We start from the raw sequence: 57,671 nt of genomic DNA, 5'->3' as shown, positions 1-57,671 counted from the left end.
CACCGAAGTAGACAACGTCAGCGCCAGCGCCACGGATCTTGGTCACGATGGTGCTGAAGTCTTTCTCGCCACGGGTCAGGCCTTCGTACAGCACAGGCGTTACGCCGCGCTTGACCAGTTGAGCCTTGGTGGCGTCAGCCAGGCCTTGGCCGTAGGTGTCCTTGTCGTGCAGCACGACGACTTTCTTGCCCTTGAGCACGTCGACGATGTAATCGCCGGCCACGATGCCCTGCTGGTCGTCACGACCGCACATACGGAACATGGCGCTCAGGCCGCGTTCGGTAACCTGTGGGTTGGTGGAGCCTGGAGTAATGGCGATGATGCCCGCTTCGTCGTAGATCTCGGAGGCCGGGATGGTCGACGAGGAGCAGAAGTGACCGACGACGCCGGCCACTTTCTGGTTGGTCAGGTCTTTGGCGACCGTCACAGCCTGTTTCGGTTCGCAGGCGTCATCGCCCTTGACCAGTACGATTTTTTCCCCGTTAACCCCGCCCGCCGCGTTGACCGCATCGGCCGCCGCCTGTGCACCCTTCATGTACTGTTCGCCAAATGCCGCGTTGGCACCGGTCATTGGTCCCGCTACGCCGATCTTGATGTCAGCCTGAGCAAACGCAGAAACACCCAGCGCAGTTGCCACTGCGAGGGCCAGAAAGCCTTTCTTGTAAAACGTCTGGGACATGAGGTGATGCTCCTTGGTTTTTTTAATTGGCACTACAACTTCACTGAATGCTCAGAGCAAGGGCCGTGCCATCGGTTTTTTATTCTGAAAAAAGTCGTTGCCTTATTGTTTTTTCGACTGTTTCGAGCCCATTTTCATTGGGCGTGCAACCGTCTAAACCGCGGAAGGTAAAACCATTTTTTATTTGAGGCGCAACCCGCCTGCGCCATCATTGCAACCGCGGCTTTAAACGACGTGCAACCAGCCTGTAACAACGTGCGTCACCGAAGTGCACACTGCTGGTGCGGGACTGCTACAACCCGCACCACTACAGGCTAGCTGCAGATCGAAAAAGCGCCGCTTTGCCCTGCAAAAATCCACATTCAGATCACGATCCGCAGGCACTGGCCCGCGTGATACAGCGAAAAACCCGCCTCGTACAGGCAACTGCGCAACCCCACCCCGGCCAATGGCTGCATGGGCGCGAAGGGAATCGGCAGCGCTTGAGGATTTCCGTTACACAGGTAATCGGCAAATGCTTTGCCCACCACCGTTCCGGTAGTCACGCCACGACCGTTGTAACCGGTGACTGCCACTAAACCGGGCGCCGGTTCGAACAGGCGCATCAGATGATCGGGAGTAAAAGCGATGCAACCGGTCCAGGTGCATTCCCATTCGACCGGTTTGAGGTAAGGAAAATAATGCTGCTGCACCCGGTCGGCCCAGGCTTTGAGGAACCAGGTCGGCTTCTGATTGCCATTGCCCAGACTGCCCAGCAGCAGGCGACCGTCCTTGTCACGACGAATGCTGCTGAGCACTTGCCGGGTGTCCCAGGAACCCTGGCCACCGGGCAAGATTTGCCGAGCGGCGTCTTCGGTCAGCGGCACCGAAGCCACCTGATAGTAGTAACCGGGGAAAAAGTTACGCCGCAACTCAGTCCAGTCGCCTTCGGTATAGGCATTGGAGGCGATCACCACTTGCTCGGCCAGCACCGAACCCTGTGCAGTCTGCACCGACCAGCGCTGCCCCTGACGTTCGAGTCGGCTGACGGGTGAATGATCGAACAACTGACCGCCCAGACTGATGGCCGCCTTGGCCAGCCCCGTGGTATAGGCCATCGGGTTAAGCGTGCCGGCACGCCGATCAAGCAGCGCGGCGGCAATTTTTTTGGTGCCGGTGGCTTGTTCGCACGCTCGACCGGTGAGCAGTTCCACCGGTGCACCTCGGCGTTTCCATTGTTCTTCACGACTGCGCAAGTCGGCTTCGCCGCGGGCGTTGTGCGCCATGTGCAGCGTGCCTTCGCGGCGCAACTGGCAATCGATGTTGTATTTATCCACAAGGCTGAACACCAGGGACGGGGCCGCACCGAGCATGCGGTTGAGCTGGCTGCCGACCTCAGTGCCAAACCCGGCTTCAATCTCGTCCGGGGGAATCCACATGCCCGCATTGACCAGCCCGACGTTGCGCCCCGAGCCGCCATGCCCGGCGCGATGGGCTTCCAGCACGCAAACGGTTTTGCCCTGTTCCAGCAGATGCACCGCCGCCGACAAACCGGTAAACCCGGCGCCGATGACGCAGACATCGACCTTCACTTCCCCCTTGAGCGCCGCGTTGTCGGGCCTTTGCGGCGTCAGTTTTTCCCACAGACACTCTTCGCGTAACGGCATTGCCAGACTCCAACAGAAACCTAACTAACACACCATTTACCTGTGGGAGCGGGCTTGCCCGCGATAGCGTCAGCACCTTCAACATCCAGGTGACTGACCGATTGCCATCGCGGGCAAGCCCGCTCCCACAGTGATCTTCATGGGTTCAAAAGTTGTATTTAATCGAACGTGATGCCCTGGGCCAACGGCAACTCCAGCGAGTAGTTCACGGTGTTGGTTTGACGACGCATGTAGCCGCGCCATGCATCGGAGCCCGACTCACGGCCGCCGCCGGTTTCTTTCTCGCCACCGAACGCGCCGCCGATTTCCGCACCGCTCGGGCCGATGTTGACGTTGGCAATGCCGCAGTCACTGCCTACCGCCGACATGAACTGCTCGGCTTCACGCACATCGGTGGTGAAGATGCACGAGGACAGGCCTTGCGGCACGGCATTGTTCAGACGCAAGGCTTCGTTGAAGTCGCTGTAGCCGACCACGTACAGAATTGGTGCGAAGGTTTCGTGGCAGACCACATCACTCTGCTCCGGCATTTCGACGATGGCTGGCGATACGTAGTAGGCATTCGGGAACTTGTCTTGCAGTTGACGCTTGCCGCCGAACACCTTGCCGCCTTCGCTCAAGGCCTGCTCCAGCGCGTCCTGCATGTTCTCGAAGCTTTGCTTGTCGATCAGCGGGCCGATCAGGTTGCCTTCCAGCGGATGGCCGATGCGCACTTTGGAGTAAGCGGCTTTCAGGCGAGTGACGATTTCTTCTTTGACTGACTCATGGGCAATCAGGCGACGCAAGGTGGTGCAACGCTGGCCGGCGGTGCCGACGGCGCTGAACAGAATCGCACGAACGGCCATGTCCAGGTCGGCGCTTGGGCCCAGGATCATCGCGTTGTTGCCACCCAGTTCGAGAATACTGCGGGCGAAGCGTGCGGCGATTTTCGGCGCAACTTCGCGCCCCATGCGGGTGCTGCCGGTGGCGCTGACCAGCGCGACACGCGGATCATCAACCAAGGCTTCGCCGGCATCGCGACCGCCGATGATGACCTGGCTCAGGTGCGGCGGTGCGTCGCTGAAGTTCTTCAGCACGCGATCGAACAGCGCCTGGCAGGCCAGGGCGGTCAGCGGGGTTTTCTCCGACGGTTTCCAGATCACCGGGTTACCGCAGACCAGCGCCAGCGTGGCGTTCCAGGCCCAGACCGCGACCGGGAAGTTGAACGCACTGATCACGCCAACCACGCCCAGCGGATGCCAGGTTTCGCGCATGTGGTGGCCAGGACGCTCGGAAGCGATGGTCAAGCCGTACAACTGACGGGACAGACCGACGGCGAAATCGCAGATGTCGATCATCTCCTGAACCTCACCCAGACCTTCCTGAGTGATCTTGCCCGCTTCCCACGACACCAGCTCGCCGAGATCGGCCTTGTACTCACGCAGGATGTCGCCCAGTTGACGCACCAGCTCGCCACGGCGCGGCGCCGGCACCTTGCGCCACAGCTCGAACGCATGATCTGCGCGACTGATGTGCTGCTCGACTTCAGCGGCGCCTTCCCAGTTCACGGCGGCGATGCGACTGCCGTCGATGGGCGAATGCACAGGCACTTTGCCGTTCTGGTACAGGGCCGGGTTTACACCAAGACGATCAAGCAATGCGGCAACCATGGGTCACTCCTCAAGCAAAAAACGGAACGGGTGCAGTCGCAGCAACACGACTGATCAGACCTGTAGTTTTAGCGCCACGCAGGTTACTCAACAAACGACCATTAAGAGAGATATCATTCCGTTTATTCATGCTGTGCATTGCTGGCAATAAAGAAACAAGAACAAAAGGACCGCCCATGCTGAACAAACGCTATTTGCCATCGATCGCTGCCCTGCAGTGTTTCGAAGCCGTGACCCGGCATTTGAGCTTTACCCGGGCTGCCGAAGAATTGAACCTGACCCAGAGCGCCGTCAGCAAGCAGGTGGCACAACTGGAAGAGCTATTGCAGCACCTGTTGTTTCGCCGGGTGCGTCGACGCCTGCAAATGACCCCGGCGGGCGATCTGTATCTGGTGGAAGTACGGAAAATCCTCACGCAGGTCGAGATGTCGACGCATTACTTGCGTTCCTACGGCGGCGAAACCGAAGTCCTGCGCGTCTCGACACCGTCGACCTTCGGCGCGCGCTGGCTGGTCCCACGCCTCAAAGGCTGGCGGCTGCGTCATCCGTCGATCCATCTGGACCTGTGCAACGAACAGGAAGCCGACGACTTGCTGCAGGGTCGCAGCGATCTGGCGTTCTACTTCGGCCAGGGGTCACGCCCCGGTACCGAATGCCTGAAGCTGTTCAGCGAAGAGTTGGTGCCTGTGTGTGCTCCCGGCAGCCTGCCGGAGGTACCGTTTACCGACCCGACGCAACTCACCGACCTGGTCCTGCTGCAAAACGCCTCCAGGCCTCAGGCGTGGCATGACTGGTTCGACAGTCAGGGCTACCACACCGAACACAGCTACCACGGCCCGCGCTTCGAAACCTTTTATATGTGCATCCGCGCCGCTCAAGTCGGCTGTGGCGTCGCATTGCTGCCGCGCTTTCTGGTGGAAGAGGAACTGGCAGACGGCAAGCTGGTCATTCCATGGCAGCATGCAATGCCCAGCACCGACGCCTATTACCTGGCGTATCCGGAACACTCGGCGGAAGTGCCCAAGGTGCGGGATTTCGTGAAGTGGATGCTGGAGCAGGTTGATAGCCCGGATGCAGCGCAGCTTTAACGTCTTGCACTTCCCTGTGGCGAGGGGGCTTGCCCCCGCTGGGTTACGCAGCAACCCCAAAACTTGCAACTTCGAAGCCGAAGCTATTGCGACTGCTGCGCAGCCGGACGGGGGCAAGCCCCCTCGCCACAAAAGCCCATAACTGCCGGGATCCGCTGCGGTTTAAAAAATTGCTGGCAATCCCCACCACCGTTATGCGCCACTAGCTCTATTCAATGCTGGAGATTCCCGTTATGAGCGAGAGCGTGTTTGCCGATCGCATCGTGCAGAACCTGCTCGACACCGACTTCTACAAACTGACGATGATGCAGGCGGTGCTGCACAACTACCCGAACGTCGAAGTCGAATGGGAGTTTCGTTGCCGTAACAGCGAGGACCTACGCCCGTATCTGGCGGAGATTCGCTACCAGGTCGAGCGTTTGTCGGAATTGAGCCTGAGCGCCGATCAGCTGAGCTTCCTGGAGCGCATCAGCTTCCTGAAGCCAGACTTCCTGCGCTTTCTCGGGCTGTTTCGGTTCAACCTGCGCTACATCCACACCGGCATCGAAAATGGCGAACTGTTCATCCGCCTGCGCGGCCCGTGGCTGCATGTGATTTTGTTCGAAGTACCTTTGCTGGCGATCGTCAGCGAAGTACGCAATCGCTACCGATACCGTGAAATCGTTCTCGAACAGGCACGCGAGCAGCTGTATCGCAAGTTCGACTGGCTGACGGCCAACGCCGACAGCGACGAACTGTCGGAGCTGCAGGTCGCCGATTTCGGCACGCGTCGACGCTTCTCGTACCGCGTGCAGGAAGAAGTGGTGAATGTACTCAAGCACGACTTTCCCGGCCGTTTCGTCGGCACCAGCAACGTGCACCTGTCGCGGGAACTGGACATGAAACCGCTGGGTACCATGGCCCACGAATGGATCATGGCTCACCAGCAACTCGGCCCACGGCTGATCGACAGCCAGATTGCCGCCCTTGATTGCTGGGTCCGCGAATACCGGGGCCTGTTGGGCATCGCGCTGACCGACTGCATCACCATGGATGCCTTCCTCGGCGATTTCGATCTGTTCTTCGCCAAACTGTTCGACGGGTTGCGCCACGATTCGGGCGACCCGGTGCTGTGGGCAGAAAAGGCCATCGCCCACTATCACAAGCTCGGCATCGACCCCATGAGCAAGACGCTGACCTTCTCCGACAGTCTGACACTGCCCAAGTCCCTGGAGATATTCCGGGCGCTACGTGGTCGGATCAATGTGAGCTTCGGCATCGGCACCAACCTGACCTGTGACATTCCGGGTGTCGAACCGATGAGCATCGTGCTTAAAATGACCGCCTGCAACGGCCAGCCGGTGGCGAAGATCTCCGACGAGCCAGGCAAGACTCACTGTAAAGACCCGAATTTCGTCGCTTATTTGCGACACGTTTTCCAGGTTCCTGCCTTATCCAGTCTATCTAGCAAGGAGTGAATTCATGCAAGCCGTACAGCGTGAGATTGCTGAGCAGCTCAAGGTTCAACCGCCGTTCGCCGATGACGCCGCCCTCGAGGCAGAAGTCGCCCGACGGATCACCTTCATTCAGGATTGCCTGATCAATTCCGGGCTCAAGACGCTGGTGCTGGGCATCAGTGGCGGGGTCGACTCCCTGACCGCGGGCTTGCTGGCCCAGCGTGCCATGCGAGAACTGCGCCAGCGTACCGGTGACGGCAACTACAAGTTCATCGCCGTGCGCCTGCCATACGAAACCCAGTTCGATGAACACGACGCCCAGGCGTCGGTGGACTTCATCAAGCCGGACGAGCGCCACACCGTGAATATCGGCCCGGCGGTCAAATCCCTGGCCAATGAAGTGGCGGCCTTTGAAGGCAAGCACGCAGTCTCGGTGGATTTCGTGCTGGGCAACACCAAGGCGCGGATGCGCATGGTCGCCCAGTACACCATCGCCGGTGCGGCCCACGGCCTGGTGATCGGCACCGACCACGCAGCGGAAGCTGTGATGGGCTTCTTCACCAAGTTCGGCGATGGCGCTTGCGACCTCGCACCGCTGAGCGGGTTGGTGAAAAACCAGGTCCGGGCGATTGCCCGCAGCTTCGGCGCCCCGGAATCACTGGTGGAAAAAGTCCCGACAGCCGACCTCGAAGACCTGTCACCGGGCAAACCGGACGAAGCCTCCCACGGTGTGACCTATGCCGAGATCGATGCCTTCCTGCATGGCAATCCGGTGCGCGAAGAAGCGTTCAAGATCATCGTCGACACCTTCAACAAGACGCACCACAAACGGGTAATGCCGTTTGCGCCTTGAAGGGTGATTGAATGAAAAAGCCCGCTGAAGTGATGAGCTTCAGCGGGCTTTTTTGCGCTGATCGTTCCCATGCTCTGCGTGGGAATGCAGGCCGGGACGCTCCGCGTCCCAAAGCGTGACGCAGAACGTCACAGGAGGCATTCCCACGCGGAGCGTGGGAACGATCATGAAACGTGTGATGCCGTTTGCGCCTTGAGGGATGAGTGAATGAAAAAGCCCGCTGAAGTGTTGAGCTTCAGCGGGCTTTTTTGCGCTGATCGTTCCCATGCTCTGCGTGGGAACGATCATCACGCGGTGAACCTGCTTACTTCAGGGTCACAGTGCCTTTCATCATCGAGATGTGGCCCGGGAACGAGCAGAAGAAACCGTATTTTTCGTTGGCATCAAGCTTCGACACGTCGAAGGTCACCGAATCGGTTTCCTTGGCGCCGATGATCTTGGTGTGGGCGATAACCCGGGTATCGCCTTCCTTCAGGTACTGCTTGTCGATGCCGGCGCTCAAGCCGTCGGTGGCGATCGGCTGCATGTCGGCTTCTTTACTCAGCACCCAGTTATGGCCCATGACGTTTTTCGGCAAGCTGCCGGAATGGGTCAGTTCGACGGTGAAGGTCTTGCAGCTCTTGTCGATCTCAATGGCCTTGGTGTTGAAGGACATTTGGTCAGTGGAGTCAACGGTGACTTTGCACTCGGCAGCCATCAATTGGCTGCTGGCCAGTGTCAACAGGGATACCGCAACAAGTTTGGCAAACATGGTGAATCTCCAAGGCAGGGTTAACGAAAATGCGAGTGAACAGAAGACTGCCTGAAAACTTCGCAAGTTCATATGACTTGAATCAAAAATTGTATACAACTTTCGGGCTATGAAACCTATCGAAAGAATCTACCAGCCAAGCGTCTGGCCCGGCCCTATGATCAGACCGTCATTCAATCAACGGAGCGTCTGTCATGTCCCTCAATAGCCTGTTGTGCAGCCTGCTCGCCGCCTACGCCTGTGGTGCCAGCGGCACCCATGAAACGCCCGAACGGGAAGTTTAGCCCTTGGAGCGCGCAGCGCCTGCCTTTACTCTGTGGCCCTGATCGACCCTGGAGTAAGGCATGTCTTTAGCATCCGTCTGTGTATTTTGTGGTGCCAGCACCGGCACTGACCCCGCTTATCGAGAAGCGGCTGTTGCCTTGGGCCAAGCCCTGGCCGAGCGCAAGTTGACCCTGGTCTATGGCGGCGGCGCCGTGGGCTTGATGGGTATTGTGGCCGACGCCGCGCTGACCGCCGGTGGCGAAGTCATCGGCATCATTCCGCAAAGCCTCAAGGACAAGGAAATCGGCCATAGTGGCCTGACTCGTCTGGAAGTAGTGGACGGCATGCATGCACGCAAGGCGCGAATGGCGGAACTCAGCGATGCCTTCATCGCCCTGCCCGGCGGTCTCGGTACCCTGGAGGAGCTGTTCGAAGTCTGGACCTGGGGCCAGCTCGGCTACCACGGCAAACCGCTCGGTTTGCTGGAAGTGAACGGTTTCTACAGCAAACTCACCGGTTTTCTTGATCACATCGTCGGCGAAGGCTTCGTTCGAGCGCCACACCGTGACATGCTGCAGGTGAGCGAATCGCCGCAAACGCTGCTCGATGCGCTCGATAGCTGGCAGCCGAGCGTACTGCCGAAGTGGGTCGAGCAAAAACCCGACTAACGACTCGGCACCGATACAGGGCAGAATACGCGCCGCTCAACCTCACCTTCGACCCCAGAGGATCGCCCATGGCTAAACCCAATTATTCCTTCGCTAAACGTCAGCGTGACTTGGCCAAGGAGCAGAAGAAAGAGGAAAAGCTTCAGCGCAAGAAAGCAACAGCTGAAGAAGCTGCACTGAACCCTGATGGTGAAGTGGCAGCAGAAGATGATGTTGATGCACCGAAAGATCAGGCGCCCGACGCCTGAGACCCTCAGGGCCGGACGATCTGATCAGGCCCATCGGATCTGTGTCCAGGGTTGTAGGAGCGAGCCTGCTCGCGATGAACCTGAGAGCGCCGAGGAGTGTCAGGCTTCCCGCGTTATCGTTGACGACCATCGCGACGGTGCGACGATTCGACAGGCTCGCTCCTACAATGGCTGGCGTTAATTAAGTGGCATCACGGTGACCCGAACTTCCGGGTCATGATTGCCACCGCCCAGAATCACCCCCCGCAACGGCGATACATCAGAAAAGTCCCGCCCCCATGCCAGCATGATGTGCTCCAGCGCCGGTTGCACATTGTTGGTCGGATCGAAATCCACCCAGCCGAGCAACGGACAAAATACCGACACCCAGGCATGGGATGCATCCGCACCGATCAAGCGCGGCTGGCCGGGTGGCGGCTGGGTCAGCAGGTAGCCACTGACGTAACGAGCGGCCAGGCCCCGGGAGCGTACGCACGCAAGCATCAAATGCGCGAAGTCCTGACAGACCCCGCGCCGACGCTCCAGCACTTCCACCAGCGGCGTCGCCACCTGGGTCGCCTCGGAGTCGAAAGTGAACTCGCTGAAGATCTTCTCCATCAAGGCCTGAACGCCGAGCAACAGCGGCCGCCCTGGCGGGAAGCAACTCGCGGAAAACTCGACGAAGTTGCGCTTCAAATGCACATAAGGTGATTCGAAACGGTAACGGCAGGCCTCGAGCACGTCAGACGACAGCGGCTGGCTGCTGTAGGTCAGCGCACTGCGGGTGTCCTCCCATGCAGGTGAAACATTGAAATCCGGCGCGGGCCGGGGCAGCACTTCGATCGTCAGGCTGGCATTGACCAACAGTTCATCATGAGGCCGCTCGAACGCCAGCCGGGTCAGCGGATTGCCGAACACGTCCAGCTCATCACGCCGTGAGGTTGGCTCCGGACTGATCTGCAATTGCTGATCCGTGCAGCGCTGCCACGCACATGACCTTGGCCACAAATGGGCCAGCTGCTGCGCCAGGGACACCGGGCTGTCATAGTGATAATGGGTGTCGTGGAAAATCTGATAGTGAGCGCTCATCAGACAGACACCGTGCGCTGGCTGATGTCATCCACGTGAGCGAAATGGCGCAAGGCCAGACGATCCGACACCTGCCCGCTGGCATCGGCGATCTCTTGCAGCAGATCGGCCAGGCCATCGAGAGCCGCGCGTACGCTGCCCTCGCCAAATAGCGAATTCTCCAGGCAGCCCAGATCAAAACGTGCCAATCGATCGACCAACAATGGCAGCCCCGCTTCGCGCGGTGCGCCAAAGTCATCGTTCAGCCGTTTGAGAGTGCGGGTCACCAGCTTCAACTGGAACAGCACCGCGTGCGGGTTTTGTTCGTCGAGCAGCAACAGGTCGAGCACCGGGATCAATTGCGCCACCGCCAGATACCGCGAGCGGTAGGTAATGCTGCTGTTGCCCAGCTCCAACAGCCACTCCAGACCTGCTTGATCGAATGCCCCGGCGCCGCGCAGAAATGCCGCCAGGCTGCCACTGAGAAATTGCAGACGCTCGATACGCCGGCCGATCATCAGGAAGCGCCAGCCTTCGTCACGGGTCATGTCATCAAGGGCAAAACCGGACAGTGCCGCCAATGACATCACCAGACGATTGAGAAAATCCAGCAACTCGCCAAAATCCGGCGAATCGGTTTCGAGCTCAATGGCCTCGCGCTGCAGTTCCACCAGGGCCTGCCAGTTCTCCCGTGAAAGTTTGCCCCGCACTTGTGAGGCCGCCCATTGCAAGCGTTGCAGGTTGGAGCGAAGGCTGAACGGCCAATCGTCACCGAGTATCGCCGCCAGCAAGCGCTCCGACAGTTCACCTTCTTCGGGCAACAGCATCAGCCTTTCGCCAAGCTCGACCGCCGCTTGCAGGGCCTGCGGATCATCACCGTCGACGTAACGTGCGAGCATGATCCGCAACAGGCGAGCGCTGTCGTCGCAACGCTCACAGTAACGACCGAACCAGAACAGGTTCTCCACTACCCGCGATGGCAGATAGGGATCGCGTCGCACCAGATCGTGCACGCCGATGTTGCGCTGGGCCTTCCATTGTTCGCCGCTGGGCGGGCGCTCACCCAGCACCCAGGTGTCTTTGCTGGCACCGCCGCGCTGCATCGACACCACCTCAGCGTCAGCTTCTGCGGCCACGCGGGTCAAACCACCAGGAAGCACCCGGTAGCCTTCGCGGCTGGCCACTGCGTACACACGCATACCGATGGCCCGGGGTTGCAATTGACCGCCGTCGGCTTGCCAGATCGGTGCCTGGGATAACTGCGCCAGTTCTTGCGCGACATAGGCGTAAGGCCGCGCTTGCATGCGTTCGGCCAGCTCCTGACGCTGGCTTTCACTCAGGTCCCGGCCAAATACCGGGGCAAAGCTCTGCGAAGGAAACGCCGGTTTGATCAGCAGTTCCGGCAGTTTTTCCAGGGCCTGCGCCAGTACCGGCGCTTCACCGCACCACCAGGTAGCGATGGACGGCAGAATCAGTTCTTCGCCAAACAGGAACTGATTGATCTTCGGCAGGAAACCCAACAATCCCGGTGATTCCAGCACGCCGCTGCCGAGGGCGTTGGCCACCAGCACACGCCCCTGGCGCACGGCTTCCAGCAAGCCAGGCACGCCGAGAGCCGAATCAGTGCGCAATTCCAGTGGGTCGCAGAAATCATCGTCGAGCCGACGCATCACCACATGGACCCGACGCAGTCCGCTCAGGGTTTTCAGATAGACCGTGGCATCGCGTACTGTCAGGTCGCCGCCCTCCACCAGCGGATAACCGAGCTGCCGGGCCAGGTACAGGTGTTCGAAATAGCTTTCGTTGAAACGCCCCGGTGTCAGCAACACCACCAATGGCGCGCCATCATCACTCGGCGCCTGGCGTGCCAGGGTTTCCTGAAGCGTGCGGAAGAAGCCGGCCAGATGCTGCACTTTCAGATCGCGGTACAACTCGGGAAAGGCGCGGGACACGATCGTGCGGTTTTCCAGTGCATAACCGGCACCCGACGGCGCTTGAGTGCGGTCCGCCGTGACCCACCAACGGCCATCGGGGGTACGCGCCAGATCCACCGCATACAGATGCAAAAAAGCCCCGTCAGGCGGATGGATACCCTGGCAGGGCCACAGGAAGTTGTTGTGGCCGAATACCAGTTCGGCCGGCAGCAGTCCTTCGGCGATCAGTCGCTGCGGGCCATACAGATCAGCCAGTACGGCGTTGAGCAATCGCGCACGCTGGGCAATACCGGCAGACAATTGCTCCCACTCGTCAGCGGCAATGACGTGGGGTAGCAGGTCGAGTTCCCACGGCCGATCGGCGCCCTTGGGGTCGGCGTAGACGTTGTAGGTGACACCGTTTTCCTGAATCTGCCGGGTCAGCAGGGCCTGACGCTGCACCAGTTGCGCTGCAGAGCTGCGCTGCAATTGGTCGAACAATCGACGCCAATGCGGGCGCACCGCGCCGCTGCCGTCGAGCAGTTCGTGATAGGTGCCCGCCGTGAGCGGGTAGCGGTCTAGCAGGTCAGGCATGGAAAGCTCGGCAGACAGCAATGAACGGTCAGACTAACGCAGGCTCATGACGCCCGGATATACGAAAAATCCGAGCGTCGCGTACGGTTTAGAAACGTCGTAAATCGAGAGTCATCGGTAGCTCGTCGTTAATTTCCAGAATCGGAATAGGAAGTTTCCCAGGCGTGTGTCCGATCCGGAAGAAACGCGCCATGCGTCGGCTCTCGGCTTCATTGGCATTCACCGGCAACGTCTCGTAATTGCGCCCGCCCGGGTGCGCGACGTGATACTGGCAACCGCCCAGTGAACGCCCCATCCACGTATCGAGCAGATCGAATACCAACGGTGCGTGCACCGGGATGGTCGGCTGCAAACAGTTGGCCGGTTGCCATGCGCGAAAACGCACGCCTGCAACGAATTCCCCAACACGCCCGGTCGGCTGCAAAGGCACCGGGATGCCGTTGCACGTCAGCAAATAGCGCTGCGGCGGCAAGCCGCTGAGCTTGACCTGAAGGCGCTCCAGCGACGAGTCCACATAACGCACCGTGCCACCGACCGCACCCTCCTCGCCCAATACATGCCATGGCTCCAGTGCCTGGCGCAGCTCCAGCGCGATGCCGCTGACGGCGTAGTCGCCGACCTTGGGAAAACGAAATTCCAGATGCGCCGCAAACCACTCGGCCCGCACCGGATAACCGGCCGCGTTGAGGTCGACGATGACGTCGGCGAAATCCTGTTCGATAAAGTGCGGCAACAGGAACCGGTCGTGCAGCTCCGTGCCCCAGCGCGCCAGTTTTGGCGGCGCATAAGGCTCACGCCAGAACCGTGCGACCAGCGCCCGCAGCAACAATTGCTGCGCCAGGCTCATACGCGCATGCGGTGGCATTTCAAAGGCGCGCAGTTCCAGCAACCCGAGCCGCCCCGTCGCGCCGTCCGGCGAGTAGAGCTTGTCGATGCAGAACTCGGCGCGGTGGGTGTTGCCAGTGACATCGATCAGCAGGTTTCTCAGCAACCGGTCGACCAACCACGGCGCACACTCTTCCCCCGCCTTTGGCATCTGCGCAAAGGCAATTTCCAGTTCATACAAGGCATCGTTTCGCGCCTCGTCGACGCGCGGCGCCTGGGACGTCGGCCCGATGAACAACCCGGAAAACAGGTAGGACAGCGAGGGATGGTTATGCCAGTAACTGATCAGGCTGCGCAGCAAATCCGGACGACGCAGAAACGGTGAGTCAGCCGGTGTCGCGCCACCCAGTACGAAATGGTTACCGCCGCCAGTTCCGGTGTGCCGTCCATCAATCAGGAATTTTTCGGTGGTCAGTCGGGTCTGGCGCGCTTCTTCATAGAGGAACTCGGTGCGCTCGACCAACTCATCCCAGGTCGCGGACGGCTGAACGTTGACCTCGATCACGCCCGGATCCGGGGTGATGCGAAAGTTGCTTAACCGCGGATCGCTCGGCGGCTCATAACCTTCCAGCAGCACCGGACAACGCAGCTCTTCAGCAGTGGCTTCAATGGCAGCCACCAGTTCCAGATAATCCTCGACCCGTTCCAGTGGCGGCATGAACAGATACAACCGGCCTTCCCGCGCCTCGGCGCAGAACGCGGTGCGGGTCAGCCAGTCCGCGGATTCGTCGATTTTCGGGGCACGATCCTCAATCAGCGCCGCCGCGCCCTGATTCTGCGACTGTGCCATATCGGGTAGCGGTGGGAACGTCTGATTCGGGTCTTGCGGATGAATGAACGGATACTCCGCCGCTTTCACCCACGGCTGCGAACCCAGCGGCAACCGATAGCCCAGTGGCGAGTCTCCCGGCACCAACCGGCAATGCTCGTCGCGCAAATACCAGCGGCCGCTCTGCCACTGATCGCCCTTGGCGGTGCGTGCCAGCGGCAGGACCTGGCCGATGACTTTGTCCAGACCCTGGCTGAAAACTTTGCGCAGTCGTGCACGCTCCAGGGGTTCCTCAAGACGCGAGTCTTCGGCGCTGACGTTTTGCGGCAACGTGCCTTCACGCCAGAGGTAATAGAAATTGTCTTCGTAGGCTGGAAACACAAAGCGTGTGGGAATCTTCAGGCGCTCTGCAACGCTCGCCAGAAAACGCCCGGCCAGTTCGCCGGTCGCACCGTAGTCTTCGTGCTCGTCGGCAATCAGCGCGCTGTTGTTCCAGATCGGCGCGCCGTCACGGCGCCAGTAGCAATTGAGCGACCAGCGCGGCAGCTGTTCGCCGGGGTACCACTTACCCTGGCCGAAATGCACCAGTCCCTGCGGCGCGTAGCGTTTTCGCATGCGCTGGAACAGCTCGGCGGACAGACGCCGTTTTTCCGGCCCCAGGGCCGCGGTATTCCATTCGGCGCCATCCGGGTCATCAATCGAGACGAACGTCGGCTCACCGCCCATGGTCAAGCGCACATCGCCTTCCAGCAGGTCGGCGTCGATTTGCCGGCCCAAAGCCTGAATCGCCAGCCATTGATCGTCGGTGTAAGGCTTGGTGACGCGGGGCGCCTCCCAAATTCGCTCAACTGACATCTCGTGGCTGAACGCGCACTCGCACGGTTCCACCAGCCCCGTGATCGGCGCCGCAGAGGACGGATCGGGACTACAGGCCAACGGTATGTGTCCTTCACCAGCAAACAGCCCGGAGGTGGCATCCAGACCAATCCAGCCAGCGCCGGGCAAGTACACCTCGCACCAGGCGTGCAAGTCGGTGAAGTCGACATCAGTACCCGAGGGGCCGTCGAGGCTTTTCACGTCGGCGGTCAGCTGGATCAGGTAACCGGAAACGAAACGTGCTGCCAGCCCGAGGTTGCGCAGCAACTGCACCAGCAGCCACGCGGAATCGCGGCACGAACCGGAGCTTTGTTCGAGGGTGAACTCAGGCGTTTGCACGCCCGGCTCCATGCGGATCAGGTAGTCGATGTCTTCACTCAGGCGCTGGTTGAGCGCGACGAGGAAATCGACACTGGGCAGCGGCGTGCGATCGATACTTTCCACATACGCCTTGAACTTTGGCGTAAGGGGCAAGGTTTCCAGGTACGGCGCCAGTTCTTTGCGCTCATCGGCGGCGTAAGTGAACGGGATTTTTTCCGCGTAGGGCTCAAGAAAGAAGTCGAAGGGATTGAACACCGCCATTTCGGCGAGCAGATCGACTTCGATCCGCAGCTCATCGGTTTTCTCCGGGAACACCAACCGCGCCAGGTAATTGCCCTGAGGGTCTTGCTGCCAGTTGATGAAATGCTGCTCGGGCGAAATTTTCAGCGCATAGGACAGAATCCGCGTGCGGCTGTGGGCTGCCGGACGCAGGCGAACGATCTGTGGCCCCAGCTCCACAGCACGGTCGTAGCGGTAATGCGTGACGTGGTGCAATGCGACATGTATCGACACGGCGTGCCTCCTGCGAGCCCTAAGCGTTATGGAAAGCGCGCAAGACTTATGCCATCCAGCAGCGCTGGCGCTTTCTTCGATTGCCTGAGGCAGTACAGCACCAAAATCGGGCGAGGCGGGAAAATGCGTTGAATCGATTGCACGTATTTGTGGCACACCCACGATCGTTCCCACGCTCCGGCGTGGGAATGCAGCCCGTGACGCTCCGCGCCACAGGTGGGTTGGAATGGTTACAGTGGCGCGGCTGGAACGCGGAGCGTCCCTAGAGGCATTCCCACGCAGAGCGTGGGAACGATCACGCCAACCCGAAGGTTGGCGTTCTGTTCAGCTCAAGCGCGGCTTAGCGCGGCACGACCGGCTTGCGGGTCGGCTTTGGTCCTTTGCCTTTGGCCGCATCCTTGCGTTCCTTGGCTGCCTGCTGATTGCGGGCAAACGCCGCAGCCTTGGCTTGTTCACGCTTGTCCCACGGGTTGCCGCCATCGCTGGCGCGCGGTGGCAGGCCGGTGTGCTGGGTGAGGATCTTGGTGGTCTTTTCCCCTGCAACCTTGTGGCTGCCGGCCGGCGTCGAGTTCTTGCGACGGGCACTCTGGTAGCTGTCGGTGGACGGCTGGTGCAGTGGGATCAACTGGTTCTTGCCCGGCCCGATGAGGTCGGCGCGGCCCATGCGAGTCAGCGCTTCACGCAACATCGGCCAGCCTTTCGGGTCGTGATAACGCAAGAACGCCTTGTGCAGACGACGCTGCTCTTCGCTCTTGACGATGGTCACCGCGTCAGACTTGTAGGTGACCTTGCGCAGCGGGTTCTTGCCCGAGTGGTACATCGCGGTGGCAGTGGCCATCGGCGACGGGTAGAACGCCTGCACCTGGTCGGCACGGAAACCGTTGCCCTTGAGCCACAGGGCCAGGTTCATCATGTCTTCATCGGTGGTGCCCGGGTGGGCGGCGATGAAATACGGAATCAGGTACTGCTCTTTGCCCGCTTCCTTGGAGTACTTCTCGAACATGCGCTTGAACTTGTCATAGCTGCCGATGCCCGGTTTCATCATCTGGTTGAGCGGACCTTCCTCGGTGTGTTCCGGGGCGATCTTCAGGTAACCGCCGACGTGGTGGGTCACCAGCTCTTTGACGTACTCCGGCGACTCGACCGCGAGGTCGTAGCGCAAGCCGGAAGCGATCAGGATCTTCTTCACACCCGGCAACTCACGGGCGCTGCGGTACAACTGGATCAACGCCGAGTGGTCGGTGTTCAGGTTCGGGCAGATGCCGGGGAACACGCACGAGGGCTTGCGGCACGCGGATTCGATTTCCGGGCTCTTGCAGGCGATGCGGTACATGTTCGCGGTCGGGCCACCGAGGTCGGAGATCACGCCGGTAAAACCCGGGACCTTGTCGCGAATCTCTTCGATTTCGCGAATGATCGACTCATGGGAACGGTTCTGGATAATCCGGCCTTCGTGCTCGGTGATCGAGCAGAAGGTGCAGCCGCCGAAGCAGCCACGCATGATGTTCACCGAGAAGCGAATCATGTCGTAGGCCGGGATTTTCTCCTTGCCGTACGCCGGGTGCGGAACGCGCGCGTAAGGCATGCCGAAGACGTAGTCCATTTCTTCGGTGGTCATCGGAATCGGTGGCGGGTTGAACCAGACATCGACTTCACCGTGCTTCTGGACCAGCGCACGGGCGTTGCCCGGGTTGGTTTCCAGGTGCAGCACTCGGTTGGCGTGGGCGTAGAGCACCGCGTCGTTGCGGACTTTCTCTACCGACGGCAGGCGAATCACAGTCTTGTCGCGAGTCATCTTCGGGCTGGCCAGGATTTGCACAACCTTGGCTTCCTGCGGATCCTCAACCGGACCTTTTTCCTGCTCGATGGCGCAGGCCTGGGTGTCCTGAGTGTTCACGTACGGGTTGATGATCTTGTCGATCTTGCCCGGACGGTCAATGCGCGTGGAATCGACTTCGTACCAGTCTTTGGGCGTGTCGCGACGAATGAACGCGGTACCGCGCACGTCGGTGATGTCTTCGATCTTGTGACCGTAGGACAGGCGCTGGGCCACCTCGACAATCGCACGCTCGGCGTTGCCGTAAAGCAGGATGTCGGCGCTGGCATCGATCAGGATCGAATTACGTACCCGGTCCTGCCAGTAATCGTAGTGCGCGATGCGGCGCAGGGATGCCTCGATGCCGCCGAGTACGATCGGCACGTGCTTGTAGGCTTCCTTGCAGCGCTGGCTGTAGACCAGGCTCGCGCGATCCGGACGCTTGCCCGCCATGCCACCCGGGGTGTAGGCGTCGTCGGAACGGATTTTCTTGTCGGCGGTGTAGCGGTTGATCATCGAGTCCATGTTGCCGGCCGCGACACCGAAGAACAGGTTCGGCTCGCCGAGCTTCATGAAGTCGTCTTTGGACTGCCAGTTCGGCTGGGCAATGATCCCGACGCGAAAGCCCTGGGACTCCAGCAGCCGGCCGATTATTGCCATGCCGAACGACGGGTGGTCGACATACGCATCACCGGTGACGATGATGATGTCGCAGGAATCCCAGCCGAGCTGATCCATCTCCTCCCTGCTCATCGGCAGGAATGGCGCCGGTCCGAAACATTCGGCCCAGTATTTTGGATAGTCAAATAACGGCTTGGCTGCTTGCATGTCGATAACCGGTGTTGGCTTTCATTGAATTTCGCGGGCGCGGAATATAGCACAAATTTTGACCAATTCCGACGGCTATGGTCGGAAATTGGTGAGCGCTTTGGCACACACAACCTATGTGGCGAGGGAGCTTGCTCCCGCTCGACTGCGCAGCAGTCGCAAAACCAGCAATTGCGGTGTGCCTGAATCAATACCATTGTAGGTATTGGGGCTGCTGCGCAGCCCAGCGGGAGCAAGCTCCCTCGCCACAAAAACCTCTATAACGACTTATTCGTCATCGTCGAAGTTGTAGCTACCCGGCGCCAGGTTCTCGAATCGCGTGTATTTGCCGATGAACGCCAGGCGGATAAAGCCGATCGGGCCGTTCCGCTGCTTGCCGATGATGATCTCGGCAATGCCTTTGTGCTCGGTTTCCGGGTGATACACCTCGTCCCGATACACGAACATGATCACGTCGGCGTCCTGCTCGATCGCTCCGGATTCACGCAAGTCGGAGTTCACCGGGCGCTTGTTCGGCCGTTGTTCCAGGGAACGGTTGAGCTGCGACAGCGCCACCACCGGGCAGTTGAATTCTTTGGCCAGCGCTTTCAGGGATCGGGAGATCTCGGAAATCTCGTTGGTCCGGTTGTCGCCGCTGGAACCCGGAATCTGCATCAGCTGCAGGTAGTCGATCATGATCAGGCCGACTTCACCGTGCTCACGCACCAGACGCCGGGTCCGGGCACGCATTTCCGACGGACTGATGCCGGCGGTATCGTCAATGAACAGCTTGCGGTCGTTGAGCAGGTTGACCGCCGAGGTCAGGCGCGGCCAGTCATCGTCTTCGAGCTGACCGGAACGCACCTTGGTCTGGTCGATACGACCGAGGGACGAAAGCATACGCATGATCAGCGATTCGCCTGGCATCTCCAGCGAGTAGACCAGAACCGCTTTTTCACTGCGCAACACGGCGTTTTCCACCAGGTTCATCGCAAAGGTGGTTTTACCCATGGACGGACGGCCGGCGACGATGATCAAGTCGGCCGGTTGCAGGCCGCTGGTCTTCTCATCGAGGTCGGTGTAGCCGGTGGACAGGCCAGTGATGGCGTTGTCGGTATTGAACAGCGTGTCGATACGGTCGATGGCCTTGGTCAACAGGTCGTTGACGCCCACCGGACCACCGGTTTTTGGCCGGGCCTCGGCGATCTGGAAAATCTGCCGCTCGGCCTCGTCAAGAATTTCCGCGGCAGTGCGGCCTTCCGGGTTGAAAGCGCTGTCGGCAATTTCGGTGCTGATACCGATCAACTGGCGCAATGTCGCCCGCTCGCGAACGATCTGCGCATAGGCCTTGATGTTGGCGACCGAAGGCGTGTTTTTTGCCAGTTCACCGAGGTAACCGAGGCCGCCGACTTGCGAGGTCTGACCTTCCTTGTCCAGTTGTTCGGACAGGGTCACGACGTCGATCGGCATGTTCTGATCGGCCAGCTTGGCGATCGCGCGGAAAATCAGACGGTGGTCATGTCGGTAGAAATCGCCGTCGGAGACTTGATCGAGCACGCGCTCCCAGGCGTTGTTGTCCAGCATCAGACCACCGAGCACAGCCTGTTCGGCTTCGATGGAATGTGGCGGCACCTTCAGCGCGGCGGTTTGCAGATCGTATTGCTCAGGAGCGGAAATTTCGTTCATGGCCACTTGGTTGTTCAGAAAAAAGCAGGGATTGAAAAACAGGAGTTACCAGAAAGACAAAGGGCACGACCTGTAAACAGGATCGTGCCCGATGTTACCGGCAAGCACCCGAGGGTGCCAGCCGACAAGTGCTGCTTAAGCTGCTACCACGACAACGCGTACGGTGGCTTCAACTTCGGCGTGCAGGTGCACGGCTACGTCGAATTCGCCTACGTTGCGGATGGTGCCGTTCGGCAGACGAACTTCGCTCTTCTGCACTTCAACGCCGGAGGCGGTCAGTGCATCAGCGATGTCGTGAGTACCGATCGAACCGAACAGCTTGCCTTCGTCGCCAGCGGTGGCAGTGATGGTCACTTCCAGCTCGGCCAGTTGGGCAGCGCGGCTTTCAGCCGACGATTTACGATCTGCTGCTGCTTTTTCCAGCTCAGCACGACGCTCTTCGAACGCAGCCAGGTTGGCCGGGGTCGCAGCGGTAGCTTTGCCGTATGGCAGCAGGTAGTTACGACCGTAACCAGCCTTAACGTTCACTTTGTCACCCAGGTTGCCCAGGTTGGTGACTTTTTCCAGAAGGATCAGTTGCATGTGAAAATCCTCTTAACTTTTAACCTTCACCGTTCGCGTTATCGGCATCTTTGGGTGCCGAACGACCGCGAAAATCAATCAGGCTGTCGACGATGGCCAAGACCACCAGCAACGGATAGATCAGCTGCATGAACAGCAACAGCGTGACGTACATCCCCACCAACCAGAATCTGGCCAGTCGCTTTTGCGCCACCAGCCCATGAATCAGGGCCAGCCCGGCGAACACCAGCGGTACGCTGCACAACGGCGTCAACATGGCCATCTGCGAACCGAGATTCGGCCCCAGAAGCATGCACGCCAGCAGCAACATCGCCGGCAACAGCGGGAAGCGGATGGCGCGAAACTCGCGACCAAAACCACCCGGGTTGTACAACAACGCCTGCCAATAGCGCCCGACAAGCAGGCTCAACAAGCTGACGATTTGCAACAAAGCCGCTATCAAGCCGGTCAGGACCGGTGCAATCAGGGACGCGAAACGCGCTTGTTCGTCTACCGACATCTTCTGGTAGACATCACCGAGTAGCGACGGCATGACTTTTATCAAAGCCTGCGCCAGCATCTCGATCTGGGGAGCAAAAGCTGTCCCCAACACCACTGAAAACACCACTCCCATCGCTATGCTGACCAGCAGCACGCGGTTCCAGGACTCGCTTGCGCGCAAAACCAACGCAAGGCTCGCAGAACCCAGCAGCACCAGAAGTGCCCTTGGGTCGTCGGAGTAAAGCCACCAGAGCAATGCCGGCAGCAGTCCCAGAGCAAGAACGCCCAGGGCGTCCCTCAATCCGCGCCGCAGGAGCACGAGGCATCCGGCGGCAGCACCCAACCAATACAACAACGGCATTGCCGCACATCCAGCCACTACCAGAGTGGCCTGCATACGGCCCCGCATGATGAACTCAGCTAAGGCGCGCATACATTCAATCCTTTGCTACGTGTCGACTGCCCGGTCTCAGCGGCCGTGGCTGTCGGTGTAGGCCAGCAGGGCCAGGAAGCGGGCGCGCTTGATAGCGGTGGCCAGCTGACGCTGATAACGAGCTTTGGTACCGGTGATGCGGCTTGGAACGATTTTGCCGGTCTCGGATACGTAGGCTTTCAGAGTGTTGAGATCTTTGTAATCGATCTCTTTCACGTCTTCAGCGGTGAAGCGGCAGAATTTACGACGACGGAAGAAACGTGCCATTTGATAGGCTCCTTAAAAGGTCCGTGGATTACTCGTCAGCGTTATCGCTGTTGTCGCTGTCATCACTGTCAGCGCTTTCAGCGCCTTCGTGCTCAGGACGGTCGCGACGCTCACGGCGCTCACTGCGGTTTTCTTCAGCCTTGAGCATCTCGGATTGGCCGGTAACGGCTTCTTCGCGACGGATGACCAGGTTACGGATCACTGCATCGTTGTAGCGGAAGTTGTCTTCCAGCTCGGCCAGGGCCTTGCCAGTGCACTCAACGTTCAGCATCACGTAGTGAGCCTTGTGAACATTGTTGATTGCGTAGGCCAGTTGACGACGGCCCCAATCTTCCAGACGGTGGATTTTGCCGCCGTCTTCTTCGATCAGCTTGGTGTAACGCTCAACCATGCCGCCGACTTGCTCGCTTTGATCCGGGTGGACCAAAAAGATGATTTCGTAATGACGCATGAATGCTCCTTACGGGTTGTAGCCTGCCGCTCAAAAGCGGTCAGACAAGGAGTGAATGACACTTATGGACTTGAGGACGCTAGACACGTGGGTGCCTGCCATCACAGCAAGGGGCGCAATTGTAGAGAAGGGGCGAAGGAGGCGCAAGGTAATTGGTGATTATTTGAACAGCTCACCTGTTTTCGCTTTGCCACAAACGACTGTAGGAGCAAAGCTTGCTCGCGATAGCGGTGTAACGTTCAACATTGATGCTGAATGCTACACCCCCTATCGCGAGCAAGCTTTGCTCCTACACACAGTAGAGGATCAGGACTTCTTGGCGGCAGCCTTGGCCTTGACACCACGCTGGCGCTGCGCTTCGAACAGGCAGACGCCGGTTGCCACCGAAACGTTAAGGCTGCTGACACTGCCGGCCATCGGCAGATTCACCAGATAGTCGCAATGCTCGCGAGTCAGGCGACGCATGCCTTTGCCTTCAGCGCCCATGATCAGAATGGTCGGGCCGGTCAGGTCCTGGTCATAAATACTGACCTCGGCCTCCCCCGCCGTACCGACAACCCACAAGCCGCGCTGCTGAAGTTTTTCCAGGGTGCGCGCCAGGTTGGTCACGGCCACCAGCGGAATCACTTCTGCAGCACCACAAGCGACTTTTCGTACCACCGGCGTCAGGGTCGCCGACTTGTCCTTCGGCACGATCACCGCCAGCGCGCCTGCCGCATCGGCAGAACGCAGGCAGGCGCCCAGGTTGTGCGGATCGGTCACTCCGTCGAGCACCAGCAACAGCGGTGCGCCTTCGGTGCGATCGAGCAACTCGTCGAGCATCGCCTCGCCCCAGACCTGGCTTGGACTTACCTCCGCAACGACGCCCTGGTGCACGCCTTCAACCCAGGCATCCATTTCACGGCGTTCGGCCTGCCCCACCTGGACACGGTTTTCGTTGGCCAGCTCGATCAACGTCTGTACCCGCGGATCACCGCGACCTTCAGCCAACCAGATCTGCTTGACGCGTTTCGGGTGGTGACGCAGCAACGCTTCTACCGCATGCACGCCGTAGATTTTTTCCAACTGACTCATGGCTTGGCCTTAGGTTTACGCGCCCCGCCGCTTTTGGCTGGAGCCGAACCCGCTTTTGGCGGGCCTTTACGATGTTTGCTCGGTTTGGCTGGCTTGCCGCCGACGGCCTTTTCAGGCGTCGACCGTCCGGTCTTTCCCCCAGACGGCGCTTTACCGCCGCTTTTCGCACCGGCCAGCAACGCCTGTTTCATTTCACGACTCTTGCGCACTTCAGCGTTTTTCGCCGCGGCATCGCTCGGACGGTAGGCTTCGACAGCCTTTTCCTTGGCAGGACGGCGGCCGGTTTTGGCCGGTGCCGGTTCTGCTGCGGTTTTACTCGCCGGCTCTGCGGTTTCGGCGCCACGCTTCTTGCGACCGATCGGTGCGCTGATGGTTTTCTCGGCCATCTCGAAGTCGATCTTGCGCTCATCGAGGTCAACGCGCATGACGCGCACCTCAACAGTGTCGCCCAGACGGAAGCTGCGACCGGTACGCTCACCCGCCAGGCGGTGATGCACTGGATCGAAGTGGTAGTAGTCACCCGGCAGCGCGGTGACGTGCACCAGGCCTTCGACGTAGATATCGGTCAGCTCGACGAACAGACCAAAACCGGTCACCGCGGTGATCACGCCCGGGAACGACTCGCCCACGCGATCTTTCATGAACTCGCACTTGAGCCAGTTCACCACATCGCGGGTCGCTTCGTCGGCACGACGCTCGCTCATCGAGCACTGCTCGCCAAGTTGCTCCAGGGCCGCTTCGTCGTACGGATAGATGCGCGCCTTCGGAATAGTCATCGCACCGGCACGGCGAACGTGCGGGGTGTCCTGTTTCGAATGGATCACGCTGCGAATCGCCCGGTGCGTGAGCAGGTCCGGATAGCGGCGAATCGGCGAGGTGAAGTGGGTGTAAGCCTCGTAATTCAGGCCGAAGTGGCCCTGGTTATCGGCGCTGTACACCGCTTGGCTCAAAGAACGCAGCATGACGGTCTGGATCAGGTGGAAATCCGGACGATCCTTGATACCGGCCAGCAAAGCCTGGTAATCCTTCGGCGACGGGCCATCCTTGCCTTTGTGCAGGGACAGACCAAGTTCGCCAAGGAACGCGCGCAGTTTTTCCAGACGCTCCGGCGGCGGGCCATCGTGAACACGGTACAGCGCCGGGATTTCGTGCTTTTTCAGGAATTCGGCGGTAGCCACGTTGGCCGCCAGCATGCATTCCTCGATCAGCTTGTGCGCGTCATTGCGAACAGTCGGACGGATTTCGGCGATCTTGCGCTCGGAGCCGAAGATGATCCGGGTTTCCTGGGTTTCGAAATCGATCGCACCCCGTACGTGACGGGCCGCCAGCAATACCTTGTACAGCGAGTACAGCTGCTTGAGGTGCGGCACCACGTCGGTGTATTCGCCGCGAAGCTTGCGCGCTTCGGTCGCCTTCGGCGTTTCCAGCATCGCGCTCACTTTGTTGTAAGTCAGGCGAGCGTGGGAGTGAATCACCGCTTCGTAGAAGCAGTAGTCGGTCATCTCGCCGGATTTGGAGATGGTCATCTCGCAAACCATGGCCAGGCGATCGACCTGAGGATTGAGCGAGCACAAGCCGTTGGACAACTGCTCGGGCAGCATCGGAATCACGCGCTCGGGGAAGTACACCGAGTTGCCGCGAACCTGGGCTTCGGCATCCAGCGCCGAACCGAGTTTCACGTAGCTGGATACGTCGGCAATCGCCACGTACAACTTCCAGCCGCCAGAGAACAGGCGCAGCTTGCCCGGACGGGCTTCGCAATAGACCGCGTCGTCAAAGTCGCGGGCATCTTCGCCGTCGATGGTGACAAACGGCAGATGACGCAGGTCGATGCGTTTCTCTTTGTCCTTCTCTTCGACTTCCGGCTTGAGCTTGCCGGCTTCTTTAAGCACAGCATCAGGCCAAACGTGAGGAATGTCGTAGGTACGCAGGGCGACATCGATTTCCATGCCCGGCGCCATGTAGTTGCCCACGACTTCGACCACGTCGCCTTGCGGCTGGAAGCGTGGCGTCGGCCAGTGAGTGATCTTCACTTCGACGAACTGACCGATTTGCGCGTTGGCGTTACGCCCCGGCGTTACCAGCACTTCCTGCTGGATCTTCGGGTTGTCGGCAACCACGAAACCGATGCCGCCCTCTTCGAAGTAGCGACCAACGATGGTTTCGTGAGCGCGGGACACCACTTCGACGATCATGCCTTCGCGGCGGCCGCGACGATCCAGGCCGGAAACACGAGCCAAGGCTCGGTCACCGTCGAACACCAGGCGCATTTGCGCCGGGCTCATGAACAGGTCGTCACTGCCGTCGTCCGGCACCAGGAAACCGAAACCATCACGGTGCCCGCTGATGCGACCGAGGATCAGGTCGAGCTTGTCCACCGGTGCATACGTGCCACGACGGGTGTAAATGAGTTGAGCATCGCGCTCCATGGCGCGCAGACGGCGGCGCAGGGCTTCGATCTGGTCTTCTGTGGTCAGACCAAACTCTTCGACCAGTTGCTCGCGGTTAGCAGGCGAACCCCGATCAGCAAGATGCTGAAGGATCAGTTCGCGGCTAGGAATGGGGTTTTCATATTTTTCCGCTTCACGAGCGGCCTCGGGATCGAGGGACTGCCAATCGGCCATTAGAGAGTTTTCACCTTGTCTATATGCGGGTTAGTTTGGCATAGGCGTAATGAAACGGGAAATTTCAGGCTAAGACGACCCATCTAAAGCCCTGTATCGACACCGTAAAGCTGATTTGAAGACCGCTGGTGAAATTTTCCAGGTTTTTTTGATTGCGGGGGTTTACAGTTAAAAAGACGCTCCGTATAGTGCGCGCCATCGACGACGGCAACGTTGTCGATACTGCCCAGATGGTGAAATTGGTAGACACGCCAGCTTCAGGTGCTGGTGACCGCAAGGTCGTGGAAGTTCGAGTCTTCTTCTGGGCACCAATTTCGAGCTTGAGATTAGATCAATTTCAAGGCTCACACAAAACCCGCGAAAGCGGGTTTTTTGCATTTCGGGTTTCTGATTTATTAAATTTAAATCAGGGGTTTACAGATCAAAATGCTCTCCGTATAGTGCGCCACATCAACAGCGGCATCGCTGAAGATGATTGCCCAGATGGTGAAATTGGTAGACACGCCAGCTTCAGGTGCTGGTGACCTTACGGTCGTGGAAGTTCGAGTCTTCTTCTGGGCACCAATTCAAATTCAAGGTTTCGACCTTGAATTTCACAGAAACCCGCGAAAGCGGGTTTTTGCGTTTCTGGCTTTCGAAAACCCCAAGCCAATACTTCCCTGTGGCGAGGGAGCTTGCTCCCGCTGGAGTGCGAAGCGCTCCTCATCATTCCAACAGTTACACCGCACTCTCAGGGTTTACGACTGCTTCGCAGCCGAGCGGGAGCAAGCTCCCTCGCCACAAAACTCGCCCCCGCCCTTCTAGCAAACACTCCTCAGACCCGAAAGACGCACATGAGAAACAATATCGTTTATCATTGTTGCAAGTTATTGCAATGCGACAGTGAGGAACCCTGCGAATGATGTTTCGAAATACCCTGCGCCGCGGCCTGAGCATTACCCTCCTCGGCCTGGCTCTCGCCTCCCCCCTCACCCAAGCCGCCGAACCAGTTTCCCTGACGCTCTACAACGGCCAACACAAAGAGGTCGGCGACGCCGTTGCCAAAGCCTTCGAGGCCAAGACCGGGATTCACGTCAATGTACGCAAAGGCAGCAGCAACCAGCTCGCCAGCCAGATCGTCGAAGAAGGGGACCGCTCTCCCGCAGACGTGATCTACACCGAAGAATCGCCGCCACTGAACAAACTCGGCGAGCAAGGCCTGCTGGCCAAGGCTGACGATGCCACTTTGGCGGTTTTGCCCAAGGAATACGTGGCCGGCAATGGCACCTGGATCGGCGTCACTGCCCGGGTTCGCGTCGTTGCGTTCAACCCCAAGTTGATCGATGAAAAAGACCTGCCGACATCGGTGATGGAATTCTCCGATCCGAAATGGCAAGGCAAGGTCGGCTTCGTTCCCACCAGCGGTGCCTTCCAGGAGCAAGCGGTAGCGATCATCAAGGTGCACGGCATGGACGCAGCCGAAGAGTGGCTGACCGGTCTGCGCGCCTTCGGCAAGACCTACAGCAATAATATGGTCGCACTCAAAGCGGTGGAGAACGGCGAAGTGGCCACCGTGCTGGTGAACAACTATTACTGGTTCGCCTTGCAACGAGAAAAAGGCCAGCTCGATTCGAAACTGCATTACTTCACCGGCGGCGATGTCGGCGGACTGATCACCGTATCCAGCGCGGCCGTCATCAAATCCAGCAAACATCCAAAAGAAGCCCAACAATTGCTCGCCTACATGGCCAGCGAAGAAGGCCAGCGCGTGATCACTCAGACCACTGCCGAGTACCCGCTGCATAAAGGCATGGAATCGGATCGCGGCCTCAAGCCGTTCAGCGAACTGCAAGCGCCGAAAGTCACCCCTGCCGACCTGGGCAACGCCGAAGAAGCCCTGGATCTGGAACGTGATGTTGGCCTGAACTGATGAGCGCGTCACTATCCGCCCTCGCCCTACGCAGCGTTTATGTGCCACGGCGCAAGCGACCGTCGATCTGGCTGTTGCTGCCGGTTTTGCTGCTGGTTGTGCTCAGCCTGCTGCCATTGGCCTATGTGGGACTCAAGGCTTGGCAAGCAGGCTGGGCCGAGGCGCTGCATCTGCTGTGGCGGCCGTATGTATTCGGCCTGCTGCGCAACACCCTGGCACTGATGGTCGGCGTGACGCTGGCTTGCGGCCTGATCGGTCTGTCGCTGGCATGGTTGCTGGAACGCAGCAATCTGCCAGGGCGACGGCTATGGGGCGTGATCCTGTGCCTGCCGTTCGCCGTTCCGGCCTTTGTCAGCAGCTTCACCTGGGTGTCTCTGAGCGCTCACTTCGAAGGGCTGGGCGGGGCGATTCTGGTGATGACGCTTTCCAAATACCCGCTGATTTTCCTTCCCGTTGCAGCGACCCTGCGCAATCTCGATCCCTCGCTGGAGGAGTCCGCCCGCACGCTGGGGCAGAATCGCTGGGGCGTATTTTTCAAGATCACCCTACCCCTGCTCTGGCCGTCACTGGTCGCTGGCGCCTTATTGATCGCATTGCACATGCTGGTGGAATTTGGCGCGCTGTCGATTATCGGCCTGCAAACCTTCACCACTGCAATCTATCAACAGTTCGAGTTGGAGTTCAGCAATGCCAACGCGGCGATGCTCTCCGCCGTACTGCTGATCCTCTGCCTGGCGCTGTTATGGCTGGAGCTGCGCGTGCGCGGCAAAGGTCGACACGTGCGCACCGGCCAGGGTGCGGCGCGACGCGCTGAACAGGTTCGACTGGGGCCTTGGGCTGTGGCAGGCCAGCTTTATTGCCTGCTGCTGGCAATCGTCGGCAGTGGGATTCCGCTGGGCATGTTGGCTTACTGGTTGGCAGTCGGATCGTCGGCAGCCTTTCCAATGGCAGCCATCGGCGAAGCATTGCTGTCATCTCTCGCGCTGTCGCTGGGTGGCGCTGCGTTTTGCCTGGTGCTGGCGGTGCCGGTCGGCCTGCTGGTCGTACGCCATAAAGGCCAACTGGCGATCTGGGCCGAGCGCTTGCCATATCTGCTGCACGCCCTGCCGGGATTGGTCATCGCCCTGACCCTGGTGTATTTCGCCCTGCACTATGTGCCGATGCTGTACCAGACTTCGGCATTGCTGTTGATTGCCTATGCGCTGCTGTTTCTACCGTTGGCTCAGGCGCCGATCCGCACCGCCCTGAACAAGGCGGCACCGCAGCTGGAAGAGGCGGCGCGCACGCTTGGAGCTTCGTCATTCAGTGCGTTCTGTCGAGTGACACTGCCGATCATTTTTCCGGCGCTGGGTGCGGCGTTTGCGTTGGTGTTTCTTGATGCGATGAAGGAACTGACGGCGACGCTGCTGTTGAGTCCGACCGGGCTCAATACACTGGCAACGGAAGTCTGGGCGCATACCGCAAATGTGGAATTTGCCGCGGCGGCGCCTTATGCGGCGTTATTGATATTAGTGTCGGGGTTGCCGGTCTATCTGCTGACGACCCGGATGTATCTGAGTCGTTAAGACCGCCATCGCGAGCAGGCTCGCTCCCACAGGGAAACGCATTCCAATGTGGGAGCGAGCCTGCTCGCGATGACGCCAGACCATTCAACACAAACCCTAAGCCCTGAACTGTCCCAGGCTCGCCTTCAATTGTGCAGCCAACCCATCCAGCACCTTGCCGCTGGCGGTGGTTTCCACCACCGCCTGAGCCGCTTTCTCAGCCTGCGCATGAATCGTCTCGACCCGACCGCGCACTGCCTGCGCGCCCTTGGCCTGATGCGCTGCCGCCTGGGTTGCCAGACCGATCGCCGCATGCACCTGTTCCACCGAGGCCTGCACCGATTGCTGCAACCGCGCACTGTCGCGCAATACCAGTAGACCTTCATTGGCCTGACGCCCGGCCTGACCGATTGCCGCCACCGCTTCGCGCGCGCCCTGCTGCAACGCCACGATGTGTGCCTGGATATCGCCGGTGGAGCTTTGCGTCTTGCTCGCCAGTGCCCGCACCTCGTCAGCCACCACCGCAAAACCGCGCCCGGTCTCGCCGGCTCGCGCCGCTTCAATGGCAGCGTTCAATGCCAGCAGATTGGTTTGCTCGGCAATTCCGTGAATCACCGTCAACACCACTTCAATCTGCTCACTCTGCTGCGCCAGCCGTTCGATCACCTGTGCACCGGTATTGACCTGCCCGGCCAACTCCTCGATCAGGCTGCCGACCTTTGCCGACGTCCGAGTGTTTTCGTCGGTTGCCTGACGAATATCCACAACCTGTTTCAATGCCGCTTGCATGGCGTGGCTTTCCGACTGGGCTTCATCAGCCATTTGCGACAAGGCCCGCAGACTTTCCGCAACTTCATCGCGCTGCATGCCCGCCGCCGCGTCGGCTCCGGCGTTGCGCAAGGTCATGGCACCGATTTCCACGCCGGTACGCTGGGCGACATCACCCGCTTCGCGCACGATTGGCTGCAACTTATCCACAAAGCGATTGACCGCCGAGGCCATGTCGCCGATTTCGTCCTTGCTGTTGATCTGCACACGCTTGGTCAGATCTCCTTCGCCCGCCGCCAGGTCATCCATGGCCACAATCAGCATTTTCAGGCGATTGACCACTCGACGCCCCAACACAACGGCCAGCAACAGCAAAACGCCAAACCCGACCACCGCAAGGCTCACCCCGATGCGCCAGCGCAAGGTCGACGCAGCTTCCTGCACGGTACTGGTGGTATTGGCTTTCATTTCCGAGGCCGTGGACTGCGCCGACTGCAAACGCGATCGCATGGCCGTCGCACTGTCGGCCGCCGCGCCTTTGAGGCTGTCGCCTACCAGCTGATCACCGCTGGCAATCAAAGCCGTGAAGCGTTTATCCAGCGCCGCCAGATCGGCTTCCACCGAGGCGGTCGAGACGCCCATCAGGACCTTGCCGATTTCAACGCCGTTAGGATTGATCGAGGCTTCGATGTAGAACACCGAAGGATCGTTCTTTGCCGCATCCAGCACCTTGTCCAGCGCACGCTCGCCCTGGCCCTTTTCCAGCAGCGCCTTGTTGATCGGGTTCTCGCGGTTGAGGTAGCGCGTCAGGTGCTGGCCCGTGGCGTCGTCATACACCACGAACAACACGTTGGGATTGCGCTGGGCACGACGGGCGAACTCAGACAGGGTAGGCACATCGTTGTCCCACATCGCACGAGGTGCGACGGAAGCCAGCAACTGCGCCATGTCGCTGGCGGAGTCCTTCAGGTCCTTTTCCAGCGTCGCACGCAACTGCGCCTGTTCGTCCTTCAATCGCGCGGACAAACCAGCGGTGAGGCGTTGACGCGTACTGGTGGAAAGGCTGTCCAGGCTCGACGTGACTTCACGCCCGGCCTGCTCCAGTTCAGCGGACAGTTTTTGACTGTCTGCACCCAATCGCACTCCGAGATCGGCTTCCAGCGCGGTTACCGTGCTCCGGGTAAGAGCAACGGCTACCAGCACCTGCACCAAAAGAGCGATACCAAGGGTAACGAACACAGGCCGCAACAAACGGCTTTGTAACAGTGAGAGAACGGCCGACACTTGAAATCCCTCTGCATAAGCGCCATTAAATTGATGGCACGCCGGAAGTGACGTTTTAAGCAAAGCTAATAGCAAAGGTCATGCCGTCCAACAGGCATAAACGACAAAGGCCCCTATTAAGGGGCCTTTGTGTTTTACATCAACGACTTATCAAGCGAACGGATGGCGCAGAACGATGGTTTCGTTGCGGTCCGGACCCGTCGAAATAATGTCGATCGGCGCGCCGATCAGCTCTTCAACGCGTTTGATGTAAGCGCGGGCGTTAGCTGGCAGCTCTTCCAGGGTTTTGGCACCCACAGTCGATTCGGTCCAGCCCGGCACTTCTTCGTAAACAGGCTGCAGGCCTACGTAGCTGTCAGCATCGGTCGGGGCAACGGCATTACCTTGCGCATCCTTGTAGCCGACGCAGATGTTGATGGTTTCCAGACCGTCGAGCACGTCCAGCTTGGTCAGGCAGATGCCAGAGATGCTGTTCACATCGATAGCGCGACGCAGGATGACAGCGTCGAACCAGCCGCAACGACGGGCACGGCCGGTGGTTGCACCGAACTCGTGACCTTGTTTGGCCAGGTGCGCGCCGACTTCGTCGAACAGCTCAGTCGGGAATGGACCCGAACCTACACGCGTGGTGTAAGCCTTGGTGATGCCCAGGATGTAGTCCAGGAACATCGGGCCAACACCCGAACCGGTAGCAACGCCGCCAGCGGTGGTGTTGGAGCTGGTCACGTACGGGTAGGTACCGTGGTCGATGTCCAGCAGGGAGCCTTGGGCGCCTTCGAACATGATGTCTTTGCCAGCGCGACGCAGGTCGTGCAGCTCGGCAGTCACATCCAGCATCAGCGGCTTGAGCAGCTCAGCGTATTCGTTGCATTCGGCCAGGGTCTTGTCGAAGTCGATGGCCGGCTCTTTGTAGTAACCCACCAGCATGAAGTTGTGGTAATCCACCAGTTCACGCAGCTTGTCTTCAAAGCGCGGCATGTTGAGCAGGTCGCCCACACGCAGGCCGCGACGTGCAACCTTGTCTTCGTAGGCCGGGCCGATGCCGCGACCGGTAGTGCCGATCTTCAGCTCGCCACGGGCCTTTTCACGGGCCTGGTCCAGCGCAACGTGGAAGGACAGGATCAGCGGGCAGGAAGGGCTGATGCGCAGGCGCTCACGCACCGGTACGCCTTTCTCTTCCAGCTTGTTGATTTCCCGCAGCAGGGCGTCAGGTGCAACCACCACGCCATTACCGATCAGGCACTGCACGCCTTCGCGCAGTACGCCCGACGGAATCAGGTGCAAGACAGTTTTTTCACCGTCGATCACCAGCGTGTGGCCAGCGTTGTGGCCACCCTGGTAGCGCACTACGGCGGCAGCATGTTCGGTCAGCAGATCAACGATCTTGCCTTTGCCCTCATCACCCCATTGGGTGCCCAGGACTACGACATTCTTACCCATAACACTTGTCCTCATTCGCGCAAACTTGGTGCCGGCGGCGGCCGGCAGGAAAACTCAAGAAGCCAGTGGCGATACTTGCCAAAGCCCGTTCTGCTGAATCAATTGCCGGTCGCAGTCCGCTTCACGGGCGGCGGCCAAAGGTTGTCCAGGCAAGGCCTGAACGACACGCTGACCCTCACTGCGCAACTGGCAAACCTGCTGCCAGAGTGCCGCATCCGTACTGTCAGGCATCCAGATACCGCCAGACGGTAGCTCGATCTCAGCACGCCCCAGGGTCACCAGGGTTTTCAAATCGGTGGAGAAGCCGGTTGCCGGGCGGGCACGACCGAAGTCGGCGCCGATGTCGTCGTAACGACCACCCTGAGCGATGGATTGACCAACACCCGGTACGAATACAGCGAACACCACACCGGTGTGGTAGTGGTAGCCGCGCAGTTCGCCCAGATCGAAATACAGCGGCAGCTCCGGGAAGCGCGCGGACAGACGCTCGGCGATCGCCAGCAAGTCATCCAGTGCAGCCAGAACCGGGGCCGGGGCCTTGGCCAGACGCTCACGCGCCGCCGCCAGGACTTCACGGCCGCCACACAGGTCGACCAACGCCCGCAGCATGCCCGACAGATCGGCAGGCAAGCCTTCGGTCAAGGTAATGACCTCGTCGATGGCCTTGCGTTGCAGCGCATCGAACAACTGCTGTTCAACTTCGCCCGACAAACCGGCGGCGCGCGCCAGGCCGCGGTAAATACCGACATGCCCCAGGTCCATGTGCACATCCGGCACATCCGCCAGTTGCAGCATGGCCAACATCAGGCTGATGACTTCGACATCACTGCTTGGGCTACCGTCGCCGTACAACTCGGCACCCAGTTGAATCGGGCTGCGCGAGGACGACAAGGCGCGCGGCTGCGCATGCAGCACGCTGCCGGCATAGCAGAGACGGTTCGGACCTTCGCGTCGCAGGGTGTGCGCATCGATGCGCGCCACCTGTGGCGTGATGTCGGCCCGGAAACCCATCTGACGACCCGACTGAGGATCGATCACCTTGAAGGTACGCAGGTCCAGATCCTGGCCCGCGCCGGTCAGCAAGGATTCCAGGTACTCGATATGGGGAGTCACGACAAACTCGTAACCCCAGCTCTGGAACAGATCCAACACCTGACGACGCGCGACTTCAATACGCGCAGCTTCCGGTGGCAGTACTTCTTCGATGCCATCTGGCAGCAGCCAGCGGTCTACCGTTGCCATTACGCCAATCCCCTATGATCCGGGCAGCCAGCCTTTGGGCGAGCCTTGAGTGAAGCAGAAAATGACCGGCCCAGCGCAAACCACGCGCATGAGCGACGTGGCGAAAAGCCTGAAACGGGCTTCGCCGACCACTTTCCTCGTAAAACCTTTCGAGCCATAGCGCTCGGGCACCTGCATAAAACAGCAATCAAACATGCAGACGCAAAAAAGCCGGGAATTTCCCGGCTGCCGCATCATACACACGTTTTCCCAAAGGATCACCCCGCCAGAGGTTTTAGCCGCCCGGCGGAGGATGATTCAGGTCAGCGTCGTATCAAGGCTTGGCTTTTTCCAGGTAATGGAAGAAGTCGCTGCTTGGGTCAAGAACCATGACGTCGGATTTGTTCGCGAAGCTTTCACGGTAGGCACGCAGGCTACGGTAGAACGCGTAGAACTCCTGATCCTGACCGTAGGCCTTGGAGTAGATCGAAGCGGCCTGGGCATCGCCATCACCACGAATCTCTTCAGATTCACGATAGGCTTCCGCCAACAACACGCGGCGCTGACGATCGGCATCGGCACGAATGCCTTCAGCCAGCTCGTTACCCTTGGCGCGGTGCTCGCGAGCTTCACGCTCACGCTCGGTGCTCATACGCTCGAACACACTGCGGTTCACTTCTTTCGGCAGGTCGATGGTTTTGACCCGGACATCCACAACTTCGATGCCCAGCTCTTTTTCAGCCATCTTGTTCAACGACGCCGTGATATCCGCCATCAGTGCATCACGCTCACCCGACACGACTTCGTGCAAGGTGCGCTTGCCGAACTGGTCACGCAGCCCGGATTCGAGACGACGGGACAGACGTTCGTCGGCGATCTGCTTGAGGCCGGAAGTCGCAGTGTAGAAACGCTCGGCGTCCTTCACGCGCCACTTGGCGTAGGCATCGACCATCACGGCTTTCTTCTCCAGCGTCAGGAAGCGCTGTGTCGGTGCATCGAGCGTCATCAGACGTGCGTCGAATTTGCGCACCTGGTTAACGTAAGGCACTTTCACATGCAGGCCTGGCTGAACATCGGTCTGGACCACGCGACCGAACTGCAGCAACACCGCACGCTCGGTCTGAGCCACGATGTAGAAGCAGTTCCAGGCAGCGATCGCCACGACGACGCCGACAATAAGGGCGATCAGCGATTTATTGCTCATCAGCGACTCTCCCTGGTACGTGCTTGCTGTTGCTGCAGATCAGCTGCCGCACGCGCATTCGCTTCATTGCTGCTGGCAGCGGCGCCGGTCACCGGAGTGCTGGTGCTGCGACCACTTTCGACCATCTTGTCCAGAGGCAGGTAAAGCAGGTTGCTCTGGCCATTCTTGTTGCCGGTCACGAGAACCTTGCTGGTATTGCTGAAGACTTCCTGCATGGTGTCCAGATACAGACGCTGGCGGGTAACTTCAGGTGCCTTGCGATACTCGGCGACCAGTTTGGTGAAGCGATCGGCCTCACCCTTGGCACGCGAGACGGTTTCGTCACGGTAGCCATTGGCGTCTTCGAGAATGCGCTGGGCCTGACCACGGGCTTCCGGCACGACGCCGTTGGCATAGGTTTCGGCCTGGTTACGCGAACGCTGCTCGTCTTCACGGGCGCGGATCACGTCATCGAAGGCTTCCTGGACTTCACGCGGTGCCGCTGCGCTCTGTACGTTGACCTGGGTGACCGTGATGCCGGTGCGATACGTATCCATGAAGCGTTGCAGACGCTCCTTGATCTCGCTGGCCATCAATTCACGACCTTCGGTCAGCACCTGGTCCATCGCGGTGGAACCCACCACATGGCGCAGTGCGCTGTCGGTCGCGTGCTGCAGGCTGACTTCCGGCTGATCGACGCTCAGTACGAAGTCCTGCAGGTTGCTGATCTTGTACTGCACGGTCAGCGGCACTTCGACGATGTTCTCGTCTTCGGTCAGCATCTGGCCCTGCTTGGTGTACGCACGCTCACGCGTTACGTTTTCCATGTACTTCTTGTCGATCGGCGGGAAGTAGATGTTCAGACCCGGGCCGACCGTTTCGTAGTACTTGCCGAAGCGCAGCACCACGGCTTGCTCCTGCTCGTCGACGACATAGACCGCGCTGTACAGCCATACGGCCGCCAGAACGACCAGGCCGATGCCGAGCAGGCCGCCGAAGCCGCCACTCTTGCCCGAACCACCACCGTCGTCACCCCGTTTCTTACCACCACCGAACAACCCGTTCAGGCTTTCCTGCAGCTTTCGGAAGGCCTCGTCGAGATCCGGTGGTCCCTTGCGGTCGCCGTTATTGCGACGCTTGCCACCCCAAGGATCCTGATTATTCGAGTTGCCACCCGGCTCATTCCAAGCCATAGCGCTCTCCATCTGATAAAGCAAAGACGCACCCACGGCGCGCCGACCAATGCTACAGAATGCCTGTCACCACGGCACAACCGCTTTCTCAGGCTTTTATTGCAAAGTGTGTTGCTCGATGAACTCCACCGGTTGCAAACCCTCACGACTCACCAGCCGATTCAACTCGGATCGTGGCAAGCGAACGGCCAGCAAACTGATGCCTTCGTCATCGTGTTCTTCCTTTTGTACCGCACCGAGTTCAAAAAACTGCGCACGCAGTCGGGCGAATCGTTGCGGCAAGCGCAAGGTGCCAACAAACAAATCACTGCCAAGCAACTCGGCAATGGCTTGCTCAAGCAATTCCAGGCCAGTGCCATCACGCGCCGACAGCCAGACCCGCTGGGGCTTGCCGTTTTCGTCGCGCTGGATTTGTGGCTCAACGCCTTCAAGCAAATCGAGTTTGTTATAGACCTCGAGGATCGGCAAGTCCTGGGCGCCAATCTCGCCCAGCACCACCATCACCTGCTCGATCTGCAACATGCGATCCGGTTCGGCCGCATCGATCACGTGCAACAACAGATCGGAATTGCTCGACTCTTCGAGGGTAGACCGAAATGCCTCGACCAGCTTGTGGGGCAAGTGGCGAATGAAACCTACGGTGTCCGCCAGGACAATCGGCCCCAGGTCGTCCAGATCCAGACGGCGCAGGGTCGGGTCCAGCGTGGCGAACAATTGGTCAGCCGCGTAAACGTCGGATTTCGTGACGTTATTGAACAGCGTGGATTTACCGGCGTTGGTATATCCCACCAGCGATACGGTAGGGATATCCGCACGCATGCGACCACGTCGCGACTGTTCGCGCTGGCTGCGCACCTTCTCCAGCCGGCCCTTGATCTGTCGCAGGCGAACCCGCAGCAATCGACGGTCGGTTTCGAGTTGGGTTTCACCCGGCCCACGCATGCCGATACCGCCACCCTGACGCTCAAGGTGGGTCCAGCCGCGAACCAGCCGGGTGCTCATGTGGTCAAGCTGGGCCAGTTCGACCTGGAGCTTGCCTTCATGGGTACGGGCGCGCTGGGCGAAAATATCGAGAATCAGACCGGTGCGGTCGATCACGCGACACTCGAAAACACGTTCGAGGTTACGTTCCTGGCTGGGCGTGAGGACGTGATTGAAAATCACCAGATCGGCTTCTTCGGCTTTTACCAGGTCGCGCAATTCCTCGACCTTGCCGCTGCCAATCAGGAATTTGGCGGTTGGCCGATGACGCGGCACGTTAAAAAACGCAACGGTCTCGGCGCCGGCCGAATTAGCCAATTCCTGAAACTCCTGCGGATCTTCGCGCGCCTCAGGGTCCTGTCCATCCAAGTGAACGAGGATGACTCGCTCACCACCACCGTGGCGCTCAAAGAACAAAGGAGACTCCTATCAGGCGTTACCTGGCTCAGCGTCACCTGCTTCGGATTCGGTTGCGCTAGGCAGACGAATTGGACGAACCGGCACCACTGTAGAGATAGCGTGTTTGTAAACCATTTGGCTGACGGTGTTTTTCAGCAGGATGACGAACTGGTCGAACGACTCGATCGTGCCTTGCAGTTTGATACCGTTGACCAGGTAGATGGACACCCCAACTTTCTCTTTACGTAAAGTATTCAAGTAAGGGTCTTGTAGCGAATGCCCTTTTGACATGTGCCGCACTCCTTTAAGGATTCAATATAAAAAATAGGTAAACAGATGGCTTTGGCCGTCACACCCCCAAGGATAGACGGCAATTGCAAGGACTCAGCTCAATATGGAGATGGTCCCCAGGTATTTCAAGGCGCGCGGCAGATTGTCGCAATCCAGGCTGTCCAGCCAGTGTAAATCAGCCCAACTGCGCAGCCATGTGAACTGGCGTTTCGCCAACTGGCGCGTGGCAATGATTCCACGCTCCTGCATCTCGGCTGACGTCAGCTTGCCATCCAGGTAGTCCCAGACCTGGCGGTAGCCTACTGCACGTATAGACGGCAACCCGGCATGCAGGTCACTTCTCTTGCGCAGGGCTACGACCTCGTCAATGAATCCCTGTTCCAACATTAAAGTGAATCTTTGTTTAATTCGCTCGTGCAGTACCTGACGATTTGCCGGAGCAATGGCCAAGTTCGCGACAGTATAGGGCAATTGTTGCCGTCCCGAAGCGGCTGCTTCAGTACTTTGCGCAGATTGTTGCAAGCGTAGTGCAGTCATGCTTTGACCGCTCACGCGATAAACTTCCAGTGCTCGACTCAGGCGCTGCGGATCGTTCGGATGAATCCGCGCCGCGGAGACCGGATCAATCACCGCCAACTGGTCGTGCAGGGCTTGCCAGCCAAGGCGTGCAGCCTCTTCCTCGATTTGCGCGCGCACGCAGGGATCAGCCGCCGGCATTTCTGCCAGCCCTTCGAGCAAAGCCTTGTAGTAGAGCATCGTGCCGCCTACCAACAGCGGAATTTTTCCCCGCGCAGTGATATCGGCCATGGCTTCGAGGGCGTCACGGCGAAAATCCGCGGCCGAATAGCTCTCGGCCGGGTCGAGAATATCGATCAAACGGTGCGGAAACTCTGCCAACAGCTCTTTCGACGGCTTGGCGGTGCCGATGTCCATGCCACGATAGACCAGCGCCGAATCGACGCTGATCAGTTCGCAAGGCAGGACCTTGGTGAGCTCGATGGCCAGGTCGGTCTTGCCGGCGGCGGTCGGGCCCATCAGGAAAATCGCAGGTGGGAGCTGGCTCATCAACGACCGCGCAAGAACAGTTTGTCCAGATCGTCCAGGCCCAGTTGGGTCCAGGTCGGTCGGCCATGGTTACATTGACCGCTGCGTTCGGTGTTTTCCATGTCACGCAGCAGACCGTTCATTTCCGGCAGGGCCAGACGCCGATTCGCACGAACCGCGCCATGACAAGCCATGGTCCCCAGCAGTTCGTTGATGTGCGCCTGAATGCGATCGCTGGTGCCGTACTCCATCAGGTCAGCCAATACATCAGCGACCAGGCGGTTGGCTTCCGCCTGCTTGAGCAGTGCCGGAATCTGCCGAATGGCCAGGGTTTCCGGGCCAAGACGCTGCAATTCAAAGCCCAGACGCTGGAACCAGGCGACATGCTCTTCAGCACAATCGGCTTCACGCTGGCTGACTGCCAGCGATTCCGGCACCAGCAGCGGTTGGCCGCTCAGGCCTTCGCTGGCCATCGCAACCTTCAAGCGCTCGTACATGATCCGTTCGTGAGCGGCATGCATGTCCACCAAAACCAGGCCCTGGGCATTTTCCGAAAGAATGTAGATGCCTTTAAGCTGCGCCAGCGCGTAACCCAACGGCGGAATATCATCCTGCCCCGCGGGCAGCGCGACGGCATTGGCCTCGGGCAGCGGAGCGAAAAACTCGCGATAGGCCGCTTGCGCTTCAGCTACGGGTACACCGGACTGCGGACGTGGCGTGTATTGATACTGGTAACCGGCGCCAGCGCCTGAACCGGCAGGCGTATTGAACGAAGGCTGAGCCTGCGGTTGCTCAAGCAGTGCATTGGCGGCCAGGCGCATTTCGCCCTGGGGACCGAATTCTCCGGCATCCAGACCGGTCGGCCGGACGATGGCCGTCGCCACCGGCGCCGCCAGATGGTCGTCCGGCCGCACATCGCCCAAGGCGCGGTGCAAAGTACCGTAGAGGAAATCGTGGACCATGCGCCCTTCGCGGAAACGCACTTCGTGTTTGGTCGGGTGCACGTTGACGTCGACACCTGTCGGGTCAACCTCGAAAAACAGCACGAATGTCGGATGCCGGCCGTTGAACAGCACGTCGCGATAAGCCTGGCGCACCGCGTGAGCCACCAGTTTGTCGCGCACCGCACGACCGTTGACGAAGAAATACTGCAAATCCGCCTGGCTACGGTTGAAGGTCGGCAAACCGACCCAGCCCCACAGGTGCAGACCATTGCGCTCGATTTCGATCGGCAGCGCCTGCTCCAGGAACCCCGGCCCGCAGATGGCCGCCACGCGCCGTGCACGGGCCGCGTCATCGTGGGCCTCATGCAGGCTGAGAATGGTTTTACCGTTGTGCCGCAAATGGAACGCCACGTCGAAACGCGCCAGCGCCAGACGCCTGATCACTTCTTGCAGGTGATCGAACTCGGTTTTTTCGGTTTTGAGAAACTTGCGCCGCGCCGGGGTGTTGAAAAACAGGTCGCGCACTTCCACTGAGGTGCCCACTGGATGAGCGGCGGGCTGCACGCGAGGCGCCATGTCGCGGCCTTCGGTTTCCACCTGCCAGGCCTGATCGGCATCGCGGGTGCGGGACGTCAGGGTCAGGCGCGCCACAGAGCTGATCGACGCCAGTGCCTCACCACGAAAGCCCAGGCTCATCACCTGCTCGAGGTCTTCCAGGTTGCGAATCTTGCTGGTGGCGTGACGCGCCAGCGCCAGCGGCAGGTCGTCGGCGGAAATCCCGCTGCCGTCGTCGCGCACCCGTAGCAGCTTGACGCCGCCCTGTTCGACATCGACATCGATTCGTTTGGCGCCGGAGTCGAGGCTGTTTTCCAGCAGCTCCTTGATCACCGACGCCGGACGCTCCACCACCTCACCGGCGGCAATCTGGTTCGCCAGCCGCGGGCTGAGCAGCTCGATGCGAGCGCTTTTGTTCACGACCTGGTTCATTCTTTGGCCGCCAGGTCATTGCCCGGAATGGTCAGGTGCTGACCGACCTTCAGCTCATCGTTCGACAGATTGTTCGCACTGCGCACAGCAGCAGGCGATACCTGATAGCGCACGGCGATCATCGCCAGCGTTTCGCCCGGGTTTACCCGGTGATCACGCGGACCTTGAGCGATCTTGCCCGAGTCACGCAGCCAGGCAATGTAAGTGCCCGGTGGCGGATTTTGCTGGAAGAACTGGCGCACGCCGCTGCTGATGGAACGTGCCAGCGCTTGCTGGTGGCTCGATGCCGCGAGTTTCGAGGCTTCGTTGGCGTTGGAGATAAACCCGGTTTCCACCAGGATCGACGGAATGTCCGGCGACTTCAACACCATGAACCCGGCTTGTTCCACGCGTTGTTTGTGCAATGGCGTGACCCGGCCGATGTTGCTCAAGACTTTCTGCCCGACGTTCAGGCTGGACGTCAGGGAAGCGGTCATCGACAGATCGAGCAGCACGCCGGCAAGCATGCGGTCCTTGTCATCAAGGCTGACGTTGCCGGCACCGCCGATCAGGTCGGAACGGTTTTCGCTGTCTGCCAGCCAACGTGCGGTCTCGGAGGTCGCTCCGCGATCAGACAAAGCGAATACCGATGCACCGAACGCAGCGGCCGAAGGTGCGGCGTCGGCGTGGATCGAAACGAACAGATCGGCGCCCTTCTTGCGGGCGATTTCGGTACGCCCGCGCAAGGGGATGAAATAGTCGCCAGTGCGGGTCAGTTCGGCGCGGAAGCCTTTTATGCCGTTGACCTGGCGTTGGGTTTCGCGGGCAATCTGCAACACCACGTCTTTTTCACGCTGACCGCGAGAGCCGGAAGCCCCCGGGTCTTCGCCACCGTGACCGGCGTCGATCACGACAATGATGTCGCGTTTGCCGGCCGGGGCTGGCGGCAATTTGATTGCAGGCTCGGTCGGCGTGACCGGCACGGCAGGCACCGTGGCGACCGAAGGCGTTGGCGCTGGCGGCGGCGCGGCATCGGCCGGGTTGTCGAACAGGTCGACCACCAGTCGGTTGCCGTACTGGGCATTCGGGGCCAGGGAGAAGCTTTTTGGCGTGACGGCCTTTTTCAGATCGATGACCACCCGCAGGTCGGTCGGCGTACGCTGGGCCGAGCGCATGGCAGTGATCGGCGTATTCGAAGTGTTGACGTTCAGCGGCGCGCCAAGGCTGGCGCCATTGATGTCGATGACCAGGCGATCGGGAGCAGACAGGGTGAAGACGCTGTGCTGTACGGGACCCGTCAGGTCAAACACCAGCCGCGTGTTGTCCGGCGCCCGCCACAGGCGAACACTGTTGACCTTCGATTCGGCCACAGCGTCGACGGTCACCGCCAAAAACAACATCCCTACGGCAGCAACCAACGCGCGAAAGCGCATACCTAACCCCATCATCTATTTGGATTCCAATGCCAAAGCGGCACACCAGGCTTCGCCACGCGAACCCTGGGATAAAATTGTCAGCGAACGTCCGCTGTCTTGCGGGCTAATGGTAATGGTCAGGTCGGGCTTTGGCAAAAAGCCTGCACCTTTATCGGGCCATTCGATCAGACACAGGGCGTCATCTTCGAAGTAGTCGCGGATACCAAGGAATTCCAGCTCTTCGGGGTCGACCAGTCGATACAGGTCGAAATGGAAGGCGCGAATGTCACCGATCTCGTAAGGCTCGACCAGAGTGAACGTCGGACTTTTCACCGCCCCGACATGGCCCAGGCCACGGATGATGCCCCGCGACAGCGTGGTTTTACCCATGCCGAGATTACCCTCGAGAAAAATCAGACCGTGCCCTTGAGTCGTCTGAGCGATACGCGCGCCAAACGCGGTCATCGCTTCTTCATCAGCCAGGTACAGGGTTACTTCAGACACGGTGCTTGCTCCTCCAACAACTGACGAATGGCTGGTATCAGATCACTGGCCGCCAGCCCACGGCCGAATTTACCCTGTTGCGCACCGGCATTGGCGTGCAGCCAGACCGCCAGGCAGGCTGCGTCGAACGCTGCCATGCCCTGAGCCAGCAACGCGCCGACCAGCCCGGCCAACACATCGCCCAAACCGGCGGTGGCCATTGCCGGGTGCCCCTGATGACACACGGCCAACCGCCCGTCGGGACTGGCGATCAAACTGCCGGCGCCTTTGAGCACAACCACGGCTGTATATTTTTTGCTCAACGCGTGGGCTGCTGCAGGACGATCCGCCTGAACCTGCGCCGTGCTGATCCCCAACAAGCGTGCCGCCTCACCCGGATGCGGGGTGATGACGCAATCCCTGGGCAACACCACACGCGCCTCGGCCAGCAGGTTCAGCGCATCGGCGTCCCAGACTTGCGGTAACGGCGCGTTGGCGGCGGCGGACAACAAGCTGCGCCCCCAGCCAGCCTGCCCAAGTCCCGGGCCGACAACCAGCACGGAAACTTTTTGAAGCAAACCCATTAACTGATTGGCTGATGAGGCGCCCAAAACCATCGCTTCGGGGATTCTGGCCAGCGCGGCGGGTACATGTTCGCTGCGGGTCGCCACCGAAACCATGCCGGCGCCGCTGCGCAGTGCACTTTGCGCACTCAGCAGGATCGCGCCGCCGAAACCGCGATCACCACCGATCAGCAGCACATGGCCGAACTTGCCTTTATGGGAAGCCGGTGCGCGGGAGGCCAGACGCGGAAGATTGTTGGCTGACAAGCGACGGGCACTGATCGGTGCCCCCTCAAGCAACTGCGGGTCGGCGTGCAGATCATTGAAAACCAGCTCGCCCACCACGTCTGCCGCATCGCCCGTGAACAATCCCAGTTTCAAACCAATGAACGTGACCGTCAGGTCGGCTCGCACTGCATCCCCCAGAATGCGACCGGTATCCGCGCACAACCCGGATGGAATATCCACCGCCACCACGGGCAGCTCGACAGCATTGATCGCACCGATAGCGCTGCGGTATGGCTCGCGCACTTCGCCGGTCAAACCCGTGCCCAGCAACGCATCCAGTACAATGCCGCGCAACTCGGACCCGGCTGCCCAGTGCTCAATGAAGACTTTTTCAGATACAGCCTCGGCATATGCCAATGCCGCATCGCCCTGCAAACGCTGCGGATCGCCCACCGCCAGCACCCGCACGGTCCATCCGGCACGTCGAGCCAGAACCGCCACCAGATAGCCGTCGCCAGCATTATTGCCATGGCCAGCCAATACGCTTAACTCGCTTGCTGCCGGCCATTGGCGGACCATTGCACGCCAGGTGGCCCGGGCCGCGCGCTGCATCAATTCGAAGCCCCTGGTGCCGGCCGCGATCAGGCTCGCATCGAGTGCTCGCACCTGGGCGGCGCTGTACAGCGCGTCGGGTATTTCATCTTTAGTGTGCGGCATGCGTCTTCGGGCTCCGATGTCTGGCAGAATTATACGCACCTCAGCTCCGGTTTCTCTCGCCTCATGCCCGCTATTACTACAGATCTGCCCGCCCTCGCCCAATCCATCAAGGATTGGGGTCGTGAGCTGGGCTTTCAGCAAGTCGGCATCAGTGGTCTCGACCTGGCCGAGCATGAGCAGCATCTGCAGCGCTGGCTCGAAGCCGGCTATCACGGCGAAATGGACTACATGGGTGCCCACGGCAGCAAACGTTCGCACCCGGAAGAACTGGTGCCGGGCACTTTGCGCGTGGTGTCGCTGCGCATGGACTACCTGGCCGGCGACACGCAAATGGCAAAAGTGCTGGCCCAACCGGAAAAAGCTTATGTCTCGCGTTATGCCTTGGGCCGCGATTACCACAAATTAATTCGCAAGCGCGTGCAACAACTGGCAGAAAAGATTCAAGCCGTCATCGGCCCCTTCGGCTACCGCGCCTTTGTCGACAGCGCCCCGGTGCTGGAAAAAGCCATCGCGGAGCAAGCCGGCCTCGGCTGGATCGGCAAAAACACCCTGGTCCTGAATCGCAAGGCCGGCAGTTACTTCTTCCTCGCGGAACTGTTCGTCGACTTGCCGCTGCCGGTGGACTCGCCCCACGCCACCGAACACTGCGGCCGCTGCACCGCGTGCCTCGACATCTGCCCGACCAATGCCTTCGTCGGCCCCTATGTGCTGGATGCCCGGCGCTGTATTTCCTACCTGACCATTGAACTCAAGGGTGCGATTGCCGAAGAACTGCGGCCGTTGATCGGCAACCGGGTGTTCGGTTGCGACGACTGCCAGATCGTTTGCCCGTGGAACCGCTTCGCCCGTCCGTCCGGGGAAAGCGACTTCAAGCCACGGCACAACCTGGACAACGCTGAACTGGCCGAATTGTTCATGTGGGACGAGGACAAGTTTCTCAGCAGCACCGAAGGCTCGCCGTTGCGGCGCGCCGGTTACGAAAGTTGGCTGCGCAATCTGGCAGTGGGGCTGGGGAATGCGCCTTCAACGATTCCGGTACTGGAAGCGTTGAAGGCGCGACGGGAGTATCCGTCGGAAATGGTCAGGGAGCATGTGGAGTGGGCTTTGCGTCAGCACCTCTCTCGCAGCGCTTAGCGTAAACAGAAACCTGCCGGTGCTGTGGCACATCAATTTCCTGCCCTATCCGACGCTTTAAGCACCCTTTATTGTATGGCTGATCTTGTGAAGCGTCACAACTCGTGTGTCCCTGTTGGCGGTGAACAACAGTCGCAGTCCTGCATTGAGTCTGATTTCGGTATACCCTGAATTGTTGATTTTCGTTTTAGGATCGGCCTTTCTTACGTCGAACTTGATCATCTCGTTGAACTTGGTGTGTTTGCCGACTTCCATAGCGGCATCTTCCGGCGACAACCCTTTATCCCTGATTAGGTTTTTGAACTGGAAGAAACGAGCGAGAGACGAACCCTCCAACTTTTCAAAACCCGGAAGATTGCGCGGCGTCGTGTATGTCCACCTTGCAGCCGCCGCCTCTGTGGCCTGGGTGGTTGACCCAGCCCTCTCGATCCCGGCGGATGATCCTGCCTTCGCTCTGCCGCTCATCCCGTTTTTCATCGCCCGTGCGGCCCGTGCGGGGTCACCACTCAACGGTGCCCTGAGCTTTCCAGCGACCTTGCTGGCCCCCTGAAGCGTAGCCCCGGCACCCGCTACAGCAGATGCCACACCCAGCCCCAGACTCACATAGCCAAGGATGTCACCCAACTCCGATTGCGGCGCTACTTCGTGTGCAACTGCACTCGCGATGCCCGTGATTCCCGAAGCCAACGCTAATGTCAGGCTGGCGATCGCCAGCGGTGTGGTGGCGCCAAAGGTCAGGATACTTGCCGCGATGCTAACTATCGAAAGACCAATCCCCAAACCAGACTGCCAGGAAACGTGTCCGGTCGGATCAACCCGATTGATCGGGTCGCCGAGGCAGTAGGCGTAAGGATTCAGTCCTCCGGCACCAAACGGGCTCAGGTTGTCCGGACTGAGAAAGCGCATCAATGTCGGGCTGTAGGCTCGATACCCGTTGCCCAACAGGTACAGGCCGGTCAGCGGATCGAGTTGCTCACCATTGAACCCTGCCAAGCTGAACACCCCGCCCTCCGCAGGACGAAATCCGTAGGGACTGTAGGCAATTTCGCTACGCTGCGTATCCGATACGATGGTCAATACGCTTTGTTGCAGGTCTGTAACGACCTGCTGAACGCCAACGTCCGATCGCCGCTCACCCAGCAGCAGGCCGGACTGACGCCAACAGGTACGCAAGTCGCTGCCATTGATCTCATTGATGACGCGCCCTTCGTGATAGAAGCGCTGTGCAAGAGTGCCCGCCGGTCCAGACAGCTCAACCAGGCGATCGCGCGCGTCGTAGTGATAATCGCGGATCACAGCGCCTGTCGCGGTGGCGATTCGCGTTAACCGGCCAAGCGGGTCGTAGCTGAGCGAACGCGCCAGGTCATCCTTGATCATTTGGCCGTCGGCGTCATATTCCAGTGTGACGAGGGCGGGATAATCGGTGTGGGAATGGCGCACCTCGATCAGTTGGCTCGGATCAACAGCGCTATAGGTAAACGTCGCCAGGTTGTCGCCACCGGGAAACTCGGTGCGTACAGTGACAATGTTGTCCAGCGCATCGAACACATAGTGCTGACTGACGATCTCTTTGCCATAAGGATCGCGTGGTCGCTGCGATCCGTCACAGGTGTAGCCACTGAGCCGGCCGCGCTGATCGTAAGTGAAGTGCTCGTCGCGCAACACCGTTTCACCGCTGCTGAGCACCTTCTGCGCCAGCTTTCCATCCAGGGAGTAACTCAATGCCTGGGTTTGCGCGGCGATCCCGTCGATCACAAACGTGCGCGATGTTTCTCGCCCCAAATCGTCGTAAGTCAAACGAGTCTCCAGGGAGCGTCCGGTTTGCCTGTCCTGTGAATCTATGCGTTCCAGCAAGCCCAATGCGCCATAGACCAAGTCTGCTTTGAGCGCCCCCTGCTCAAATGATACGGCTCTCCCCCATTCGTCGTAGCCGGTTTTGTGTTGATTGCCCAGCACATCGGTATAGGTCAGGGGTCGCCCGCCGAATGAGTAGGTATAAGAGGCCGTCTGGAGTTGGGCGCCGACAGTGATCTCATTCTTGAGTCGGCCGGAAGGGTAATACTCGAAACGGGTTTCACGCCCCTGCTCTATGCAGCTCGTAGGCTGTCCGTGCGACGGGCTGTAGGTGTAATTGGCGACTGAACCGGTCGCCTTGCGTTGCAGCAATCGCCCACCGAAATCGCGTGCGTAATCAAACTCGACTCGCTCACCACTGGCGCTTTTCTGCCACGTCGGCTGCCCGGAGCCTCCCTCGTAGCCGGCACTGCACGTGCGCCCACCGATGGTGCTTGCAGTCAAACGGCCCAGCCCATCGAACGTTTGCTGCCCAAGGCTTTGACCAGACATTTTCATCCGGGTGGGCAGCGTCTCGGGGCTGTGGATTGCGAACTCGGTTTCCACGACATGTCCGTCCGGCAACTCGCTTCGGCACAGTCTATTGAACACGTCGTAACCAAACGTCGTTCTGTTGCCAACCGCATCCGTCTGACTGACCGCTCGGCCCCATCCGTCATAACCATGAACGATCTTGCCCAGGCTTTGCTCTTTGCGGTCGAAAGCCTCGACAGTGTCCGGTTTTCCGAAATCATTGAAGCGGGTGATGGATTTGCCCATGCCCTCGAACCAATATGTCTCGGTACGTGTAACCGGATCGTAAGTGCGATGCTCTTTGCGCCCGTCAGGATGGATCGTGGTTTTGACCTGCCCCCAGTCATCGTACTCAAAAGTGGTTGTCATCGGCCGGGCGACCTCCTCCCACCAATCGGTGTGCGTTTGCTCTATCAGTCGTCCGAGACCGTCGTGGCGCGCGGCGAAGATAACGCGCGCATGGGCTATGGCTGCTTTGTCAGGGCTATCGCAATCCTGCTCTTGCATCCCGATGATGCGACCGAGTCCGTCGTAGGCAGTCGTTTGTAAAACGCCTGCCAGATCGGTTGAATGCATCGTCGCCGGCGCTTCGTGGCTGGCTGCCTGGTAAACCGTATGGCTCGTCGCTGCATTTGGCGTACCTGCCGATACGGTCGTGCTGAGGATCCGTCCAATGCTGTCGTATTTGAAACGGGTAACGCCATCGTCTTCGCTTCGTTCGGAGCGTTTCATTCCGTTCAGCGCGGAAAATGTCTGCAATGAAGTCGTGCTGGCACCATCAAATCCGACGGTGGTGATACCCAGCGTCAAAATATCCTGAGCAATGCTGTACTGATGTTCGGAACAAGTCTTGAGGCCGTTCATTTCAAGCGTGCGGTGACTCAAGAGCCCATGACGCGTCGAGTCTTGCGGCGTGTCGAAATAAGTCAGAATGCAGCTTGAACGCAACGTTTCACTCTTATCGGCCAGCTCATAAAGCTTTTCCTCAACAGGCAGGATCATGGAGCATTGCGAACCATTGAGGCCCTTGTGGAGCGCGTAGCGAAAACGCGTGACCGTCGTGCTGGCCGCAACATCGCTCGATGCCGGAATAACTGTCCGCTGTTTAACATAACGAATGAAACCTGAAGTGTCGGCTGGGCACCCATCCGCCCCTGTGACCGGATAAAACTCGGAAACAGTGGTCACACCGCTGGGCTCGACCTGCTTGATCAAATTACCGAAACTGTCGAACTCCGTAAGGGTGACTTCGTCGCGAGAATGACCAGTCTTCGAGTTCTTGTAACGTCGCGTCATCGCGCGCGGCAAGCGGAATTGCGGTGGCTGCCCGGCGATGCTCTTTCCGGGCTCCAGAGGGTATTCCATCAGATCTGACGTCACTGCATCAGCGCACGTTGTGATCTGGGACTGCAGTAGGTGAAATCTGTTGTAGGTCCGTAATGTCGAATGATGAATCTGACCGTCCAGCATCAGGTTTTCAGTCGATGTATAAACATAGTCGGAGGCGGCGGCATCCAGATTGTCACCCTCCTCGGACCAACTGAACTCGCCCCCAAAACCCAAAAAGTTGGCGTCCGAGAACGCATACTCAGTCAGGATGGCTGGCTGACCGTACTGCGGGTATACCTTATGCGAGCTGACGCAGGGCATCGAATGCATAGGCGCCAAAGGTGGAAGCAAATGCCCATCCTCGGTATAGCCGATGACCTCCCGCGCACCCCGCGGTGAATCGACTTGAGTGAGACAACCGAGACCACCAATGATTTCGTATTGCAGCGTCCATTCTTCGCCTGTCGGCAAGCGAATGGTTGAAATGCGTTCGTCTGTCAGAAACAAGGTAATGCGTGTTTCGGCTACTGTACCCGGGTACTGAGTGAGCGCGACCTGATTGTCACTGGCGGCAACTTTCAATAATAAACGTTGCTCGTCTCTCACCTCGCTCAGGACTGGCTGTTCGTTATAAGTGACATATCGGAGGAAGATACTTGCGCCGTTGGCTGCCATGATCTGCACGGGTATGGCACTGCCGCTTTCCTCATGAATTTTCAGGGTTTCCCGTGTCCCGTTTATATTGAGTAAATGAAAGTTATCGACATCGGGCCTGGTCACTTTTACAGTATTAAGTTTTTGCTCTGCGAATATCAAGCTCGACTCGAGTTCTGTTGCCTTATAGCGTTCCCCTGTTGACAACGTCATGATTTTGTTCAATGTGTCATAACGAGACAACGCGATTGACCACCCTGTTCCAAAACCGACATTAACCACATTCAACGGATTAAACTGAAGTACGACATCCAACGACAGCCCCATTGCGCTTACAGAGGTTATTTCTCCCAAAGATAATGAAAAGGTGTAAATCCCGGTTCTGGGATCAACGCCCCCCTGGAGAAAACTGTTGAAATTAAATGCATTGGAGTACAAGGAATTCATTTGCTGAGCTTGCATTAAATTAACCCCGCTCCAAAATGAAGTCAGCCGGCCGCTTATCAAAATCCGGCCGTACTCGCAACTTATGCGCCGTCCCATACACGTCATAAGCGGTAAAATTGAAAGTCTCCTTTCTCACGTAAGTATCGGAAGAAAAAGACTCGCCCACGCCACGAACGATGGACAGTTCACCGTCTCTGTCATTAACCTTTACATAGTAAACTTCGTCGATTCGTTCACCCTTTTCGGGTGGAAGCACCAGGAAGACTTCCTTATCTTTCACCGCCGCCAGTTTACAACTCACATACCAGCGATAGTCATTGTCAATAAACCCGCCATAGGCCTCAAACACACTCCTGGTCAGCCTGTGATGATGACCATCGTCAGCTGCCGACCAGTCCACCAGCCTGAGTTGACGACCTCCTGGATACAAACCCAGATAGCAATGAAAAATTTCGTGGCTCCATCGGCCTTCGCTTCGCACCCGTTCCAACTTGAAATCTTCAATGGCGTACGTGACAGGCGCCTCAGCGACCAGCATGACACTGCTGTCGTGTTTGTCGCCCACCGTTGTGTTATTGGTCCGAATTATTCTGTCGTTCAAAATAACCGCCGCACCTATGTGCACCGTATCCACCACCGATGAAGAGACCCAATACTCAAGCACCGTAATGTCAGGTTCGACACTTTCCAGCGGTGCTGGGGCTGCATCTGAACCCGACATCGCGTACCAAAACCGATTAGGTCGATCGCTGACTTGCCAATTTCCCTGCAACACCTCGCCCGTACGGTAATTGATGAGCCGAACGGTGTGGTAAATCGAGGGAGTCAAGGGCACCGACTTTCCGTCTTTGTCTTTACCCCTGAGCGTAACCAATATTCGGACCTGCATATTTCCATTGGCGTACAGACTCTTTGATTGCGTCGATGACGGCGCATCAAAACTTACATTGAAACGTGTGAAACCTGTTACTTCGGCTACAGAACTCATGCGACTCACTCTACTATTGATTACAGTCACAGCCTCGAACATTGCCTCCAATGTTGCGCGACCTGCCTGACTGAACAAATAACAAGAATCAGAAGCCCATCCCATTCAAAAAAACATTCAAAATATGTATAACGCAAAACAATTTAATTCTCGACATACCACTCACGCATAATTGCCCAACCGAAAACGACTCAATCATCATCTCCAGCGCTCTCCACTCCGCTGTCCTCCGCTTCGGACTCTGTGTCTTCAGCCTGTTCAGCGCCAAACTCATCATCCACTTGAATCAGTAATTTTCTGTCGGCACCGGCATTTTCCATATAGTCGGCAACCTGCTGCTTACTCAAATCACTCAAAGGATTATTTCGAAAGTTGTAGTTTGCATCGCGCGTATCAGAAACTTCGAACAACTCATCAGGCAGCATTGTTATTTCATTGAACGTCAGGTCGACGAAAGCCAGGCTCTCAAGTGAGAACATTCCGTAAGGGACCGTGGTCAACCCCGTATTCTTCAAGTAGAGACTGTCCAATTGCTTCATGTAGCCAACATGGGGCGCCCATTCCAGTGGGTTGTTTTCCAGATCCAGAAGCGTCAAGCCTTCGATGTGCGCCAAACCTTCGACAGTGGCTTCGGTGAGCCGGATATCACAATCATCGAGCGTCAACGAAACAAGCTCGCGCATCTGATAAAGCTCGACGGGAAAAGCCTCAAGGGCCAAGCCAGACAATGTCAGGTACCGAACTCCCGGGAAGCTGGCGAAAAATGCATGGCCTCCCGTTCGGGAGGAACTGCTCAGCGACAACTCTCGAACATGACTGAAATCGGCCGACAATTCGGGTAGTACACCCAGAAAGTCCAATTCAAACTCAAGCGTCGTGATGTAACGGGTCGCCGTGTCCAGCAATGCCTGCATGAAACCCTGTCTGTGCTGACGTTGAATGGCAATTTCAGCATCTGTCAGTAGCGCTCCGGTGCCAGGATGAATGGACGGCACATCAGCACTCCACACCTCCAGCTCATTGACCAGCGTAATGTGTTCGTTTTCCAGCCTGGCAACAGCCAGCAGTGGGTCCCCGGTCAATCGCTCACTACGCAAGGCCGCCATCTGCTCTTCAGAAAGCGTTGGATACAGGGCTCGAAGCCGTTGTTCGATGGATTGCGTTTGCGCGGGATCGAGATCCCCGCCACCCAACAAGTAACCAGAACGCCCCACGGCAAGCCCCATGGGCGATCGGACGGCAGGCCCCAGCGCTGGCTGCTTGAACAACGCGCGCACCAGAGCACGATCCAGCAGTGGTTGTCGTCTGAGCATTTGTTTCAGTTCGGCCCACTGCCCCACATGGGGCAACCCCAACGAAAGACGTTGCGTGTCGGGAAGCGCGTGCATCACCGCGCCATACAGTGTGTCGAACCCATGCAATTGCTCACCGACATTATCGTGTGCCTGGTAGCGCCCGCCCTGCCTGACCAGCACTTTACGCAGCGGAGCTTCAGGGCGACCGATGCTGTCCAGCAACGCCCCATCAAAACGTTTATCACGCATCTCGATGCGGACATCGGCGGACCACCCGTTCAATGTTTCGAGCATGTGCAGCGCCAGCCGGTCGCTGTCCAGGCTGCTGACAGAATCCAGGTAAAGTCCTTCGCAAGCCCGGCTGAGTCGCACCTCTCGCAAATAGAAAAGCGCTTCGTGCGCCATTCGTTGAGTTATTCCAGGATGATTGCGCATGTGCAGGCGATCAGTTGCACTGGCATTACGCGACAGCTCTTGAGCGATCGTTTTCGGCAGATCGGGGAAGATCCGCCGTAGTTGCTGCGTGTCTGCGTCAGCGCGCTGTTCGAAGGCGTCTTCGCGCGCCTGGAACAAGGCGCCACGATGCTCCTCGGCCCAATCGGCCATCCTCGAACGCAACCGCGCTTTTCGCACGTCGATCGCCGGTAATGAATCACCAAACGCCGTACTTTCACCCAGCAGTTTTTTCAGCGTCGCCTCGTCCAGTGACTCAACGATCCCTTGAATTCCATTGGCGTTGCGCAGGCTCTCAGGTACACGGACACCTTGCGCTTGCAGCAGTTGTGCCTGCATCTGTGGATCAGCTTTGGTGTACACCGCCGGATCCGGACTTTGCAGTTGCGCACGAAATACTTTGATTTGCTCATCAAGCCCGAAGCGCCGAATGCTTTCTTCAAGCAAGGCCGGTGGGCGCCGGACGTGGACGTGCATGTCACGCAGCACGGCTTCATCGACGCCGCTGACGTCCAGGATGCGCCGGGCGGTGACGTCAGAGAAGTCAGCGACTGAATGACCCAAACGACGAAACAACTGTGCGCCTTGCCATTCCATCGGACGCTCGACTTCATGCGCCCAGGCCCCGGCGCCGTTGTGAGTCAGTCGTGGCCGGTAGGCGTTCGCCCGCTGCGGGTGACGGACGCGCCAGGCACTTTCGCCCGGCTCGGTGCGAACCTCGTACAGGCTGCCCTCAAGCGGCAGGAACATCGCTGCGCCGTGGTGATGCAAACCCAGTTCGTCCGGCACCGAATCGGCAGGCAACGAGGCAGCGAACTCATAAGGCGTCAGATCAGGGTTCCACAAGCGCGTGCGTCCATCTTCCAGCACGACGGGCTTGAGACTGTCGACAAAAGTCGAAGGCTTGATAGCCAGCACTTTCCCGGCCACCGCACCGCCCACCGCGAATGCGCCCAGTTGCGCGAGATTTTCGGCGATGGCCATCAAGTGATCAGCCGCCTCGACCACCTGACCTTCGGTCCAATCCAGAATGCCGGTACAGGTCTCGTCCAACAGTTGGTAGGCGGTGTACGCCAACATCAATTCGCCCAGAAACGGCACAAAGGGGACCGCCACCAGGGCCGCGACCTGCAATACGATCGAGGCGACCTTTTCCAGGCTGTCCCAGGTTTCCCAGCGAGAGTTGCGGTCGGTGTCTGCGCAAGGCACGGCAATGGCGCGGGCATCATTGAGAATCTTGTTGAGCTTGTCCTGGTACAACTCTGTCCATGGATCACCCTGTACCCGGCGCGAACTCCACTTCATTACGGTAGAAGGATCATTGAGCGCGGCAAAAAAATAGCCTCGCCGTTCATGAGCGACGAACCGGGCAAAAAAACGCTGGTAGTGCGCAGAACGCAACCGCTGTGCCAAATCTGCCCTGAAAGCAGCCGTCGACGGGTACTCTTTGAGCGGATGCTGCGGATCGTCGGGGATGTACACGAGCACCGGTTCCACTCTGGTAGCACGGTCCAGATCACCGGCCAGCAGCATGATCCCGGTCAGCTTCGCCTCCATGACCTGCAATTGGTAGCACTGCAAAACCCGGGCACCCAGGGCAGGCCTGGCGCCGCCATCGAGCAGATGCAACAAGGACGCGTGAGAGTGCAGGCCGATATCCCCTTTCATGCGGGCCAGGAGTATCGCAGCCCTGAACGCATCTTTCTGGCTGGTCTTTACATTGAGTTCCAGCACTGCCCTGGCCAGAGCATCCTTGGGCAATAACAACGTTTCCAGTTGCTGGGTGTACTGGCCGCCGATGTCCAGTTCACGACACATCGAAACAAAAGCGCTGACACTCATGCGTTGATTAATGGCGAGCACATCAAATTGCCCGGACATGCTGGGCTCGCTGATAAAACAGGAAGCTGAATCAAAGTAGCGGATGCCTGCTTCCTTTGCCTCAAAGTTGCGCAACGCTGCATCCAGCAAGGAAACGGTCCTGACTTGATAGCCCACTAAAATGCCGGTCGGCAGATAGAGCCTCAAGTAGGTGCGGGTGACATCCACTTCAATGGCGAAGCGTTCTTTCAGTGCCTGTCGAAGCAGGGGTTCAGCAAACTGACGGACATTTGCCAGCGACTCGAACAGCCGATCAACCTTGTTTTGCGATACCCAACTGGCCTTGATGGCTAGCGCCAGCGCCGCGTGAGAAGCCGCCGAGGCGGTCTTGTACCATTGAGGAATCGCCACCGGGGTGCGCTTCAACGCCAGGCGCCTGTCTGGCGAAGCGCGAGTCAGCCAGTCGGGAATTCTTTCTTCAATGAATTGTTGGTGAGGGTTGTAAGGGCGTTGCTGTGCGGAAGTTTCAAACATACGGGTAGCCTATAAGCCGACGTAAAACCGTAGCTTATTGAACTGCCCACTCACAAAAGGCTACATAGTTACCGCACTCACCCTTGCACAGCGTGCTCACGTTTCACTGAAACTTACTGTTCGTCGTTATAAACGAACTTGGGCATTTCCCAGTGAAAACGTATCGCCAGCAAGCGCAGCAAAAAGCCGCCAAACAACGTGATCAGAATCGCCTGCTCTCCCGGCAAGTTCAGGTAAAGACAGAACATGTAGCACCACGCCGCCGCGAAAGAGACGCTGGCGTACAGTTCGCGACGGAAGATCAGCGGGATGTCGTTGCAGAAAATGTCCCGCAGGATGCCGCCGAAAACCCCAGTGATCACGCCACTGACCGAGGCCACCAGCATGCCGTGGCCCATTTCCAGGGCGGTCATGCAGCCGATCAGGGTGAACGCCACCAGCCCCACGGCATCGAGCACCAGAAACAGCGAGCGCAGGTGGCGCATCCAGCGGGCGGCAAACACGGTGAACATCGCCGCGATGGACGTCAGCACCAGGTATTCCGGGTGCTTGACCCAGGTCAGCGGGTAGTGGCCGAGCAGCACGTCACGTACCGAACCGCCACCCAGCGCCGTGACGCAGGCGATCAGGACCACGCCAAACCAATCCATGCCACGACGCCCCGCGGACAATGCACCAGTCATGGCTTCGGCGGTGATGGCGATCAGGTAGAGCATCAGCAACATGGTGGCGGTCCTTGCAAAAAGGCGCGCAGTCTACGCACTTCGCCGAGGCATCAAAAGAGGGCGCACGAAAGCAATGAGGCGAGGGAGCTTGCTCCCGCTGGAGTGCCAAGCGCTCCCTTGCCTTCTTCCGGTCAGAGCGCATTTGCAGTCCTTACGAATGCTAAGCAGCCGAGCGGGAGCAAGCTCCCTCGCCACAAAAGCCCCGCGCCAGCCAACGGATCAAAACTTGATGAAATGCTTGCGATAGTGCTGCAGCTCGGCGATCGATTCGCGGATGTCGTCCAGCGCCAGGTGGGTGCTGCCCTTCTTGAAGCTGTCGCGAACGTCCGGCGCCCAGCGTGCGGCCAACTCTTTAAGCGTGGACACGTCAAGGTTGCGGTAATGGAAATAGCTTTCCAGGGATTTCATGTGCGTATAAAGGAAGCGACGGTCCTGGCAGATGCTGTTGCCACAGATCGGCGACTTGCCCTTCGGCACCCACTTCTCCAGGAACGCAATGGTCTCGGCTTCGGCTTCGGCCATGCTGATGCGGCTGTCGCGCACGCGTTGGGTCAGGCCGGAATTGCCGTGGGTGCGGGTATTCCATTCGTCCATGCGGGCGAGGACTTCGTCGCTGTGGTGGATGGCGATCACCGGGCCTTCGGCCAAGGTGTTCAGATCACTGTCAGTAACGATGGTGGCCATTTCGATGATGACGTCGTTTTCCGGATCCAGACCGGTCATTTCCAGGTCGATCCAGATCAGGTTCTGCGAATTTTGCATGTGTCGGCTCCTAGGCAATGCTGCGCAGTTTAGCCTAGGCCGGTGGCCGGGCGTGCTAAACTCGCGGCCGTTTTACCTAATCGCTGCATTCTTTATACGGAACACCCATGGCCAAACGCCAACTCAATCGTCGTCAAAACTGGCGCATCGAAAAGATTCAGGGCGAGCG

The 57,671-nt window shown here is 59.0% G+C and carries 42 protein-coding genes and 2 tRNA genes (2 of these 44 running past the window's edge); 11 read left to right on the top strand and 33 right to left on the bottom strand.

What is annotated here, in order from left to right:
* From ASD60_RS02140 to amaB, 3 genes are all read right to left on the bottom strand, one after another.
* On the bottom strand, window positions 1–679 hold the 5' portion of the coding sequence (locus ASD60_RS02140; protein ID WP_056852397.1) for an ABC transporter substrate-binding protein. The gene continues 455 nt to the left of window position 1, outside the view; only the first 679 of its 1,134 coding nucleotides appear in the window; the start codon lies at window positions 677–679; its stop codon lies beyond the left edge, outside the window.
* Window positions 680–1,041: 362 nt separating this feature from the next.
* On the bottom strand, window positions 1,042–2,325 hold the full coding sequence (gene amaA / locus ASD60_RS02135) for an L-pipecolate oxidase (protein WP_056852396.1): 1,284 nt from the start codon (window positions 2,323–2,325) through the stop codon (window positions 1,042–1,044).
* Window positions 2,326–2,483: 158 nt separating this feature from the next.
* Entirely contained in the window at window positions 2,484–3,974 is a 1,491-nt protein-coding gene (gene amaB / locus ASD60_RS02130) for an L-piperidine-6-carboxylate dehydrogenase (protein WP_056852395.1), read from the bottom strand.
* Window positions 3,975–4,150: 176 nt separating this feature from the next.
* Here amaB and ASD60_RS02125 point away from each other — a divergent pair, with 176 nt between their 5' ends.
* The 3 genes from ASD60_RS02125 (at window position 4,151) to nadE (ending at window position 7,351) form a co-directional block, all read left to right on the top strand.
* Window positions 4,151–5,062: a LysR family transcriptional regulator gene (locus ASD60_RS02125; RefSeq protein ID WP_056852394.1), complete on the top strand. Its 912-nt coding sequence runs from the start codon at window positions 4,151–4,153 to the stop codon at window positions 5,060–5,062.
* A 233-nt stretch (window positions 5,063–5,295) separates the two neighbouring features.
* The gene (pncB, locus tag ASD60_RS02120) at window positions 5,296–6,519 is read left to right on the top strand and encodes a nicotinate phosphoribosyltransferase (RefSeq protein ID WP_056852393.1); all 1,224 of its coding nucleotides are present in this window, start codon (window positions 5,296–5,298) and stop codon (window positions 6,517–6,519) included.
* A 4-nt stretch (window positions 6,520–6,523) separates the two neighbouring features.
* The gene (gene nadE, locus ASD60_RS02115) at window positions 6,524–7,351 is read left to right on the top strand and encodes an ammonia-dependent NAD(+) synthetase (protein WP_056852392.1); all 828 of its coding nucleotides are present in this window, start codon (window positions 6,524–6,526) and stop codon (window positions 7,349–7,351) included.
* Window positions 7,352–7,390: 39 nt separating this feature from the next.
* Here nadE and ASD60_RS02110 read toward each other — a convergent pair whose 3' ends face one another.
* Together ASD60_RS02110 and azu are read right to left on the bottom strand one after the other, a co-directional pair.
* Window positions 7,391–7,639, bottom strand: coding sequence for a hypothetical protein (locus tag ASD60_RS02110; protein ID WP_056852391.1), 249 nt, complete (start codon window positions 7,637–7,639; stop codon window positions 7,391–7,393).
* Window positions 7,640–7,655: 16 nt separating this feature from the next.
* Complete coding sequence (azu, locus tag ASD60_RS02105) at window positions 7,656–8,102, bottom strand: azurin (protein WP_056852390.1); 447 nt, start codon at window positions 8,100–8,102, stop codon at window positions 7,656–7,658.
* Window positions 8,103–8,446: 344 nt separating this feature from the next.
* Between azu and ASD60_RS02100 the strand changes: the two genes are divergently transcribed.
* Together ASD60_RS02100 and ASD60_RS02095 are read left to right on the top strand one after the other, a co-directional pair.
* On the top strand, window positions 8,447–9,034 hold the full coding sequence (locus ASD60_RS02100; protein ID WP_056852389.1) for a TIGR00730 family Rossman fold protein: 588 nt from the start codon (window positions 8,447–8,449) through the stop codon (window positions 9,032–9,034).
* A gap of 68 nt (window positions 9,035–9,102) precedes the next feature.
* Window positions 9,103–9,282 carry a hypothetical protein gene (locus ASD60_RS02095; RefSeq protein ID WP_034149642.1) on the top strand — a complete coding sequence of 60 codons (180 nt, stop codon included), beginning with the start codon at window positions 9,103–9,105 and terminating at the stop codon, window positions 9,280–9,282.
* Window positions 9,283–9,459: 177 nt separating this feature from the next.
* On the opposite strand, the gene ASD60_RS02090 is transcribed toward ASD60_RS02095, so the two are convergent.
* The 11 genes from ASD60_RS02090 to rnr all read right to left on the bottom strand — a co-directional run bounded on the left by ASD60_RS02090 (window position 9,460) and on the right by rnr (window position 26,420).
* Window positions 9,460–10,350, bottom strand: coding sequence for a transglutaminase family protein (locus ASD60_RS02090; protein ID WP_056852388.1), 891 nt, complete (start codon window positions 10,348–10,350; stop codon window positions 9,460–9,462).
* Complete coding sequence (locus ASD60_RS02085) at window positions 10,350–12,836, bottom strand: circularly permuted type 2 ATP-grasp protein (protein ID WP_056852387.1); 2,487 nt, start codon at window positions 12,834–12,836, stop codon at window positions 10,350–10,352. The genes ASD60_RS02090 and ASD60_RS02085 overlap by 1 nt, the downstream gene beginning before the upstream one ends.
* Before the next feature lie 88 nt (window positions 12,837–12,924).
* Complete coding sequence (locus tag ASD60_RS02080) at window positions 12,925–16,200, bottom strand: transglutaminase family protein (protein ID WP_056852386.1); 3,276 nt, start codon at window positions 16,198–16,200, stop codon at window positions 12,925–12,927.
* A 340-nt stretch (window positions 16,201–16,540) separates the two neighbouring features.
* Window positions 16,541–18,844: a YgiQ family radical SAM protein gene (locus ASD60_RS02075; RefSeq protein WP_056852385.1), complete on the bottom strand. Its 2,304-nt coding sequence runs from the start codon at window positions 18,842–18,844 to the stop codon at window positions 16,541–16,543.
* Window positions 18,845–19,111: 267 nt separating this feature from the next.
* Window positions 19,112–20,509, bottom strand: a complete 1,398-nt coding sequence (dnaB, locus tag ASD60_RS02070) for a replicative DNA helicase (RefSeq protein WP_008058980.1) — start codon at window positions 20,507–20,509, stop codon at window positions 19,112–19,114.
* A 135-nt stretch (window positions 20,510–20,644) separates the two neighbouring features.
* Window positions 20,645–21,091 (bottom strand): 50S ribosomal protein L9, encoded by a 447-nt coding sequence (gene rplI / locus ASD60_RS02065; RefSeq protein ID WP_034149636.1) that lies wholly within the window; start codon window positions 21,089–21,091, stop codon window positions 20,645–20,647.
* A 19-nt stretch (window positions 21,092–21,110) separates the two neighbouring features.
* The gene (locus ASD60_RS02060; RefSeq protein ID WP_056852384.1) at window positions 21,111–22,004 is read right to left on the bottom strand and encodes a hypothetical protein; all 894 of its coding nucleotides are present in this window, start codon (window positions 22,002–22,004) and stop codon (window positions 21,111–21,113) included.
* 36 nt (window positions 22,005–22,040) lie between these two features.
* Entirely contained in the window at window positions 22,041–22,271 is a 231-nt protein-coding gene (rpsR, locus tag ASD60_RS02055; RefSeq protein WP_002551829.1) for a 30S ribosomal protein S18, read from the bottom strand.
* 28 nt (window positions 22,272–22,299) lie between these two features.
* Entirely contained in the window at window positions 22,300–22,722 is a 423-nt protein-coding gene (rpsF, locus tag ASD60_RS02050) for a 30S ribosomal protein S6 (RefSeq protein ID WP_003217491.1), read from the bottom strand.
* 306 nt (window positions 22,723–23,028) lie between these two features.
* Window positions 23,029–23,796, bottom strand: coding sequence for a 23S rRNA (guanosine(2251)-2'-O)-methyltransferase RlmB (gene rlmB, locus ASD60_RS02045; RefSeq protein WP_056852383.1), 768 nt, complete (start codon window positions 23,794–23,796; stop codon window positions 23,029–23,031).
* Window positions 23,793–26,420, bottom strand: coding sequence for a ribonuclease R (gene rnr / locus ASD60_RS02040; protein ID WP_056852382.1), 2,628 nt, complete (start codon window positions 26,418–26,420; stop codon window positions 23,793–23,795). The genes rlmB and rnr overlap by 4 nt, the downstream gene beginning before the upstream one ends.
* Window positions 26,421–26,644: 224 nt before the next feature.
* Between rnr and ASD60_RS02035 the strand changes: the two genes are divergently transcribed.
* From ASD60_RS02035 to ASD60_RS02020, 4 genes are all read left to right on the top strand, one after another.
* Window positions 26,645–26,731 (top strand) — tRNA-Leu (locus ASD60_RS02035).
* A 166-nt stretch (window positions 26,732–26,897) separates the two neighbouring features.
* A tRNA-Leu gene (locus ASD60_RS02030) sits at window positions 26,898–26,984 on the top strand.
* 334 nt (window positions 26,985–27,318) lie between these two features.
* Window positions 27,319–28,329 carry an extracellular solute-binding protein gene (locus tag ASD60_RS02025; RefSeq protein ID WP_056852381.1) on the top strand — a complete coding sequence of 337 codons (1,011 nt, stop codon included), beginning with the start codon at window positions 27,319–27,321 and terminating at the stop codon, window positions 28,327–28,329.
* Window positions 28,329–29,894: an ABC transporter permease gene (locus ASD60_RS02020; protein ID WP_056852380.1), complete on the top strand. Its 1,566-nt coding sequence runs from the start codon at window positions 28,329–28,331 to the stop codon at window positions 29,892–29,894. Before ASD60_RS02025 ends, ASD60_RS02020 begins: the two co-directional genes overlap by 1 nt.
* A 96-nt stretch (window positions 29,895–29,990) precedes the next feature.
* Here the strand turns inward: ASD60_RS02020 and ASD60_RS02015 are convergent, their stop codons facing one another.
* From ASD60_RS02015 to ASD60_RS01960, 12 genes are all read right to left on the bottom strand, one after another.
* On the bottom strand, window positions 29,991–31,925 hold the full coding sequence (locus tag ASD60_RS02015; protein ID WP_056852379.1) for a methyl-accepting chemotaxis protein: 1,935 nt from the start codon (window positions 31,923–31,925) through the stop codon (window positions 29,991–29,993).
* Between the two features lie 150 nt (window positions 31,926–32,075).
* Entirely contained in the window at window positions 32,076–33,365 is a 1,290-nt protein-coding gene (locus tag ASD60_RS02010) for an adenylosuccinate synthase (protein ID WP_056852378.1), read from the bottom strand.
* Between the two features lie 54 nt (window positions 33,366–33,419).
* Window positions 33,420–34,607: an ATP phosphoribosyltransferase regulatory subunit gene (locus tag ASD60_RS02005; protein ID WP_056852377.1), complete on the bottom strand. Its 1,188-nt coding sequence runs from the start codon at window positions 34,605–34,607 to the stop codon at window positions 33,420–33,422.
* 313 nt (window positions 34,608–34,920) lie between these two features.
* A complete protein-coding gene (gene hflC, locus ASD60_RS02000) occupies window positions 34,921–35,790 on the bottom strand; it encodes a protease modulator HflC (RefSeq protein ID WP_008064109.1) in 870 nt (289 codons plus the stop codon).
* The gene (gene hflK, locus ASD60_RS01995) at window positions 35,790–36,962 is read right to left on the bottom strand and encodes an FtsH protease activity modulator HflK (RefSeq protein ID WP_056852376.1); all 1,173 of its coding nucleotides are present in this window, start codon (window positions 36,960–36,962) and stop codon (window positions 35,790–35,792) included. Before hflK ends, hflC begins: the two co-directional genes overlap by 1 nt.
* A gap of 96 nt (window positions 36,963–37,058) precedes the next feature.
* The gene (hflX, locus tag ASD60_RS01990; RefSeq protein WP_056852375.1) at window positions 37,059–38,360 is read right to left on the bottom strand and encodes a ribosome rescue GTPase HflX; all 1,302 of its coding nucleotides are present in this window, start codon (window positions 38,358–38,360) and stop codon (window positions 37,059–37,061) included.
* Between the two features lie 12 nt (window positions 38,361–38,372).
* Entirely contained in the window at window positions 38,373–38,633 is a 261-nt protein-coding gene (gene hfq, locus ASD60_RS01985; RefSeq protein WP_007902656.1) for an RNA chaperone Hfq, read from the bottom strand.
* 93 nt (window positions 38,634–38,726) lie between these two features.
* Window positions 38,727–39,698, bottom strand: coding sequence for a tRNA (adenosine(37)-N6)-dimethylallyltransferase MiaA (miaA, locus tag ASD60_RS01980; protein WP_056852374.1), 972 nt, complete (start codon window positions 39,696–39,698; stop codon window positions 38,727–38,729).
* Complete coding sequence (mutL, locus tag ASD60_RS01975) at window positions 39,698–41,608, bottom strand: DNA mismatch repair endonuclease MutL (protein WP_056852373.1); 1,911 nt, start codon at window positions 41,606–41,608, stop codon at window positions 39,698–39,700. Before mutL ends, miaA begins: the two co-directional genes overlap by 1 nt.
* On the bottom strand, window positions 41,605–42,987 hold the full coding sequence (locus ASD60_RS01970; protein WP_442965968.1) for an N-acetylmuramoyl-L-alanine amidase: 1,383 nt from the start codon (window positions 42,985–42,987) through the stop codon (window positions 41,605–41,607). The genes mutL and ASD60_RS01970 overlap by 4 nt, the downstream gene beginning before the upstream one ends.
* A gap of 48 nt (window positions 42,988–43,035) precedes the next feature.
* On the bottom strand, window positions 43,036–43,506 hold the full coding sequence (gene tsaE, locus ASD60_RS01965) for a tRNA (adenosine(37)-N6)-threonylcarbamoyltransferase complex ATPase subunit type 1 TsaE (protein WP_056852371.1): 471 nt from the start codon (window positions 43,504–43,506) through the stop codon (window positions 43,036–43,038).
* Window positions 43,494–44,993: an NAD(P)H-hydrate dehydratase gene (locus tag ASD60_RS01960; RefSeq protein WP_056852370.1), complete on the bottom strand. Its 1,500-nt coding sequence runs from the start codon at window positions 44,991–44,993 to the stop codon at window positions 43,494–43,496. The genes tsaE and ASD60_RS01960 overlap by 13 nt, the downstream gene beginning before the upstream one ends.
* A 63-nt stretch (window positions 44,994–45,056) precedes the next feature.
* Between ASD60_RS01960 and queG the strand changes: the two genes are divergently transcribed.
* Window positions 45,057–46,127, top strand: a complete 1,071-nt coding sequence (gene queG, locus ASD60_RS01955; protein ID WP_056852369.1) for a tRNA epoxyqueuosine(34) reductase QueG — start codon at window positions 45,057–45,059, stop codon at window positions 46,125–46,127.
* A 57-nt stretch (window positions 46,128–46,184) separates the two neighbouring features.
* Here the strand turns inward: queG and ASD60_RS01950 are convergent, their stop codons facing one another.
* From ASD60_RS01950 to orn, 5 genes are all read right to left on the bottom strand, one after another.
* On the bottom strand, window positions 46,185–50,939 hold the full coding sequence (locus tag ASD60_RS01950; protein ID WP_056852368.1) for an RHS repeat domain-containing protein: 4,755 nt from the start codon (window positions 50,937–50,939) through the stop codon (window positions 46,185–46,187).
* Window positions 50,940–50,943: 4 nt separating this feature from the next.
* Window positions 50,944–51,912, bottom strand: coding sequence for a hypothetical protein (locus ASD60_RS01945; RefSeq protein WP_156386246.1), 969 nt, complete (start codon window positions 51,910–51,912; stop codon window positions 50,944–50,946).
* Between the two features lie 191 nt (window positions 51,913–52,103).
* A complete protein-coding gene (locus ASD60_RS01940) occupies window positions 52,104–55,907 on the bottom strand; it encodes a dermonecrotic toxin domain-containing protein (RefSeq protein WP_236708390.1) in 3,804 nt (1,267 codons plus the stop codon).
* Between the two features lie 221 nt (window positions 55,908–56,128).
* A complete protein-coding gene (locus ASD60_RS01935; RefSeq protein WP_056852365.1) occupies window positions 56,129–56,740 on the bottom strand; it encodes a trimeric intracellular cation channel family protein in 612 nt (203 codons plus the stop codon).
* 219 nt (window positions 56,741–56,959) lie between these two features.
* Window positions 56,960–57,502: an oligoribonuclease gene (orn, locus tag ASD60_RS01930; RefSeq protein WP_056852364.1), complete on the bottom strand. Its 543-nt coding sequence runs from the start codon at window positions 57,500–57,502 to the stop codon at window positions 56,960–56,962.
* 107 nt (window positions 57,503–57,609) lie between these two features.
* Between orn and rsgA the strand changes: the two genes are divergently transcribed.
* Window positions 57,610–57,671, top strand: partial view of a small ribosomal subunit biogenesis GTPase RsgA gene (rsgA, locus tag ASD60_RS01925; RefSeq protein WP_056852363.1) — the 5' portion only. 970 nt of this gene lie beyond the right edge of the window; 62 of the gene's 1,032 nt are visible here — the first part of the coding sequence; it begins with the start codon at window positions 57,610–57,612; the stop codon falls past the right edge of the window.

Source organism: Pseudomonas sp. Root562, from assembly GCF_001427125.1.
Classification (GTDB): domain Bacteria; phylum Pseudomonadota; class Gammaproteobacteria; order Pseudomonadales; family Pseudomonadaceae; genus Aquipseudomonas.
This window is presented reverse-complemented; position numbering and strand designations above follow the sequence as displayed.

Excerpts from the sequence above, each read along its gene's own strand:
- ASD60_RS01945 (WP_156386246.1), bottom strand. The coding sequence starts at position 51,912 with ATGAGTTCTGTAGCCGAAGTAACAGGTTTCACACGTTTCAATGTAAGT.
- ASD60_RS02125 (WP_056852394.1), top strand. The coding sequence starts at position 4,151 with ATGCTGAACAAACGCTATTTGCCATCGATCGCTGCCCTGCAGTGTTTC.
- ASD60_RS01935 (WP_056852365.1), bottom strand. The coding sequence starts at position 56,740 with ATGTTGCTGATGCTCTACCTGATCGCCATCACCGCCGAAGCCATGACT.
- amaA (WP_056852396.1), bottom strand. The coding sequence starts at position 2,325 with ATGCCGTTACGCGAAGAGTGTCTGTGGGAAAAACTGACGCCGCAAAGG.
- ASD60_RS01970 (WP_442965968.1), bottom strand. The coding sequence starts at position 42,987 with ATGTTGTTTTTGGCGGTGACCGTCGACGCTGTGGCCGAATCGAAGGTC.
- ASD60_RS02075 (WP_056852385.1), bottom strand. The coding sequence starts at position 18,844 with ATGCAAGCAGCCAAGCCGTTATTTGACTATCCAAAATACTGGGCCGAA.
- rlmB (WP_056852383.1), bottom strand. The coding sequence starts at position 23,796 with ATGAGTCAGTTGGAAAAAATCTACGGCGTGCATGCGGTAGAAGCGTTG.
- rpsF (WP_003217491.1), bottom strand. The coding sequence starts at position 22,722 with ATGCGTCATTACGAAATCATCTTTTTGGTCCACCCGGATCAAAGCGAG.
- rplI (WP_034149636.1), bottom strand. The coding sequence starts at position 21,091 with ATGCAACTGATCCTTCTGGAAAAAGTCACCAACCTGGGCAACCTGGGT.
- ASD60_RS02025 (WP_056852381.1), top strand. The coding sequence starts at position 27,319 with ATGATGTTTCGAAATACCCTGCGCCGCGGCCTGAGCATTACCCTCCTC.
- ASD60_RS02005 (WP_056852377.1), bottom strand. The coding sequence starts at position 34,607 with ATGGCAACGGTAGACCGCTGGCTGCTGCCAGATGGCATCGAAGAAGTA.
- ASD60_RS02085 (WP_056852387.1), bottom strand. The coding sequence starts at position 12,836 with ATGCCTGACCTGCTAGACCGCTACCCGCTCACGGCGGGCACCTATCAC.
- orn (WP_056852364.1), bottom strand. The coding sequence starts at position 57,502 with ATGCAAAATTCGCAGAACCTGATCTGGATCGACCTGGAAATGACCGGT.
- ASD60_RS01960 (WP_056852370.1), bottom strand. The coding sequence starts at position 44,993 with ATGCCGCACACTAAAGATGAAATACCCGACGCGCTGTACAGCGCCGCC.
- hfq (WP_007902656.1), bottom strand. The coding sequence starts at position 38,633 with ATGTCAAAAGGGCATTCGCTACAAGACCCTTACTTGAATACTTTACGT.
- ASD60_RS02010 (WP_056852378.1), bottom strand. The coding sequence starts at position 33,365 with ATGGGTAAGAATGTCGTAGTCCTGGGCACCCAATGGGGTGATGAGGGC.
- ASD60_RS02020 (WP_056852380.1), top strand. The coding sequence starts at position 28,329 with ATGAGCGCGTCACTATCCGCCCTCGCCCTACGCAGCGTTTATGTGCCA.
- rpsR (WP_002551829.1), bottom strand. The coding sequence starts at position 22,271 with ATGGCACGTTTCTTCCGTCGTCGTAAATTCTGCCGCTTCACCGCTGAA.
- nadE (WP_056852392.1), top strand. The coding sequence starts at position 6,524 with ATGCAAGCCGTACAGCGTGAGATTGCTGAGCAGCTCAAGGTTCAACCG.
- amaB (WP_056852395.1), bottom strand. The coding sequence starts at position 3,974 with ATGGTTGCCGCATTGCTTGATCGTCTTGGTGTAAACCCGGCCCTGTAC.
- hflK (WP_056852376.1), bottom strand. The coding sequence starts at position 36,962 with ATGGCTTGGAATGAGCCGGGTGGCAACTCGAATAATCAGGATCCTTGG.
- ASD60_RS02060 (WP_056852384.1), bottom strand. The coding sequence starts at position 22,004 with ATGCGCGCCTTAGCTGAGTTCATCATGCGGGGCCGTATGCAGGCCACT.
- ASD60_RS02090 (WP_056852388.1), bottom strand. The coding sequence starts at position 10,350 with ATGAGCGCTCACTATCAGATTTTCCACGACACCCATTATCACTATGAC.
- hflC (WP_008064109.1), bottom strand. The coding sequence starts at position 35,790 with ATGAGCAATAAATCGCTGATCGCCCTTATTGTCGGCGTCGTCGTGGCG.
- queG (WP_056852369.1), top strand. The coding sequence starts at position 45,057 with ATGCCCGCTATTACTACAGATCTGCCCGCCCTCGCCCAATCCATCAAG.
- ASD60_RS01950 (WP_056852368.1), bottom strand. The coding sequence starts at position 50,939 with ATGCAAGCTCAGCAAATGAATTCCTTGTACTCCAATGCATTTAATTTC.
- ASD60_RS02095 (WP_034149642.1), top strand. The coding sequence starts at position 9,103 with ATGGCTAAACCCAATTATTCCTTCGCTAAACGTCAGCGTGACTTGGCC.
- miaA (WP_056852374.1), bottom strand. The coding sequence starts at position 39,698 with ATGAGCCAGCTCCCACCTGCGATTTTCCTGATGGGCCCGACCGCCGCC.
- dnaB (WP_008058980.1), bottom strand. The coding sequence starts at position 20,509 with ATGAACGAAATTTCCGCTCCTGAGCAATACGATCTGCAAACCGCCGCG.
- ASD60_RS02100 (WP_056852389.1), top strand. The coding sequence starts at position 8,447 with ATGTCTTTAGCATCCGTCTGTGTATTTTGTGGTGCCAGCACCGGCACT.
- mutL (WP_056852373.1), bottom strand. The coding sequence starts at position 41,608 with ATGAACCAGGTCGTGAACAAAAGCGCTCGCATCGAGCTGCTCAGCCCG.
- azu (WP_056852390.1), bottom strand. The coding sequence starts at position 8,102 with ATGTTTGCCAAACTTGTTGCGGTATCCCTGTTGACACTGGCCAGCAGC.
- rnr (WP_056852382.1), bottom strand. The coding sequence starts at position 26,420 with ATGGCCGATTGGCAGTCCCTCGATCCCGAGGCCGCTCGTGAAGCGGAA.
- ASD60_RS02110 (WP_056852391.1), bottom strand. The coding sequence starts at position 7,639 with ATGATCGTTCCCACGCAGAGCATGGGAACGATCAGCGCAAAAAAGCCC.
- pncB (WP_056852393.1), top strand. The coding sequence starts at position 5,296 with ATGAGCGAGAGCGTGTTTGCCGATCGCATCGTGCAGAACCTGCTCGAC.